Source organism: Streptomyces sp. NPDC026417 (genome assembly GCF_055567695.1).
In genome coordinates this window covers 373,691-430,874 of the sequence record NZ_JBVHPY010000004.1, presented here as the reverse complement: position 1 = coordinate 430,874, position 57,184 = coordinate 373,691, and the positions used below count along the sequence as shown (strand labels likewise).

Annotated in this window: 42 protein-coding genes and 1 pseudogene; 24 read left to right on the top strand and 19 right to left on the bottom strand. The window is 73.2% G+C overall.

Annotated elements, in window-relative coordinates:
• Positions 1 to 604: 604 nt before the first annotated feature.
• Positions 605 to 1,054 carry a PTS glucose transporter subunit IIA gene (locus ACZ4NT_RS09580; protein ID WP_121404513.1) on the top strand — a complete coding sequence of 150 codons (450 nt, stop codon included), beginning with the start codon at positions 605 to 607 and terminating at the stop codon, positions 1,052 to 1,054.
• A 77-nt stretch (positions 1,055 to 1,131) separates the two neighbouring features.
• The gene (ptsP, locus tag ACZ4NT_RS09575; protein WP_121404512.1) at positions 1,132 to 2,802 is read left to right on the top strand and encodes a phosphoenolpyruvate--protein phosphotransferase; all 1,671 of its coding nucleotides are present in this window, start codon (positions 1,132 to 1,134) and stop codon (positions 2,800 to 2,802) included.
• A 65-nt stretch (positions 2,803 to 2,867) separates the two neighbouring features.
• Here the strand turns inward: ptsP and ACZ4NT_RS09570 are convergent, their stop codons facing one another.
• Together ACZ4NT_RS09570 and ACZ4NT_RS09565 are read right to left on the bottom strand one after the other, a co-directional pair.
• Positions 2,868 to 3,761, bottom strand: coding sequence for a hypothetical protein (locus ACZ4NT_RS09570; RefSeq protein ID WP_467724499.1), 894 nt, complete (start codon positions 3,759 to 3,761; stop codon positions 2,868 to 2,870).
• A 22-nt stretch (positions 3,762 to 3,783) separates the two neighbouring features.
• Positions 3,784 to 4,992: an MFS transporter gene (locus ACZ4NT_RS09565; RefSeq protein ID WP_467724497.1), complete on the bottom strand. Its 1,209-nt coding sequence runs from the start codon at positions 4,990 to 4,992 to the stop codon at positions 3,784 to 3,786.
• Between the two features lie 112 nt (positions 4,993 to 5,104).
• On the opposite strand from ACZ4NT_RS09565, the gene ACZ4NT_RS09560 reads away from it, so the two are divergent.
• Positions 5,105 to 6,424: an aminotransferase class I/II-fold pyridoxal phosphate-dependent enzyme gene (locus ACZ4NT_RS09560; RefSeq protein ID WP_467724496.1), complete on the top strand. Its 1,320-nt coding sequence runs from the start codon at positions 5,105 to 5,107 to the stop codon at positions 6,422 to 6,424.
• On the opposite strand, the gene ACZ4NT_RS09555 is transcribed toward ACZ4NT_RS09560, so the two are convergent.
• Positions 6,425 to 8,392 carry an acetoacetate--CoA ligase gene (locus ACZ4NT_RS09555; protein WP_121404508.1) on the bottom strand — a complete coding sequence of 656 codons (1,968 nt, stop codon included), beginning with the start codon at positions 8,390 to 8,392 and terminating at the stop codon, positions 6,425 to 6,427.
• A gap of 213 nt (positions 8,393 to 8,605) precedes the next feature.
• Here ACZ4NT_RS09555 and ACZ4NT_RS09550 point away from each other — a divergent pair, with 213 nt between their 5' ends.
• Entirely contained in the window at positions 8,606 to 10,972 is a 2,367-nt protein-coding gene (locus tag ACZ4NT_RS09550; protein WP_467724493.1) for a glycoside hydrolase family 31 protein, read from the top strand.
• A 235-nt stretch (positions 10,973 to 11,207) separates the two neighbouring features.
• Here the strand turns inward: ACZ4NT_RS09550 and ACZ4NT_RS09545 are convergent, their stop codons facing one another.
• Entirely contained in the window at positions 11,208 to 11,744 is a 537-nt protein-coding gene (locus ACZ4NT_RS09545) for an NUDIX domain-containing protein (RefSeq protein WP_121404506.1), read from the bottom strand.
• Between the two features lie 77 nt (positions 11,745 to 11,821).
• Positions 11,822 to 12,631 (bottom strand): M15 family metallopeptidase, encoded by an 810-nt coding sequence (locus tag ACZ4NT_RS09540; protein WP_121404505.1) that lies wholly within the window; start codon positions 12,629 to 12,631, stop codon positions 11,822 to 11,824.
• A gap of 276 nt (positions 12,632 to 12,907) precedes the next feature.
• On the opposite strand from ACZ4NT_RS09540, the gene ACZ4NT_RS09535 reads away from it, so the two are divergent.
• The 5 genes from ACZ4NT_RS09535 (at position 12,908) to glpK (ending at position 19,343) form a co-directional block, all read left to right on the top strand.
• Positions 12,908 to 13,375, top strand: coding sequence for a Zn-ribbon domain-containing OB-fold protein (locus ACZ4NT_RS09535; protein ID WP_467724518.1), 468 nt, complete (start codon positions 12,908 to 12,910; stop codon positions 13,373 to 13,375).
• Positions 13,372 to 14,562, top strand: coding sequence for a lipid-transfer protein (locus ACZ4NT_RS09530; protein ID WP_121404504.1), 1,191 nt, complete (start codon positions 13,372 to 13,374; stop codon positions 14,560 to 14,562). The genes ACZ4NT_RS09535 and ACZ4NT_RS09530 overlap by 4 nt, the downstream gene beginning before the upstream one ends.
• 131 nt (positions 14,563 to 14,693) lie before the next feature.
• Positions 14,694 to 16,346, top strand: coding sequence for an EAL domain-containing protein (locus ACZ4NT_RS09525; protein ID WP_467724490.1), 1,653 nt, complete (start codon positions 14,694 to 14,696; stop codon positions 16,344 to 16,346).
• A 671-nt stretch (positions 16,347 to 17,017) separates the two neighbouring features.
• Positions 17,018 to 17,803, top strand: a complete 786-nt coding sequence (locus ACZ4NT_RS09520; protein WP_121404502.1) for an MIP/aquaporin family protein — start codon at positions 17,018 to 17,020, stop codon at positions 17,801 to 17,803.
• A 22-nt stretch (positions 17,804 to 17,825) separates the two neighbouring features.
• Positions 17,826 to 19,343, top strand: coding sequence for a glycerol kinase GlpK (gene glpK, locus ACZ4NT_RS09515; protein ID WP_121404501.1), 1,518 nt, complete (start codon positions 17,826 to 17,828; stop codon positions 19,341 to 19,343).
• 217 nt (positions 19,344 to 19,560) lie between these two features.
• Here glpK and ACZ4NT_RS09510 read toward each other — a convergent pair whose 3' ends face one another.
• The 5 genes from ACZ4NT_RS09510 to ACZ4NT_RS09490 are packed head-to-tail and all read right to left on the bottom strand — an operon-like array spanning position 19,561 to position 27,591.
• A complete protein-coding gene (locus ACZ4NT_RS09510) occupies positions 19,561 to 20,166 on the bottom strand; it encodes an ATP/GTP-binding protein (RefSeq protein ID WP_121404500.1) in 606 nt (201 codons plus the stop codon).
• A complete protein-coding gene (locus ACZ4NT_RS09505; protein WP_467724487.1) occupies positions 20,147 to 23,797 on the bottom strand; it encodes a hydantoinase B/oxoprolinase family protein in 3,651 nt (1,216 codons plus the stop codon). Before ACZ4NT_RS09505 ends, ACZ4NT_RS09510 begins: the two co-directional genes overlap by 20 nt.
• A 24-nt stretch (positions 23,798 to 23,821) precedes the next feature.
• Positions 23,822 to 24,217 (bottom strand): DUF742 domain-containing protein, encoded by a 396-nt coding sequence (locus tag ACZ4NT_RS09500; protein WP_121404498.1) that lies wholly within the window; start codon positions 24,215 to 24,217, stop codon positions 23,822 to 23,824.
• Between the two features lie 9 nt (positions 24,218 to 24,226).
• Positions 24,227 to 24,667 (bottom strand): roadblock/LC7 domain-containing protein, encoded by a 441-nt coding sequence (locus ACZ4NT_RS09495; RefSeq protein ID WP_121404497.1) that lies wholly within the window; start codon positions 24,665 to 24,667, stop codon positions 24,227 to 24,229.
• A complete protein-coding gene (locus ACZ4NT_RS09490) occupies positions 24,664 to 27,591 on the bottom strand; it encodes a sensor histidine kinase (RefSeq protein WP_467724485.1) in 2,928 nt (975 codons plus the stop codon). The genes ACZ4NT_RS09495 and ACZ4NT_RS09490 overlap by 4 nt, the downstream gene beginning before the upstream one ends.
• A 798-nt stretch (positions 27,592 to 28,389) precedes the next feature.
• Here ACZ4NT_RS09490 and ACZ4NT_RS09485 point away from each other — a divergent pair.
• From ACZ4NT_RS09485 to ACZ4NT_RS09470, 4 genes and pseudogenes are all read left to right on the top strand, one after another.
• Positions 28,390 to 28,785 (top strand): annotated as a pseudogene (locus ACZ4NT_RS09485) (hypothetical protein); the annotation flags it as partial.
• Between the two features lie 174 nt (positions 28,786 to 28,959).
• Positions 28,960 to 30,114, top strand: coding sequence for an N-methyl-L-tryptophan oxidase (gene solA, locus ACZ4NT_RS09480; RefSeq protein ID WP_467724483.1), 1,155 nt, complete (start codon positions 28,960 to 28,962; stop codon positions 30,112 to 30,114).
• Positions 30,115 to 30,202: 88 nt separating this feature from the next.
• Positions 30,203 to 30,724 (top strand): hypothetical protein, encoded by a 522-nt coding sequence (locus ACZ4NT_RS09475; RefSeq protein WP_467724481.1) that lies wholly within the window; start codon positions 30,203 to 30,205, stop codon positions 30,722 to 30,724.
• Positions 30,725 to 30,785: 61 nt separating this feature from the next.
• Positions 30,786 to 32,342 (top strand): APC family permease, encoded by a 1,557-nt coding sequence (locus tag ACZ4NT_RS09470; RefSeq protein ID WP_467724480.1) that lies wholly within the window; start codon positions 30,786 to 30,788, stop codon positions 32,340 to 32,342.
• A gap of 35 nt (positions 32,343 to 32,377) precedes the next feature.
• Here the strand turns inward: ACZ4NT_RS09470 and ACZ4NT_RS09465 are convergent, their stop codons facing one another.
• The 4 genes from ACZ4NT_RS09465 to ACZ4NT_RS09450 form a co-directional block, all read right to left on the bottom strand.
• Complete coding sequence (locus tag ACZ4NT_RS09465) at positions 32,378 to 37,027, bottom strand: hypothetical protein (RefSeq protein WP_467724478.1); 4,650 nt, start codon at positions 37,025 to 37,027, stop codon at positions 32,378 to 32,380.
• A 39-nt stretch (positions 37,028 to 37,066) separates the two neighbouring features.
• A complete protein-coding gene (locus ACZ4NT_RS09460) occupies positions 37,067 to 37,945 on the bottom strand; it encodes a hypothetical protein (RefSeq protein ID WP_121404491.1) in 879 nt (292 codons plus the stop codon).
• A 203-nt stretch (positions 37,946 to 38,148) separates the two neighbouring features.
• Positions 38,149 to 39,675, bottom strand: coding sequence for a hypothetical protein (locus tag ACZ4NT_RS09455; RefSeq protein ID WP_121404490.1), 1,527 nt, complete (start codon positions 39,673 to 39,675; stop codon positions 38,149 to 38,151).
• A gap of 97 nt (positions 39,676 to 39,772) precedes the next feature.
• Positions 39,773 to 40,477, bottom strand: a complete 705-nt coding sequence (locus ACZ4NT_RS09450; protein ID WP_121404489.1) for a GntR family transcriptional regulator — start codon at positions 40,475 to 40,477, stop codon at positions 39,773 to 39,775.
• 176 nt (positions 40,478 to 40,653) lie between these two features.
• Between ACZ4NT_RS09450 and ACZ4NT_RS09445 the strand changes: the two genes are divergently transcribed.
• The 5 genes from ACZ4NT_RS09445 to ACZ4NT_RS09425 are packed head-to-tail and all read left to right on the top strand — an operon-like array spanning position 40,654 to position 45,054.
• Complete coding sequence (locus ACZ4NT_RS09445; protein WP_121404488.1) at positions 40,654 to 41,973, top strand: MFS transporter; 1,320 nt, start codon at positions 40,654 to 40,656, stop codon at positions 41,971 to 41,973.
• Positions 41,970 to 42,794 carry a putative hydro-lyase gene (locus ACZ4NT_RS09440; RefSeq protein ID WP_467724475.1) on the top strand — a complete coding sequence of 275 codons (825 nt, stop codon included), beginning with the start codon at positions 41,970 to 41,972 and terminating at the stop codon, positions 42,792 to 42,794. The genes ACZ4NT_RS09445 and ACZ4NT_RS09440 overlap by 4 nt, the downstream gene beginning before the upstream one ends.
• An 18-nt stretch (positions 42,795 to 42,812) precedes the next feature.
• Entirely contained in the window at positions 42,813 to 43,571 is a 759-nt protein-coding gene (locus tag ACZ4NT_RS09435) for a LamB/YcsF family protein (RefSeq protein ID WP_467724473.1), read from the top strand.
• The gene (gene pxpB / locus ACZ4NT_RS09430) at positions 43,568 to 44,185 is read left to right on the top strand and encodes a 5-oxoprolinase subunit PxpB (protein ID WP_121404485.1); all 618 of its coding nucleotides are present in this window, start codon (positions 43,568 to 43,570) and stop codon (positions 44,183 to 44,185) included. The genes ACZ4NT_RS09435 and pxpB overlap by 4 nt, the downstream gene beginning before the upstream one ends.
• Positions 44,182 to 45,054, top strand: coding sequence for a 5-oxoprolinase subunit C family protein (locus ACZ4NT_RS09425; RefSeq protein WP_121404484.1), 873 nt, complete (start codon positions 44,182 to 44,184; stop codon positions 45,052 to 45,054). The genes pxpB and ACZ4NT_RS09425 overlap by 4 nt, the downstream gene beginning before the upstream one ends.
• A 73-nt stretch (positions 45,055 to 45,127) precedes the next feature.
• Here ACZ4NT_RS09425 and ACZ4NT_RS09420 read toward each other — a convergent pair whose 3' ends face one another.
• The 4 genes from ACZ4NT_RS09420 to ACZ4NT_RS09405 all read right to left on the bottom strand — a co-directional run bounded on the left by ACZ4NT_RS09420 (position 45,128) and on the right by ACZ4NT_RS09405 (position 49,706).
• Positions 45,128 to 46,333, bottom strand: a complete 1,206-nt coding sequence (locus ACZ4NT_RS09420) for a glycosyltransferase (protein WP_467724471.1) — start codon at positions 46,331 to 46,333, stop codon at positions 45,128 to 45,130.
• Positions 46,330 to 47,454 (bottom strand): glycosyltransferase family 4 protein, encoded by a 1,125-nt coding sequence (locus ACZ4NT_RS09415; protein ID WP_467724469.1) that lies wholly within the window; start codon positions 47,452 to 47,454, stop codon positions 46,330 to 46,332. Before ACZ4NT_RS09415 ends, ACZ4NT_RS09420 begins: the two co-directional genes overlap by 4 nt.
• 138 nt (positions 47,455 to 47,592) lie before the next feature.
• Positions 47,593 to 49,011 carry a HEAT repeat domain-containing protein gene (locus ACZ4NT_RS09410; protein WP_121404481.1) on the bottom strand — a complete coding sequence of 473 codons (1,419 nt, stop codon included), beginning with the start codon at positions 49,009 to 49,011 and terminating at the stop codon, positions 47,593 to 47,595.
• A 302-nt stretch (positions 49,012 to 49,313) separates the two neighbouring features.
• On the bottom strand, positions 49,314 to 49,706 hold the full coding sequence (locus tag ACZ4NT_RS09405) for an ankyrin repeat domain-containing protein (protein ID WP_121404480.1): 393 nt from the start codon (positions 49,704 to 49,706) through the stop codon (positions 49,314 to 49,316).
• A gap of 337 nt (positions 49,707 to 50,043) precedes the next feature.
• Between ACZ4NT_RS09405 and ACZ4NT_RS09400 the strand changes: the two genes are divergently transcribed.
• Together ACZ4NT_RS09400 and ACZ4NT_RS09395 are read left to right on the top strand one after the other, a co-directional pair.
• Positions 50,044 to 50,238, top strand: coding sequence for a hypothetical protein (locus ACZ4NT_RS09400; RefSeq protein WP_121404479.1), 195 nt, complete (start codon positions 50,044 to 50,046; stop codon positions 50,236 to 50,238).
• Between the two features lie 37 nt (positions 50,239 to 50,275).
• A complete protein-coding gene (locus ACZ4NT_RS09395) occupies positions 50,276 to 51,931 on the top strand; it encodes a P-loop NTPase family protein (protein WP_467724466.1) in 1,656 nt (551 codons plus the stop codon).
• Between the two features lie 58 nt (positions 51,932 to 51,989).
• On the opposite strand, the gene ACZ4NT_RS09390 is transcribed toward ACZ4NT_RS09395, so the two are convergent.
• Complete coding sequence (locus tag ACZ4NT_RS09390; protein WP_121404477.1) at positions 51,990 to 53,489, bottom strand: SCO1417 family PLP biosynthesis transcription factor; 1,500 nt, start codon at positions 53,487 to 53,489, stop codon at positions 51,990 to 51,992.
• 99 nt (positions 53,490 to 53,588) lie between these two features.
• Here ACZ4NT_RS09390 and yczE point away from each other — a divergent pair, with 99 nt between their 5' ends.
• The 4 genes from yczE (at position 53,589) to ACZ4NT_RS09370 (ending at position 57,032) form a co-directional block, all read left to right on the top strand.
• Positions 53,589 to 54,251 (top strand): membrane protein YczE, encoded by a 663-nt coding sequence (yczE, locus tag ACZ4NT_RS09385; RefSeq protein ID WP_467724463.1) that lies wholly within the window; start codon positions 53,589 to 53,591, stop codon positions 54,249 to 54,251.
• The gene (locus ACZ4NT_RS09380) at positions 54,248 to 55,015 is read left to right on the top strand and encodes a glycerophosphodiester phosphodiesterase family protein (RefSeq protein WP_121404475.1); all 768 of its coding nucleotides are present in this window, start codon (positions 54,248 to 54,250) and stop codon (positions 55,013 to 55,015) included. The genes yczE and ACZ4NT_RS09380 overlap by 4 nt, the downstream gene beginning before the upstream one ends.
• 40 nt (positions 55,016 to 55,055) lie before the next feature.
• Positions 55,056 to 56,402, top strand: a complete 1,347-nt coding sequence (locus ACZ4NT_RS09375) for an MFS transporter (protein ID WP_121404474.1) — start codon at positions 55,056 to 55,058, stop codon at positions 56,400 to 56,402.
• Between the two features lie 255 nt (positions 56,403 to 56,657).
• Positions 56,658 to 57,032, top strand: coding sequence for an RNA polymerase-binding protein RbpA (locus ACZ4NT_RS09370; RefSeq protein WP_003977404.1), 375 nt, complete (start codon positions 56,658 to 56,660; stop codon positions 57,030 to 57,032).
• The last annotated feature ends 152 nt before the right edge of the window (positions 57,033 to 57,184 follow it).

Here is a 57,184-nt window from a genome sequence, read left to right as displayed (position 1 = left end):
TGTTAAGCACGCCGCCAGCGTTCGTCCTGAGCCAGGATCAAACTCTCCGTGAATGTTTTCCCGTAATCGGGAGAGCATCACGAGAGCGGAACCAGGGGAGGAATAATCCCCCGGTTCACAGCGTCCTCGCTGATGTTTTTTCAAAGGAACCTCGTCCCAGCTGATGCTGGAGACGGGGTATCAACATATCTGGCGTTGATTTTTGGCACGCTGTTGAGTTCTCAAGGAACGGACGCTTCCTTTGTACTCACCCTCTCGGGCTTTCCTCTGGGCGCTTCCCTTCGGTGTTCCAAACTCTATCAGTGATTTTCCGTCTCCCCGACCACCGTCCGGCGGACATGCAGAACGGATCCCGAGATAGGATCTGACAAGTTTGGGTGCTGCCAGGCAAGGGCGCGTGATCGCGTCGCTCGGCCCCAAGCAGGTCTTCGACTCTACACGCGGCCCCCGAGTGGGTGCAAATCCGTTGGAGGGGTGGTCTAGACCTCTACTCGGGAGCTATCGTGCGGAACCGGCAGTTCATCTGACATACGCTGCTCAACAGTGCGCCGTCCGGTACAGGCAGTGACGGCCCATTTGAATCTCCACCCCTGGGAGGCTTCCCATGACCACCGTGACGTCCCCTCTTGCAGGACGGGCCATCGCGCTCGCCGCAGTGCCGGACCCCGTCTTCTCCGGAGCCATGGTCGGCCCCGGTACCGCGATCGATCCCGTGCGCGAGCCCTCGGACGCCGTGGCGCCCGTGGACGGGGTCATCGTCTCGCTTCACCCGCACGCCTTCGTCGTCGTCGACGACGAGGGCCACGGCGTGCTCACCCACCTGGGCATCGACACCGTGCAGCTCAACGGCGAGGGCTTCGAGCTCCTCGTGAACAAGGGCGACTCCGTGACGCGCGGCCAGTCCGTGGTCCGCTGGAACCCGGCCGCCGTCGAGGCCGCCGGCAAGTCCCCCGTGTGCCCGGTCGTGGCGCTCGAGGCCACGGCCGAATCCCTCTCCGACGTCCGCGAGGACGGCGACGTGAAGGCCGGCGACAGCCTCTTCGGCTGGCAGTGACGGCAGTGCCGTCCCCGGACGGCGAACGGACAACCACCGCGGCGGCCGGGCCCGCCGCTCTATCGGAGACGGGTGAGATGGAGACAACGCTGCGAGGCGTCGGCGTGAGCCACGGTGTGGCGATCGGCGAGGTTCGGCACATGGGGACGGCGGTTCTCGAACCGCCGGCCAAGCAGATTCCCGCGGAGGACGCGGAGCGCGAACAGGGGCGCGCCCGTAAGGCCGTGGAAGCTGTGGCGGCCGATCTGATGGCACGCGGCAACCTGGCCGGGGGCGAGGCTCAGGCCGTGCTCGAGGCTCAGGCCATGATGGCCCAGGACCCGGAGCTGATGGCCGACGTGGAACGGCGTATCGCCGTCGGCAGCACGGCGGAGCGCGCGGTCTACGACGCCTTCGCCGCGTACCGGGCGCTGCTGGCGGGTGCCGGCGAGTACCTGGCCGGGCGCGTGGCCGACCTGGACGACGTGCGGAACCGCATCGTGGCCCGGCTGCTCGGGGTGCCCATGCCGGGTGTCCCGGACAGCGACGAGCCGTACGTCCTCATCGCGCGTGACCTCGCTCCGGCCGACACCGCGCTGCTCGACCCGACCCTCGTGCTCGGTTTCGTCACCGAGGAGGGTGGTCCCACCAGTCACAGCGCGATCCTCGCGCGGGCGCTGGGCGTGCCCGCCGTGGTCGCGCTTCCCGGCGCGGGTGAACTCGCCGAAGGCACGGTCGTCGCCGTGGACGGCAGCACCGGTGAGGTCTTCGTGGAGCCGAATGCCGACAAGAAGGCGCAGCTGGAGGCCGCGGCGGCCGAGCGCAGGGCGGCGCTGTCGGCCTCGACCGGTCCCGGCGCCACGTCCGACGGACACAAGGTGCCGCTGCTGGCCAATGTCGGCGGTCCCGCGGACGTACCGGCCGCGGTCGAGGCGGGTGCCGAGGGCGTCGGTCTGTTCCGCACCGAGTTCCTCTTCCTGGACGACAGCAAGAACGCGCCGTCCGAGGAGAAGCAGGTCGAGGCGTACCGCCAGGTGCTCGAGGCGTTTCCCGAGGGCCGGGTGGTCGTGCGGGTGCTCGACGCCGGTGCGGACAAGCCGCTCGACTTCCTGACTCCGGCGGACGAGCCCAACCCCGCCCTGGGGGTGCGCGGGCTGCGCTCGCTGCTGGACCACCCGGACGTGCTGCGTACCCAGCTGACCGCGCTCGCGAAGGCTTCGGAGGGGCTGCCGGTCTACCTCGAGGTCATGGCCCCGATGGTGGCGGACCGCACCGACGCGAGGGCGTTCGCGGACGCCTGCCGGGAGGCGGGGCTGCGGGCCAAGTTCGGTGCGATGGTCGAGATCCCGTCGGCCGCGCTGCGGGCGCGGTCGATCCTCCAGGAGGTCGAGTTCCTTTCGCTGGGGACCAATGACCTCGCGCAGTACACGTTCGCCGCGGACCGGCAGGTGGGTGCGGTCTCCCGGCTGCAGGACCCGTGGCAGCCCGCGCTGCTGGACCTGGTGGCGCTGTCCGCCGAGGCGGCGAAGGCCGAGGGCAAGAGCTGTGGTGTCTGCGGCGAGGCCGCGTCGGACCCGCTGCTCGCCTGTGTGCTGACGGGGCTCGGGGTCACCTCCCTCTCGATGGGTGCGGCGTCGATCCCCTATGTACGGTCGACGCTGGCGAAGTACACGCTGGCGCAGTGCGAGCGTGCCGCGGCCGCCGCACGTGCCGCGGACACCGCCGAGGAGGCGCGGAACGCGGCTCAGGCGGTGCTGTCCGGCGAGTAGGCGGGACGGGCGACCGGCTTGTGGTGAGGGGCGCTCCACCTTCGGGTGGGGCGCCCCTCGCGCGTTCAGTGCGTGTGGCCGCTCCCCTCTTCTCCCGCTTCGCCCAGGTCGGGTGGGGCGCAGTAGTCGACTCCGGACTCCGGCGAGAGGATGTCCCCGTTCTCGATGTCCGTGCAGTAGGCGTCGAAGACCTCGGCCGCGGTCAGCGGTTCCAGGCCCTCGCCGCGCAGGCGCCAGCCGTAGACCCGGTCGGTCCTGCCGGGTGCGGACGTGCGCATGACCAGTCCGCCCGGGGAACCGGTGGCGATTCCGAGGGCGAGGACCGTCGCGAACTCGAGGGCTTCGGTCTCGTCCACGGGTGTCGCGTCCTCGGTGGCGTCCGCGTGCAGCACCGCCGTGAGGGTTTCGGGCTCCGTCGAAACGCTGCACACGAGGTGGCGCTCACCGGTGCCGGCGGTGTCGAGGACGCGGGTCAGCAGGTCGGTGGCCCGCAGGAAGGCGGCGCGTCCGATGTCCTCGCCGCAGGACGCGCAGTCGCCGATGCGGGCCAGGAGGGTGGTCGCGTACTCCCACGTGGCCTGGCGGACGGCTTCGTCCACGAGGTCGGGGACGAGCTCGGTCAGGGGTTGTCCCTCGTAGGGGAGGGTGGGGCCCGTGGCGGCGAGCTCGGCCGTGAAGCGGGTGCGGCTGGACGGGGCGTCGGGGACCAGGCCGCGGTCGGCGCAGAATGCCGCGTACTCCTCGGGGTCGAAGAGGGCGACGGTGGTGTGGCCGCCCTGGGCGGCGAGCGTCCGCAGCAGGGCTTCCACCTGTCGGAGGTAGGTGGGGTGGTCGTCGAAGGTGAAGGTGCGGTAGTGCCGCATCGCCGCGAAGTCCTCTTCGTCGGTGAGCAGGCCGATGGTTCCGGCGATCTCGCGGCGCAGTACGCGTCGCATGGTCCCGTGTGCGGTGTGCTGCATGTTTCCCCCTGTGCACGGTCGATCAATGCTCACTCACAGTAATCGGCGGCACTGACAATGCCTCTCGGCTGAGTCGACCGCGTACGAGGCGGTGCTGGATTCCGCAGGTCAGAGCTATCGTCCCGCCGAATACGGCCCATCCGAGGGGTCCGGTGGCGATGGCGGCGGTGACGGCCAGTGGTCCCAGGCTGCGCTGGACGGACTGGGCGAGTCCGTGGACGCCGAGGTATGCGCCCTGGGCGGTGTCGGGGGCGAGGGCGAGGGAGAGGTCCCAGGAGACGGTGGCGTGGAGCATCTCCGCCACGGTGAAGGCGACGGCCGCGCCGGTGAGGGACAGCGTCGCCGTGAGGGATCCGCCGGTGCTGGAGAGGGCCATCAGTACACCGCCGAGGGCGAAGAAGGCGGAGAGCGGGAGCAGCAGGGCCCGGGCCGCCGCGGTGCGGGCGCCGAACCGGGCCAGGGGGACCTGGAGTGCCACGACCATGACGTTGTTGAGGACCATGAGCAGGGGTGCGAGTCCGTGCGGAGCGCTGCTTCCGTGGGCGATCCACAGGGGCAGTCCGACCTTGAACACCGCGTCGTCGAGGAAGAGGACGGCCTCGGTGGCGACGTAGCCGAGGTAGGTGCGGTCGCGCCAGGGGCCGCCCGCCTTCGGCGCGGGCGCGGGACTCTGCGACGAGGTCACGGTGCGCGAGGGGGACGGCGGTTCGCCGCAGCGGCGGGTGAGGAGTGCGACGGCGGCGAAGGAGAGGCCGTCGCCCACGAGGAGCCACTGGTACGCCGCCGTGGTGCCGACGGCGAGGGCGGCCGCCGCGATGAGGCCGCCCACGGCCCATCCGGCGTTGGCCACGGTCCGGTTGACCGCCTGGTAGCGGACGCGGTCGGGGCCGGATACGCGGGCCGCGTAGAGCTTGGTGAGGACGTTCGCGGCGCGGTCGCCGAGGCTGCCGACGGCGGAGAAGACGAGCAGCAGTGCGTAGGAGTCGGTGGTGAGGAGGGCGAAGGAGGCGAGGGCGCGCAGGAGTTGCAGGGCGATGAGGAGGTGGGTGAGGGGCATGCGATCGGCGATGCGGCCGCCGAGCGGCGCTCCGGCGATGCCGATGGCTCCGGCCACCGCGACGAGGGTGCCGACCTCGGCGACGGAGAGGCCGGTGACGTAGGTGAAGTACAGGACGGAGACGGAGGCCCAGAGGCCGCTGCCGATCCGGTCGACGAGAGCGATCCAGAGCATGCGGCGGCCGTCGGCGCCTCCTGGAATGCGGGTCCACCATGCGGCTGCGCGGCGTATCGGACTCACTGCTCCCCCTTGCTTGCCGAGTATGTATTGATACATACTTGGTAACGTGGCAACACAATATGGGATCAGTGGCACGACGGCCAAGGGGATTGCCTCGTCCGTCGAACGCGGCGTGGCCGAAGGGGTGTTGGGCCCCGGTGTCCCACTGCCGCCGGTACGGCGCCTCGCGGACGACCTCGGGGTGAGCCCGGGGACGGTGGCGACGGCGTACAAGGAGCTGCGGCGGCGCGGGATCGTGGTGACGCGCGGGCGCGGCGGCACCGTCGTCGCCGCGGCCCCCGCGGTCGCGTCCCGGCGTCCGCCGAAGGTGCCGCCCGGCGTGCGCGACCTGGCGGGCGGGCACCCCGATCCGGTGCTCCTCCCGCATCTGGTTCCGCCGTCGCGGCTCTCCCCCGGGGCGCGGTCGCACCGCAGCACACCCCGGCTGGCGCGGCTCGAGGAGGCGGTGCGCGCGTGGCTGGGCCCGGACGGGGTGCCGACGGACGGCGTGACGTTCGCGCACGGGGCCCTGGACCTCATCGGGCGCCTGCTGTCCGTGGAGTTGCGGCCGGGTGACGCCGTCGCCATGGAGGACCCCGGCTATCACCATCTGCTCGATCTGGTGACGGCTCTGGGCCTGCGTACGGTGCCGGTGGCCGTGGACGACGAAGGGATCCGCCCCGAGGCGCTGCGTGCCGCGGTGCGGGCGGGCGTCCGGGCGGTGGTGTGCAGTCCGCGGGCGCAGAACCCGTACGGCGGGTGCTTCTCGGCGGAGCGCCGGGACGCGCTCGTGGAGGTGCTCCGGGAGGCGCCGGAGGTGCTGGTCGTGGAGAACGACCACGCGTCCGCCGTCGCCGGCGCCCCGCTGCGGACGCTGACCTCGGGCGGTCTGACCCGCTGGGTGCACGTCAGGACCGTCAGCAAGTTCCTCGGGACGGACCTGCGGTGGGCCGCGGCGGCCTGCGATCCGGTGACGCTGGCCCGCCACGACGGCCGGCTGCTGCTGACCTCGGGCTGGGTCAGTCATCTGCTCCAGGAGACGGTGCAGGGTCTGCTGGCGGACGAGGGCACGCGCGCGTTGGTGGCCCGCGCCGAGGACATCTACGGGCTGCGGCGCGACGCGCTCGTCGGGGATCTCGCCGGGCGCGGCATCGAGGCGCGCGGGGTGAGCGGGATGAACGTCTGGGTGCCGGTGCGGGACGAGTCCGCCGTGGTGAACGGCCTGCGGTCGTACGGCTGGTGGGTCGCGGCGGGTGCCCGGTTCCGGATCGCGTCCGGCCCGGGGGTACGGATCTCGGTCGCGGATCTCGAACCCGCCGACGCGGGCCGGCTGGCCTCGGACTTCGCCGCCGTACTCGGCGAGTCCGAAGCCACCTACGGGGGTTGATCAGGAGCGCTTGCGGGCCAGGTCCTCGTAGAAGCGGAGGAGTTCGACGTCGTCCACGGAGCCGACGTTGACCGCCTTCTCCAGGGAGGCGCCCTGGAGAAGGCGCTTGACCGGGACCTCGATGCGCTTGCCCGTGAGGGTGTGGGGCACGCCGGGGACCTCGATGACCTCGTCGGGGACGTGGCGCGGCGACAGCTGCTCGCGGATGGTCCGCTTGATGCGGTCCAGCAGGGCGTCGTCGAGTGCGGCGCCGGGTGCGAGGTGGACGAACAGCGGCATCCAGTAGCCGCCGTCGGGCTGTTCGACCCCGATGACGAGCGACTCCTTGATCTCGGGGAGGCGCTCGACGGCTTCGTAGATGTCGGCGGACCCCATGCGCACGCCCTGGCGGTTCAGGGTGGAGTCGGAGCGGCCGTGGATGACGACGGAGCCGCGGGAGGTGACGGTGATCCAGTCGCCGTGCCGCCACACGCCGGGATACGTGTCGAAGTAGCTGCCGTGGTAGCGGCTGCCGTCGGGATCGTTCCAGAAGCGGACCGGCATGGACGGCATCGGGTTGGTGACCACGAGCTCACCGACCTCGTCGATGACGGGTTTCCCGCTCGGGTCCCACGACTGGAGGTCCGTGCCCAGGCCGGGGGCCTGGAGCTCACCGATGTGCACCGGCAGCGTGGGCACGGCTCCGGCGAAGCAGGAGCACACGTCCGTGCCGCCGCTGACCGAGGCGATCCACAGGTCGTCGCGGACCTCGTCGTGCAGCCAGCGGAATCCGTCCGGCGGCAGCGGGGATCCGGTGGTCGCCACGCACTGGACGCGTGAGAGGTCGAAGTCCCGGGAGGGATGGACGCCCGCCTTGCGGCATGCCATCACGTACGCCGCGGAGGTGCCGTAGAGGGTGGCGCCGGTGCGCTCGGCGATGCGCCACTGGGCCGCGGTGTCGGGGTATCCGGGGCTGCCGTCGTACAGCACGATCGTGGTGCCCGTGAGCAGGCCGGAGACGAGGAAGTTCCACATCATCCAGCCGGTGGAGGTGTACCAGAAGAAGCGATCCCCGGGTCCCAGGTCGCAGTGCAGACCGAGCTGCTTGAGATGCTCGACGAGGATGCCGCCCTGGGACTGGACGATCGCCTTCGGCAGGCCGGTCGTGCCTGAGGAGTACAGCACCCACAGGGGGTGGTCGAAGGGCACCGGCTCGAAGACCGGCTCCACGTCCGCCGCCGTCAGCGCGGCCCAGTCCAGGGCGCCCTCGGGGGCTTCGGTGCCGAGCAGCGGGATGTGCACGACGGCGCGCAGGGTGGGCAGTTCGCGGCGCAGCTCGGCGACCGTCTCGCGCCGGTCGTGCTCCTTGCCTCCGTAGCGGTAGCCGTCGACGGTGAAGAGCACGACGGGTTCGACCTGCTGGAAGCGGTCCAGGACGCTGCGGGCTCCGAAGTCGGGTGCGCAGGACGTCCACACTCCGCCCACGGCTGCCGTGGCGAGGAGGGCCACCACGGCCTGCGGGATGTTCGGGAGGTATCCGCTGATCCGGTCCCCGGGCCGCACTCCGAGGGCACGCAGTTCGGCGGTCAGGGAGCCGACCTGGCGGCGCAGCTCGGACCAGCTCACGGGGCTCGGCTCGTGGGTCTCGTCGACGTACAGGAGCGCGGGCTCGTCGGCGCGGGTCGCGGCCGCGCGCAGGGCGTGTTCGGCGTAGTTCAGGGTTGCCCCGGGGAACCATTCGGCGCCGGGCATCGAGCGGTCGCCGAGCACGCGCGCGTACGGGGTCGAGAACCGCACGTCGAACCACTCGGTGACGGCCTTCCAGAACGTGTCCAGCTCGTCGACGGACCAGCGGTGCAGCGCCGGATAGCCCCCCGACGCCGGTGCTCCGTGGTGCTCGGCCGCCCAGGACTGGAACCGGGTGACCTGGGCCCGGTCGATACGTTCCTGGTCGGGCTGCCAGAGCGGCGAGGCGTTCGCAGAGGACATGGGGCGGCTCCCGGACTGTGCGCGTCGTGTGCGTCGGGCGCGCACGGGCAGGGGTGTGCGCGTCACGCGGCTGACACGGACGATGCCATGTGATCGACTTCCGCACCAGGGTGTGCCCCACATAGTCCGTGTCGTGAAGATGTGCCCTCACCACGGGTGAACGGCAGTTGAACGCCCCTCCTCCGAGGCATCGCGAATGGCAGGCTGAACAGCATGGACGGTCGTGACCTGGTGCGTTCGGTGAAGGCGGTCGGTTCGGGGGGTGCCGCTCAAGGGTTGCGCTCGGTGCGAGCCGCGTGGCGCAGGAGGCGCGTGGACGCCACCGGTTTGCCGCAGCGGGGTGCCGAGCGGGCACGGGTCCCCGGGCCGGTGCGGGGTGTGGAACCGGGCCCCGGGGGCGGGGTCGTCAAGTTCACGCGATCGGAGCTGCAGATCAGTGTGGCCGCGAACGGATCGGTGTTCTGGGGGTGGGACGGAGCGGGGCCGGGGCCGTCCCACGCGCTGTCGGGCCGCTTCCCCGAGCCGGATCCGCGGGCGATTCTGGAGCCGGACAAGGACGGCGGCTGGCGGATCGTGGCGGAACGCCTCACGGTCACCGTGTCCCGGCACGGCGCGATCGAGGTGTGTACGCCCGGTGGAGTGACCCTGCGCCGTGATCTGCCGCCCCGCTGGTGGGAGTCGGCGGAGGGTGCCCCGGCCCGCTGGATGCAGCGCTCCGAGGTGGCGGCCGACGCCCGGTTCTTCGGTCTGGGGGGCCGGGCCGCCGGGGCCAGGCTGCGCGACGGCACCTACCGGCTGTGGAACACGGACCCCGGCCGCGCCCTCGTGCCCGAGGACGATCCGCTGCACATCACCATGCCGGTGCAACTGGTGGTGTCCGACGCAGCCACCCATCTGGTGTTCCACGACAGCTCCTGGGACGGCACGGTGACGCTGCGGGAGGGCGAGGAGGGAGCCGGTTCCGGGCACGACCGGGTGGGCACCTGCCAGCTCCGGATGGAGGGCGGGCCGCTGCGCTGCTGGGTGCTGGTGGGTACTCCCGCGCGCGTGCTGCACGCCTGGGCCGCGCTGACCGGGGCGGCCGCGCTCCCGCCGGTGTGGGCGCTCGGGCACCATCACGCCCGGTCGGGCCTCGGCAGCGAGCAGGAGGTGCGGCGGATCGTCGGGGGCTACCAGGAGCGCGACCTGCCGCTGGAGGCGATGCACCTGGACGCCGGCCACCACGAGGCGCAGCGGGCGTTCACGGTGGACCGGGACCGCTTTCCCAGGCTTCCGGTGCTCGCCGACGAGTTGCGACGCGACGGGATCCGGCTGGTCTCGGTGGTGGAACCGGCGGTCGCGGCCGAGGGGGGTGGCGCCGTCCACGACGGCGGGACGGCCGCGGACGTCTTCGTGCGCGACGCCGGCGGGCGCCTCGTCGAGGCGGTGGCCCGGCCCGGGAGGTCGGTCTTCCCGGACTTCACGCACGCGCGTGTGCGTCGCTGGTGGGGCCGGCTCTACGAGGAGCGCCTCGCCCAGGGGTTCGCCGGGTTCTGGCACGACATGAACGAGCCGACGTCGTTCACGGCCTTCGGGGAGAACACCCTGCCGCGTTCGGCGCGCCACGCCCTGGAGGGCACCGGCGGGGACCATCGCGAGGCGCACAACGTCTACGCCCTGTACATGGCCCGGGCCGGGTACGAGGGGTTGCGTGAGCTGAACCCCGAGGAGCGGCCGTTCGTCCTGTCGCGCTCCGGGTGGGCCGGGATGCAGCGCTACGGCGGCGTCTGGCCGGCGGGTGTGGCGACGGGCTGGCCGGGGCTGCGGGCGTCGCTGTCGCTGGTGCTGGGCCTGGGGCTGAGCGGGGTGCCGTACTCGGGAACGGACGTGGGCGGTTCGGACGGACGTCCCTCGCCGGAGCTGTATCTGCGGTGGCTGCAGCTCGGCGCCTACCTCCCGCTGTTCCGTACGCACGCCGGCCGGCGGGCGGGGTGCCGGGAACCGTGGGAGTTCGGCGACGACGTGCTGGCACACGCGCGCGTGGCCCTCGTCGGGCGGCGCCGCCTGCTGCCGTACTTCACCACCCTGGCGCATCTCGCCCGGCGTACCGGAGCACCCTATGTGCGTCCTCTGTGGTGGGGCGCCACCGAGGACCGGTCGCTGCGTGACTGCGAGGACGCCTTCCTGCTCGGGGACAGTCTGCTCGTGGCGCCGGTCCTGGATCCGGGGGCCGACCGGCGCGCCGTGCAGCTGCCTCGCGGGCGCTGGTACGACACCGCGACCGAGAAGGCGTACGAGGGGCCGGCCCAGGTGCTGATCGACGCCCCCTTGTCGCGTATCCCGGTCCTCGCGCGCGCGGGAGCCGTGGTGCCCGTCCGCGGTGACGGCGGCGGCCTGGAGCTGGAGGCCTGGGCACCGGCGCGCGGCCGTACCGGGGGCGGACTGGTGGTGCCGGATCCGGGTGACGGGTGGAGCGAGCCGGAGATCGAGCGCTATGTGACGCGTTGGGAGGGAGCACGTCCGGTCGTGGTGCGGGACGGCGGGGACGGCCCGGTCGAGCCGCCCCACCCCGTGCGGCTGCGCGGGCTGGGCACGCCCTGAGCGCCTGCCGGACACGGCGCGGGGGACCTCGGACGGAGGGGGCGCTCGTCCCGCGGGCGTACGTCGGGTGCTCAGGCCGGGGCGGCGCACCGGCGGGGCGCCCCTCGGCCGATCCCGCTCGCGCGGCCGGGCTCGTCATACGGGCCGGTGCGGTCGGCGTACGTCGGGTGCTCAGGCCGGGCGGCGCACTCCTCGGTCCAGCCCGCTCCCGGGCGGGTGCGCGGCCGGGCCGTGCTCAGATGTAGCGCCCTTCGAACCATGCGCGAACGGCCGACGTGTGCAGCGGGAACGCGAGTTCCGTCGGCCGGCGCAGCAGGTGCCAGCCCTCCGTCTCGTCCGTGGCGGCGGACTCCGGGAGGTCGGTGGCGGAACGCTCGGGGAGCAGTCCGAAAAGCAGCAGGTGCCCGTCGGGGGAGCTCATCGCGTCGGCCAGCCGTACCTCGCGCGCCGCCGCCTCGATGCCGGTCTCCTCGTGGAGTTCGCGCACCACCGCGTGCCGCCAGTCCTCCCGGTGGTCGATGAAACCGCCGGGCAGAGCGATGCCCCCGCGCGCGGGGGCGATCGTCCGGGTGATGACGACCAGGGCCGCGCCCTGGGTGTCGTACACGGGCTGCAGGGCCACCGCGACCGGCAGGGGGTTGCGGTAGGCGACCGTGCCGCAGGCGGCACAGGTGCGGGGCCAGCCGGAGATGCCCTCTCCGTAGGGCGCCCCGCAGCCGGAACAGTGCGAGTCCGGCGCGGAGTTGGCGGGCGGGTGGTGGGTTACGGACACGCGGCGGACTGTATCCGATCATCCCGCCGGGCGTCTTCGGCGGGCTGGGCGGGGACGGGGCCGCCGCGTGCGACGGCTCAGTGGGACGGCGTCAGCGACTTCCTGGACACCGGGAAGTCGAAGTAGGTGTCCGGGTACGGCTCCGGCTTGTACGTGTAGTGCCACCACTCCTCGGCGAGGTTGACGAATCCGAGGCCTTCCAGAGTCCCCTTGAGCAGCAGCCGGTTGGCCCGCTGTGCGCCCTGGATGCGCGGGTCGAGGGTGTGCGCGAGGGTGTCGAAGCAGTCGAAGCCCGTGCCCATGTCCACGGAGTTGTCGGGGAACCGCCGGTCCTGGGGGGCGTAGCAGGGCACGAGAGGCTCCCCGGGGCGGTACGGCCGCGTCGGCCGGGCCGGCAACTCGACGATCGTGAGGTCCAGGGTGGAACCGCGGCTGTGTCCGGACTTCTCCGCGATGTAACCGTCCTCGAACAGGCGGGTCTTGTCGACCTGCGGGTAGAACTCCGGTTTCATCCGCTGGTCGTCGAGGTCCTCGGCCCAGCGCACGAAGTGGTCCACCGCACGCTGCGGCCGGTAGCAGTCGTACACCTTGAGGCTGTAGCCCCTGCGCAGCAATTTCACCTGTGCCCGGTGCAGGGCCCGCGCCGCGGGTCGCGTCAGGATGCAGACGGGCTGCCGGTAGCCGTCGATGCGCTCGCCCACGAAGTTGTGCGGGGTGAAATAGCGCATCTCCTGGACGATCGTGCGATCGACGGAGCTCAGGGCCACGAAGTTGTCGGGTGCCTTCGGCTCGGGGGCGGCCTGGGCGGTGGCGGAGACGACGGTCACGGACAGCAGGGCGGCGAGCGTGGTCGCCAGGCCCCGGACGGCAGTGGAGAGTCGTGTCATGCCCTGCGTCTATCAGGCCGGGGTTCCTTCTGGGAAGGGAGCGCATGCGAACCCTGCGGAAGGGAGCCCGCTCGGGCCCTGGGCAAGGGAGCGCTTCCGGAGGAGGGACGGCCGGGACCACCCCCGTGGGTCCCGGCCGCCCCACCGATACTCCGACGCACCTGGAGCCCGTCCGGTTCTCGGCACACACTGCCCATTTCCCGGTGCCCGTGCCACACTCCTGACGTTCCGTCAGATTCAGGATCGGGAGGGTCCATGTCGCGTGCGCGCACTCCGGTGGTGGCCGGCTGGTTCACCGGGGACGGAGACGACTTCCACCTCCTCGGCACCCGCTGCTCGGCGTGCGCCTCGGCCTTCTTCCCCCGCGAGGACTCCTGGTGCCGCAACCCCGGCTGCCCCGGGGGCGCCTTGACGGAGGTACCCCTGTCCCGGCGCGGTCGCGTCTGGTCGTACACGGACAGCCGGTACCGGCCGCCGTCACCCTACGTGTCCGATCCGGAACTCCCCTGGCAGCCGTACGCGTTGATCGCTGTGGAGCTGGCGGCCGAGCGCATCGTCGTACTCGGGCAGACGGTTCCCGGAGTGACCGTTGCAGACCTGGCGGTGGGCATGGAGGTGGAACTCGTCCCCGGCGTGCTGAACGAGGACGCGGAGACGACCTGGACCACCTGGCACTGGCGGCCGGCGGAGCCGGGCGGAGGCGGTGCGGCGAACGGTGTCCGACGACGGGGGGTGACGGGATGACGGGTGACGTGGCGGTACTCGGCGCGGGCATGCATCCCTGGGGCAAGTGGGGCCGCAGCTTCGTCGAGTACGGGACGGCGGCGGCGCGGGCCGCGCTGGCGGACGCGCGGGTCGACTGGCGCGACGTCGGCTCGATCGTGGGTGCGGACACCGTGCGCGGCGGATACCCGGGGTATGTGGCGGGCGCGACGTTCGCGCGGGCGCTGGGCTGGCAGGGCGCGCGGGTGGCGAGCGTCTACGCGGCCTGCGCCTCCGGGGCCCAGGCGGTCGACGCGGCACGGGCGCAGATCCTCTCCGGGCTCGCGGACGTGGTGCTCGTGGTCGGCGCGGACGCGGCACCCAAGGGATTCTTCCGTCCGGCGGGAGGGGACCGCCCGGACGACCCGGACTGGCTGCGCTTCCGCGTGCTCGGGGCGACGAACCCGACGTACTTCGGGCTGTACGCGCGGCGGCGGATGGCCGTCCACGGGGACACCCCCGAGGACTTCGCCCGGGTCAAGGTGAAGAACGCCGCCGCGGGAGCGCTCAACCCGAACGCGCGCTACCGCAGGCCGGTCACCGCCGAGGAGGTGGCCGCGTCGGCGGTCGTCGCGGATCCGCTGCGGCTGCTCGACATCTGCGCGACCTCCGACGGCGGCGCGGCGCTCGTGCTGTCCAGCATGGAGTTCGCCCGGCGGCACGGCGCGGCCGGCGCCGTACGCATCCGCGCGGTGTCCACGGTGACGCCTCGCTATCCCCGCACCGTGCCGGATCTGCCGGACATCGCGACCGATTCGGCAGTGGCGGTGGCCGCGCCCGCCGAGACGTTCCGCGCGTCGATCGGCCGTGCCGCGTACGAGGAGGCGGGCGTCGGGCCGGAGGACCTCTCGCTCGCCGAGGTGTACGACCTGTCCACGGCGCTGGAGTTGCAGTGGTACGAGGATCTGGGGCTGTGCGGTGAGGGAGAGGGGGCCAAGCTGCTCCGGGAAGGCGCGACGGCGCTCGGTGGACGCATACCCGTGAACGCCAGTGGTGGGCTGGCCTCCTTCGGGGAAGCCGTTCCGGCGCAGGCCATCGCCCAGGTGTGCGAGCTGACATGGCAGTTGCGGGGCACCGCGGGCGACCGGCAGGTCGAGGGGGCCCGAGTGGGTGTCACCGCCAACCAGGGTCTGTTCGGGCACGGTTCGTCGGTGATCGCCGTGCGGTGACGTCCGGACGGACGTGCGCCGGGCGGTGCCGCCCGGACGGGTGTGCGCACGCGGTGTGACCGGCCGGGAAGCCTGCGTGAACAGCGCGTGAACCGTGCCCGGGCGCGCGCGGCCGGCGCCATCATGCTTCCGTGCACTCCTGGACGGATACTCTCCGCTTCGCCTTCCAGCCGGTGGTCAACCTGACGACCGGAACAGTCGCGGCACTGGAGATACTCGCGCGCCCGGAGGCCGGCGACATCCTGGCGCAGGCCCGCCGTGACCCCGAACTCGACGGCCTGGTCGCCGCGTTGGCGATCCGCGCCGCCGCCCGCAAGGAGACACTGCTGCCACTGCACGTCAACGTGTTCGCCGGAACGCCGGCCGACCTCGGGGGCCTGGCCGCGCTCCGCGACGCCGTCCGTGACGTCGGGCGCATGACGTGGGAGGTGACCGTCGACATCTGCCCGCCGTACACGCACGTGCCCCGCGGGGCGCTCCTGGACGCCGTGGCCGGGTTGCGGGCTGACGGCTTCCGGATCTGCGCGGACGGCGTCGGGGACGGCGACGTACCGCTGCGGCTGCTCACCGACCTGGCTCCCGAGCTGATCAAACTCGACGCATCGCTGCTGGACCGTCCGGCGGCGGTGCGGGCGATGCGGACACTGTGCGAGCAGTCGGGCGCACTGCTGTCCGTGGAGGGCGTGGAGACAGAGACGCAGTGCGCGGCCGCGGTGGCCGCGGGTGCCCAATGGGCGCAGGGGGAGCTGTTCGCCCCGCCGGCGCGGCTGCCCGCCGCCGACGTGTACGTGCCGGCCGTCTCCCCCGCGGTGGCGGGCACGCCGCGCTCGGGCCCCTCGGTACGGCAGTTCGTACGGCCCGCGGCCCTGCTGCCCGTGACGGCGTCCGCGGGTCACGTGCGGGCGCTGCTCACCGGGTCGCCGGACGTCTCCGGGGTGCTGCTCGTGGACGCCTCCGGGGTGCCGGTGCGCTCAGTGCACCGATCCCGTTTCCTGCTGTCCATGTCGGGACGGTACGGCCACGCCCTGTACGCCGACCGGCCGGCCGCCAAGCTCGGTGATCCGCCGCGCACCGTGGGCGTCGACGCGACGGCCTGGGAGGTGCTCGACGTGGTCGCGGGCGGCGACCGGGACCGTACGTCGGACGATGTCGCCGTCGTCGACCGGTACGGGCGGTGCGTGGGGGTGGTGCGCCTCGCCGACCTCGTACGGGCGCTGGCCGAGAGCCGGGTCGAGGAGGCGGCGGGCCTCAACCCGCTGACCCGGCTGCCCGGTTCGGACGCGATCACCGAGGAGGTGGACCGGCGCATCGCGGCGGGCCGGATGTTCGCGCTGAGCTGGCTGGACGTCGACCACTTCAAACAGGTGAACGACGGGGCGGGGTTCGCGGCGGGCGACGAGCTGATCCGGGCGGTCGGGCGGGCGTTGCAGCTCGCCGCGTCCGACGCCACGCGTGTGGGGCACATCGGCGGCGACGACTTCCTGGTCCTGGCGGACCCCGACGGCCTGGATCGGGTGGCCGCCTCGCTGCTCGACACGCCCTGGTCGGCGGGCGGGCTGGCCGTGACGCTCTCCCTCGCCACGGTGTTGTGCCCACCCGGCAGCGTCTCCGACCACCGGCAGGCGGCCGCCTGCCTCGCTCCGCTGAAGAAGGCGGCGAAGGCCCTGCCGGGCGCGAGCTGGATCCAGGGCCGGGCGGGAACGCCGGGCCACGAGGTCCGCCGCGGCACGGCGGCCACCACGGCCCAGACGGGGTGCGGGGTGGGCGTGCCGGGGGTCGGTTGACGGGGTCGGGCGCTCCTGGCCGCGGTGGCGCCGGAGGCACCTCGGGCCGGCCCGAGACCCGTCCCGCCGCCCCCGTGCGCGTGTCCCGGTGGATCACGCGGCAGCGGCGGGGCGTGGGCCGCGGTCGGGCGTCGGCCTCAGTCGGGCGCGAGCGGGGCGCGGGCGGGGCGCGGGCGGGCGCGGGCCTCAGTCGGGCGTCGGGCGCGAGCGGGGCGCGGTCGGGCGTGGGTCGCGGTCGGGGGCCGTCGGGGCCGTCTTCGGTCAACCTCCCGCCCCGGCAAGGGTGTTGGAAAGGGACGGGCGGTCGGTGTGGCGGGCCCGGGAGGGACGAGGTCCGCCCGGCGGTCGCGGCCGGGCGTCCCACGGCGGTCCCCGCCCCGCGGTCCCCAACGGTTCCGGTCGGCGACCTTGACGCCCCCTGAGTGCCGGTGAACACTTCCCGGTGTCAGTCGGCATCGCCGCATTCGGGCGTCTTCAGGCGCTGTACTGCTCGGGTTCCCGCCTGCACGAAGGGCCATCCCCCACGGGCGATTCCGCTGCTACGGCACGCTCGTCACGGACGCCGGGCGGGGCGCGGGATCTCCCTGCCTTCGGCGGAAGTAGCCATGGGAAAACGCACCCTGCACGGTGGACCGGGGCGGACCGCCCCGGGCGAGAGCCTAGGAGCCGCCATGAGCAACGGAGACATATTCGTCGGTGAGGTCATCGGTACCGCGATCCTCATCCTCTTCGGCGCCGGAGTGTGCGCCGCGGTCACACTGAGATTCTCGAAAGCACGAGCCTCGGGCTGGATCGTCATCGCGTTCGGCTGGGGCTTCGCCGTACTCGCCGGTGCCTACACCGCCGCACCGCTGTCCGGCGGCCACCTCAACCCGGCCGTCACCATCGGCGTCGCCGTCGACACCGGGGTGTGGGACAAGGTCTGGGTCTACGTGCTCGGCCAGATGGTGGGCGCCATGCTCGGCGCCGTGCTCGCCTACCTGGTCTACCTCGCCCAGTTCCAGGCCAACGTGAACAAGACGGGCACCACGGAGGGAACGGCCGACGAGCCGACACCGACCCTCGGCATCTTCTCCACCATCCCCGAGATCCGGAATCCGGTCGCGAACCTGATCACCGAGGTCATCGCGACCATCGGCCTGGTGCTGCCGATCCTCGCCTTCGGCAAGAACATCGGCATCGGCATCGGTCCCGTCCCCGGCGAACAGGCGGGCATCTACGGCTCCGGCATCTCGATCCTGCTGGTGTCCCTGCTGGTCGTCGGCATCGGTCTGTCCCTGGGCGGGCCCACGGGCTACGCCATCAACCCGGCGCGCGACCTGGGCCCGCGCATCGTGCACACGTTCCTGCCCATTCCGAACAAAGGCACCTCCGACTGGGGCTACTCCTGGGTCCCGGTCGTCGGCCCGCTGATCGGAGGGGCGCTCGCGGGCCTCATCTACAACGCAGCCTTCTGACCCGAGCGACCAAGGGGTATCCATGCCGGACAACGCCGAGAAGTACGTCGCCGCAATCGACCAGGGCACCACCTCCAGCCGCTGCATCATCTTCGACCGGGCCGGCGCGATCGTCGCCGTCGACCAGCGCGAACACCGACAGATCTTTCCCAAGCCCGGCTGGGTGGAGCACGACGCCACCGAGATCTGGTCCAAGGTGCAGGCGGTGGTCGCCGGGGCGATCGCCAAGGCCGGGCTGCGCGCCGACCAGCTCAGCGCGCTGGGCATCACCAACCAGCGCGAGACGACGGTCCTGTGGGACCGCGCCACGGGCAAGCCCGTGCACAACGCCATCGTCTGGCAGGACACCCGGACCTCCGCGCTCTGCACCGAACTGGGCGGCACGGACGGCCAGGACCGCTTCCGCGAGCAGACCGGACTGCCGCTCGCCAGCTACTTCTCCGGGCCCAAGGCGGCCTGGCTGCTGGACAACGTGCCGGGGCTGCGCACACGCGCCGAACGGGGCGAGATCGCCTTCGGCACCATCGACTCCTGGCTGATCTGGAACCTCACCGGAGGCACGGACGGCGGGCGGCACGTCACCGACGTGACGAACGCCGGGCGCACCATGCTGATGAACCTGGAGACGCTGCAGTGGGACCCGTCCATCCTCTCGGCGATGAACGTTCCCGAGGCGATGCTGCCCGAGATCAGGTCGTCCGCCGAGGTGTACGGCACGGCCGTGGGCCAGCTCGGCGGCGTCCCGGTGGCGTCCGCGCTCGGTGACCAGCAGGCGGCCGTGTTCGGCCAGGCCTGCTACGACGTGGGCACGGCCAAGAACACGTACGGCACGGGCAGTTTCCTGCTGCTCAACACCGGCAACCGGCCCGTTCCCTCGAAGAACGGTCTGCTGACGACCATGGGGTACAAGATCGGCGACGAGGCGGCGGTCTACTGCCTCGAAGGATCGATCGCGATCACCGGCGCCCTGGTCCAGTGGTTCCGCGACCAGCTCGGGATCATCCGCACCGCCGACGAGATCGAGACGCTGGCGGCGAGCGTGGAGGACAACGGCGGGGCGTACATCGTGCCGGCCTTCTCGGGCCTGTACGCGCCCTACTGGCGCTCGGACGCCCGCGGGGTCGTCACCGGCCTCACCCGATACGTGACGAAGGGCCACCTGGCTCGCGCGGTCCTGGAGGCCACCAGCTGGCAGACCCGCGAGGTCGTGGACGCCATGTACCAGGACTCCGGGGTGCAGATCACCACGCTGAAGGTCGACGGCGGCATGACCAAGAACAATCTCCTGATGCAGCATCAGGCGGACGTCCTCGGGGTGCCCGTCATCCGTCCGAAGGTCTCGGAGACGACCTGCCTGGGCGCCGCGTACGCGGCCGGACTGGCGACGGGCGTCTGGAGCGATCTCGACGAGCTCAAGACGCACTGGCAGAAGGACGTCGAGTGGACACCCGCCATGGAGGCGGCCGAACGCGACCGGGAGTACCACAACTGGCACAAGGCGGTGGAGAAGAGCTTCGGCTGGCACGAGGAGGGCGTGTGAGCTGACAGAGGTCCACGCGCGCGTGGGCTCCGCACGGTCCACACGCGGGTGGGCACCTCCTCGAGAGCACCGCGCGCGGGCGGGCCTCCGGTGGCACACACGCGCGTGTGCTGGAGTGCGGCCCGTACCCCGGTCGGCGGGGGTGCGGGCCGTACGCGCGGCGGGGGGCGGCACGCCGGTGCCCGGCAGCAGGGGCCGGGCGGGACGGCGGCGCCCGTCAGGTCGGGACGGCCTCGCGGCGGCCTGCCGCCTGTGCCATCGCGTGCTGGACGACCCGGATGAGGACCTCCTTGGCCGATTCGCGGTCCCGGGCGTCGCAGAGGACCACGGGGACGTCCTCGTCCAGATCGAGCGCCCGCCGGACGTCCTCGGCCGGGTAACGGGCCTCCCCCTCGAAGCAGTTGACGCCCATCACGAAGGGTATGGAGCGCCGTTCGAAGTAGTCGACGGCGGCGAAGCAGTCCTCCAGGCGGCGGGTGTCTGCGAGGACGATCGCGCCCAGAGCCCCGGTGGCGAGTTCGTCCCAGAGAAACCAGAAGCGATCCTGTCCGGGCGTGCCGAAGAGGTACAGGACCAGGTCCTCGCGGAGGGTGATGCGGCCGAAGTCCATCGCGACGGTCGTGGTCTTCTTGCCCTCCACGCCGCTGATGTCGTCCACCGGGCGCCCGGCCTCGGTGAGCATCTCCTCCGTCCGCAGCGGCCGGATCTCGCTGACCGCGCCGACGAGGGTCGTCTTCCCCACGCCGAATCCGCCGGCCACCAGGATCTTGAGCGTGACGGGCTCGACCGGAGGCTTGCCGCGCTCAGTACGCCCGAAGATCATCGGTCTCTTCTCCCGCTTCAGTGGTGTCGGACGGGGGCGGGCCGTAGCCGCCTCCGCCGGGGGTTTCGATGACGAGCACGTCTCCGGGGGCGACGTCCGCGGTGTCGCTGCCGCCCAGGTGTGTGACGGTCCCGTCGGCGTGCTCGATGCGATGGGCGCCGAGTGCTCCGGGCGCACCACCCGCCATGCCGTAGGGCGGGACCCGGCGGTGCTGCGAGAGCGTGGAGACGCTCATGGGCTCGCAGAAGCGGATCCGGCGTACGACACCGTCGCCGCCGCGTCGGCGTCCCGCGCCCCCGCTGCCGCGCCGGACCGCGAACGCGTCGAGCAGGACCGGCAGCCGCCACTCCAGGACCTCGGGGTCGGTGAGGCGCGAGTTGGTCATGTGGGTCTGCACCGCGGACGCGCCCGGGAAGTCGGCGCCCGCCCCGGATCCCGAGGCCACCGTCTCGTAGTACTGGTGGCGCTCGTTGCCGAAGGTGACGTTGTTCATGGTGCCTGAGCCCTCCGCCTGCACGCCGAGGGCTCCGTAGAGGGCCCCGGTGATCGCCTGCGAGGTCTCGACGTTGCCGGCCACGACCGCGGCGGGCGGTTCGGGGGCGAGCATCGAACCCGGGGGCACCACGATGTCGAGGGGGCGCAGACAACCGTCGTTGAGCGGGATGTCGTCGTCGACCAGGGTGCGGAAGACGTACAGGACCGCGGCGTTGACCACCGCGAACGGGGCGTTGAAGTTGGTGGCGAGCTGCGCCGACGTGCCGGTGAAGTCGACGGTGGCACAGCGGTTCGCGCGGTCCACGGAGACGCGGACCCGGATCACCGCGCCCGAGTCGGTCTCGTAGGCGAACTCGCCGTCCTGCAGGGTGTCGATGACGCGCCGGACGGCTTCCTCGGCGTTGTCCTGGACGTGCCTCATGTACGCCTGGACGACGTCGAGTCCGAAGTCCCCGATCATGCGGGCGACCTCGTCGACGCCCTTCCGGTTGGCGGCGATCTGGGCGCGGAAGTCGGCGAGGTTGGTCTTCGGGTTCCGCGAGGGGTGGGGCGCCTCGGTCAGCAGGGCGAGGGTCTCGGCCTCACGGAAGCGGCCGTTCTCGGCGAGGAGCCAGTTGTCGAAGAGGATGCCCTCCTCGTCGATGGTCCGGCTGTGGGCCGGCATGGAGCCGGGGGCGATGCCGCCGATCTCGGCATGGTGGCCGCGCGAGGCGACGTAGAACAGGATCCGCTCACCCTCCGTGTCGAACACCGGGGTGATGACGGTGACGTCGGGGAGATGCGTGCCGCCGTGGTACGGGTCGTTCACCGCGTAGGTGTCCCCGGGGCGCATGCTGTCGCCGCGGCGGCGGACGACCTCCTTGACGCTCGTCCCCATCGAGCCCAGGTGGACGGGGATGTGCGGGGCGTTGGCGACCAGGTTCCCGTCCGGGTCGAAGAGCGCGCAGGAGAAGTCCAGGCGTTCCTTGATGTTGACCGACTGGGCGGTGGACTCCAGCCGCGCGCCCATCTGCTCGGCGATCGACATGAAGAGGTTGTTGAAGACCTCGAGGAGAACGGGATCCGCTTCCGTGCCCAGTTCGGAACTCTGCGTAACCGCCGCGCGTTCCATGACCAGATGCCCGTCGTCGGTCGTCGCGGCCCGCCAGCCGTCGTCGACGACGGTCGTCGAGCCGGCCTCGGTGATGACCGCGGGTCCGGTGACGGTCTCGCCGGGCGGCAGTTCCTCGCGTCGGTGCAGGGGCACGTCGCGCCAGGCGCCGCCCGTGTGGAGGCTGACCGTCCCCGGGGTCGCCGAGCGGCTCCGGAAGGGGGAGAGCGCGGAGAGATCGGGGGGTGCGGTGAGGCCGGTGGCTTCCACGGAGAGGGCTTCGACGACGACCGGGCGGTCGAGGGTGAAGGAATAGGTGGCGCGATGTCGTGCTTCGAAGTCCCGCGTCATGGTGTCGGGTTCGGTGAGCTCGACGGTGAGCGCGGTGTCCGTGCCGTCGTAGCGCAGCTGAGCCCGGCGGGTGACCCGGATGCGGTCCCGGGGCACGTCCTCGGCGAGGAGTTCGCCGCGGGCCGCGCTCTCCAGGTCGTCGGCGGTCTTCAGGATCCGGGGCAGGGAGGAGCCGTCCAAGGGGGCTTCGACGGACTGTTCGCGCATGGCCGTGGTGTCGGCGAGTCCGATGCCGAGAGCGGACAGGACGCCCGCCATGGGCGGCACGAGGACGGTGCGGATACCGAGCGAGTCGGCGACCATGCACGCGTGCTGCCCGCCGGCGCCGCCGAAGGTGGTGAGCGCGTAGCGGGTGACGTCGTGGCCCTTCTGGACCGAGATCCGCTTGACGGCGTTGGCGATGTTGGCCACGGCGATCTGCAGGTAGCCCTCCGCGACCTGCTCCGGGGTGCGGTCGTCGCCGGTGCTCTCGCGGATGTCGCGGGCGAGGCGTGCGAAGCGGTCGCGTACCAGGGCGTCGTCGAGGGGCTGGTCGCCGTCCGGCCCGAACACCCGGGGAAAGTGGGCCGGCTGGATGCGCCCGAGGGCGACGTTGGCGTCGGTGACCGTGAGCGGGCCGCCGCCCCGGTAGCAGGCGGGCCCGGGCTCGGCACCGGCGGAGTCGGGGCCCACGCGGTAGCGGGAGCCGTCGAAGTGGAGCACCGATCCGCCGCCCGCGGCGACGGTGTGGATGTCCAGCATGGGGGCGCGCAGCCGGACCCCGGCGATCCGGGTGGTGAAGACCCGCTCGTACTCCCCAGCGAAGTGGGAGACGTCGGTGGACGTGCCGCCCATGTCGAAGCCGATGACCCGGTCGAAGCCGGCGAGCTGCGACATCCGGGCCATGCCGACGATGCCGCCCGCGGGCCCCGACAGGACGGCGTCCTTGCCGCGGAACTGTCCGGCCTCGGCCAGCCCGCCGTTGGACTGCATGAACATCAGCCGTACACCCTGGAGTTCCCCGGCGACCTGCTGGACGTAGCGGCGCAGGACGGGCGACAGATAGGCGTCGACGACGGCCGTGTCCCCGCGCGGGACGAGCCTCATCAGGGGGCTGACCTCGCTGGAGAGCGAGATCTGCGGGAAACCCGTGCGGGCGGCCAGCTCGCCGACCGCCTGCTCGTGGGCGGGGTGCAGATGGCTGTGCATGCAGACGACGGCCACGGCCCGGATCCCCGCGTCGTAGGCGTCTTGGAGCGGTCCCGCGAGGGCGTCCAGGTCGGGGGCGCGCAGCACCGTGCCGTCGGCGGTGATCCGCTCGTCGACCTCGACGACCCGCTCGTACAGCATCTCGGGCAGGTCGATCCGCCGGGCGAAGATGTGCGGCCGGTTCTGGTAGGCGATGCGCAGGGCGTCGCGGAATCCCCGCGTGACGACGAGGAGGGTGCGCTCACCTCTGCGTTCCAGGAGGGCGTTGGTGGCGACGGTGGTGCCCATCCGGACGGCGTCGATGCGGTCCGCCACGGATGCGCGGCCGTCGGCCGCGTCGCCCCCGTCGGCGGCGAGGAGTTCACGCACGCCCGCGACGGCGGCGTCGGCGTACCTCGCCGGGTTGTCGGACAGCAGCTTGTGTGTGAGCAGGCTGCCGTCCGGGCGGCGCGCCACGATGTCGGTGAAGGTGCCGCCCCGGTCGATCCAGAATTGCCAGCCTGTCACGTCTGCACCCTGCTTCCGCGCTGCTCAGAGGGCCCGGAGGCCGCTGATCACGTCGCGCAGAATACTCTCGTCCGGCAGTTCCGCGGGCGGTACGGGACGTGTCACGTGGACCAGTTCGTCGTCCACCAGATCGCCGATGAGGACCCGGACCACCCCGATGGGCAGATCGAGTTCCGCGGCTAGTTCGGCGACCGACTGCGGGGTGTCGCGGCAGAGCTCGACGATGTCCACGTGCTCCGGCGACAGCGTCTGGTCCGCTTCCGGATCGTCCGCGTGGGTCTCGGTGACGACCACCGCGATCAGGTCGAGCCGGTGCTGGGCCGGGCTGGTGGTCCGGCCCCGCGTCATGGCGTACGGGCGGACCACCGGTCCGGCGTCGTCGTCGAACCAGTGGCGTTTTCCCTGACCGTCTCCGCTCATGCCATCCCACTACCCGCCGGCGGGCAGATCGGTGCGCGGAGCGGCGGCCAGATGTACGCCGACCCGCTTGACCAGGAGCGTCATCTCGTAGGCGACCTGCCCGATGTCCGACTCGGCCTCGGAGAGGACGGCGAGGCAGCTGCCGTCGCCGGCGGCCGTGACGAACAGGAAGGCGTCGTCCAGTTCCACGATCGTCTGCCGGACGCTGCCGGCCTCGAAATGCCGGCCGACGCCCTTGGCGAGGCTGTGGAAGCCGGAGGCGACGGCGGCCAGGTGCTCGCTGTCCTCCCGGGTCAGATCCTTGGAGACACCGGTGGGCAGTCCGTCGCCGGAGAGCACGATCGCCTTGCGGATGCTGGCGACGCGGTCGACCAGATCGTCGAGGAGCCAGTTGAGCTCCCCCGACGTCGCACTGCTCACGGGGTGCCCTGCGGCCTTCGGTGCGGTCATCGACCGTCTCCCTCTGTCGTTCCTTGTGCTGGGGCGCCGTGGGCGTCGTCGCCCCCGGCGTTCTCCTCGCGGCCGCGCTGCCAGCCCCGCTGGAGCGAGGCCATCCGGCTGCGTACGTCGTCGGCGTCGCGCTCGGCCGGTTCCGCCGCGCCGTCGCCGGTCCCGGCGCGCTCGGTGCGCCGGTCGGGCCCTTCCTTCAGCTGCGGGGCGAGGCTGGCCTGCCGCACCCGGCGGGGCAGCGGGTTCGTGTCCGAGGTCTCCGCCCCGGTCCCGGACTCGGCCGTCCCCCGGATGCCCTCCGGCCGGACGATGCGGCGGCGGCGGGCGGGAAGAGCGGGGGCGCCGGAAGCCTCGGGAGGCTCACCGTGAAGGCGGCCGGGGGCGTCGGGCCGTCCCACAGCCGGCTCGTCGTGGTTGCCGTCGGAGCGGCCGAGTGCCGCGTCGCGCCCCGCGCCGAAGCGACGGGAGGTTCCGGCGCGCTCGGCGCCGGTGCGGGCCGGGGCCTCGGGGCGCGCGCCGCGGCGAACCGACGGGTGGGCGCTTTCGAGCTCGGCGGGGCCGGATGTCATCGGGTCCGTGCTCCGCGCGGACGGTTCGTCGCCGGACTCGCCGCGCCGGGAACCGGCGTCCGCCACCGGGCGTCCGTGGGAGCTGACCAGCTTGGGGGCCCTGCGGCGCTGCGGCAGCGGGACGGGTCCGTCGGGGCGGACGGGGTCGGCGGGGCGCGCGGTCTCGTCCGTGGCGTCCCGCGCCTGCTGGTGCTGTTCGCCCAGGACGCCGGTGAGGGAGCGGCGCGGCCGGAAGAGACCGCCCCGTTCGCTGTCGTCCTCGCCGAGGTCCCCCGGGAGGTCGCCCAGGCCGTCGAGACCGACCGGCGCCTCCAGTTCGACCGGGCCGTCCAGGATCGAGGCGGGCAGGCCGGGCAGCCGGACCGGGACCTGGGACAGGGCCGCCGCGCGGTCCTGCTCGGTCTCGGCCTCCTTCGTGGGCACCGCCCGGTCGAGCCGGAAACCGATGCCGTTCGTGTCGGGGACGTCGTCGGTGAGCAGGGCGTCGGGGATGAAGACGACCGCCGTGGTGCCCCCGTACGGGGACGGTTGCAGGGAGACCCGGACGTTCTGCCGCTGTGCGAGCCGGCTGACCACGAAGAGGCCGAGCCGGTCGGTGTCGGACAGTTCGAATTCGGGGGTCTCGGCGAGGCGGAGGTTGGCGTCGAGGAGCGCCTCGGCCGCCATGCCGAGGCCGCGGTCGTGGATCTCCAGCGTGAAGCCGTTGGCGACGCGCTCGCCGAGGACCTGTACGGCGGTGTGCGGGGGCGAGAACACCGTGGCGTTCTCCAGGAGTTCGGCCACGAGATGAGTGAGGTCGGCGACCGCGGGACCGGTGACGGCCACCCGCGGAAGGCGGCGTACCTCGATGCGCTCGTAGTCCTCCACCTCGGCGACGGCGGCACGGACGATGTCCATGAGCTGGATGGGCTTGCGCCACTGCCGGGAGGGGGCGGCGCCGGAGAGGATGACAAGGCCCTCCGCGTGGCGGCGCATGCGGGTGGTGAGGTGGTCCAGGCGGAACAGGTCGGCGAGTTCGTCGGTGTCCTCGGTCCTGCGCTCCATCGTGTCGAGCAGGGTGAGCTGCTTGTGCAGCAGGACCTGGCTGCGGCGGGCGAGGTTCACGAAGACCTCCGAGACGCCCTCCCGCAGCTCCGACTGCTTGACCGCGGCCTCGACGGCGGCCCGCTGCAGGGTGTTGAGGGCCTGGCCGACCTCGCCGATCTCGTTCTTGTCGTACTCCAGGCGGGGCACTTCGGTCTCGACGTCCACCTGTTCGCCCGCGGAGAGGCGGCGCATGACGCTGGGCAGCCGCACGCCGGACGCCTCGTGGGCCTCCAGGCGCAGCCTGCGCAGGTCCCGGATCAGGCTCCGGCCGATGCGCACGGACATGAAGAGCGACACCAGCAGGGCCGCCAGTCCCAGGACGCCGGCGATGGCCGCCTTGACGATGACGTTGACCGCGAGGGGGTGGACACGGTCCCGGTAGCGGTCCCCGGCCTCGTCGTCGAGCCGGTCCAGTTCGGCGAGCGTCTCTCCGGCCGTCTCGTCCCAGCTCTTGGCGGTCACCCCACGGGGCGCACCGGGGGTGGAGCCGATGACGGTCTGCTCGGCGTTGCGGAGCGGAGCGGTGCCGGCGCTCTTCCAGTAGCGCTCGAAGCGGGCGCGCTCGGCGGCGGGAAGCAGCGGCAGGCTGGTGTCGTACAGCAGGCCGCGCTGGGCAACGAGGTCGGAGACGTCGCGGATCTCGTCACCGGTGATCCGGTCGGCGACGAGGGCGGACCCGAGGAGCGCGTCCTCGCGGGAGAGCAGTTCGCGCGCCCGGACGACGTTGGCGAGCGCGCGGCCCTGCTTGTCCATCTCGACGTCGTCGAGCACGTGGAGGTTGGCCAACAGGGCGTAGCAGGGGTCGACGAGCCTGTTGTAGAGGCCGAGGGCCTGGTCGCGGTCGAGGGTGCCTTCGTCGACGCCGCGGCGCAGCGAGTGGAGTTCGTCGAGGGCGTCCAGGATCGCGGTGACGCGCTCGGCGGTGCCCTCGCTCATCTCCGCCCGAACGTCGTGGTCCCCGGCGTTCCGGCGGACCTTCGCGACGACCTTGTCGGTGGCCCGCCGGCTGCGCTGCAGCGCCGCCTGCGCGTCCGAGGCGCGCGGGTCGGCGAGGTGGACGAGGCTCTGGCGGCGCTCCTGCTGGAGGACGCCGACGGTGTCCTCGGTGGCGAAGCCGACCTTCTCCACCACGTCGGACACGTCGAACAGGTGCATCGCCTCGCGTCCGGTGAGCACCGTGGCGAAGCCCCAGATCGCGGTCAGGGAAACGAGCGGCACGAGCAGCAGCGCCACGATCTTCCGGCGGATGGACTTCCCGCGAAAGCGCATGGCCTCCCCCAGCTCGACCCCCGCTGGCCCGGGGGCACACATGTGCGTCAACAAACGGCGTGAGCCTACTACCGACACAGGGGTATCTCGAAGGGCTGTCCGAACGTACATCGTCCGTGAACTGAACGGGACATCAGTAGTTGTCCGTTCATTGCGGGAGATTGCCTCCCCGGATCCGGCACTTGTCCCCGTGTCACAACCAGTGGGCGCCCGACGCGGGTTGGCCGGAATGCTTCGGTCGCCGGGAATCTTTGCAGGAGGTCGTTCGTCTTTCTGTACGGGAACGAGGGGCGGAACCGGCCACAAGGCGCCGCATGCCGCGTCCAGGTCGCGTAAAACAGCGCAAGCCGGGCAGCCACTGGGAAGCGGGAGTCTTGAGGCACCAGGGCAAGCGGTCTGCTGGGGATGGGGAGTGACGAGTTGATGGGCACGGTGGAGCGCGAGGCGCTCAGGAGCGGCGTTGCGGCGCCAGTGGCGGCACGGCGGGGCCCGCGGGACCCCGATCCCGCCGACGCGAGTGCGCGCGGGACGGCGGCCGCCGCGCGGCCGACTCCCCGCGGCGCGGGTGACTTCACGGACTCGCCCGGGACGGTCCCGCGAGCGGAGGCACCGGCCGCACACCGGCCCGCGGAGTCGGGCGGGCCGACGGCACACCCGTCGGCTCCGAGCGCCGGCGAGCCGACCGCACAGCGAGTCGCCGCCGAGGGGGGAGCGGCGAACTCCCGGTACAGCGCGGGCTCTTCTCGATACGGCGCGGACTCCGCGTACAACGCGAGGGCCCGGAAGCGTGAAGAGGAGCCGTACTACCGGCCGTTGTGGGTCGAGGAGCCCGCACGCAAGCGGCGGCTGCCCGACCCGGTGCGCACGGCGGCCGTGCGCGCGGTGCTCATCATCGCGGTGACGCTCATGCAGGGCGTGGTGGCCTTCCTGTGCACCCTGGCCGGTTCCTGGCTGGCCTTCCCGATGGTGCTCAGCAGCGTCGCCAGCACGGTGGTGGCCACCTGGGCGGCCCTCGACGTCTGGGTCACCCGCCAGGTGTGGAACCAGCGCCACGGCGTGGTCTCCGTGCCGAGCAGCACGGCCCGCGCCCTCCGGCGTGAGCGCCGCGTCGCCCGGCGGCACGCCCGCGCGACGGAGCGGTCCCAGGCACGGATACGCCGCCGCGGTGGCGCCGGCCGGCTGTCGCACTCGTAGGCGCGCGGAAGGGCACACCCGGGCGGCGCAGGCCGGGCGACGGGTGTTGCGGGCGAGGCCGGCAAGGACAGACCGGGGCGGCCGCTGCCGACCGGTCTGCCAGTCGGGCAGTCGGGCAATTCACGGCGCATACCCCGCACGGGGTGCACCTGCCCAGTGTTCAGGAGGCTTCGCGTGTCCCCCACGTACGACGTCGTCGTGATCGGCCTCGGCGGCATGGGCAGCGCCGCCGCACACCACCTCTCCGCGCGCGGCGTCCGTGTGCTCGGCCTGGAGAAGTTCGGGCCGGTCCACCGGCGAGGCTCCAGTCACGGCGGTTCGCGCATCACCCGCCAGTCCTACTTCGAGGACCCGGCGTACGTACCGCTGCTGCTGCGCTCCTACGAGTTGTACGAGGAGCTGGAGCGGGCGACGGGACGTGAACTCGCCATCCTGTGCGGTGGCGTGATGGTCGGACACCCGGACTCCAGGACCGTCGCCGGTTCGCTGCTCTCGGCCCGCCGATGGGACCTGCCCCACGAGCTGCTGGACGCCCGGGAGATCCGCCGCCGCTTTCCCACCCTGGCCCCGGACGACGACGAGGTGGCGCTCTACGAGCAGAAGGCCGGCCTGGTCCGACCGGAGCACATGGTCGCCGCACACCTCCAGCTGGCCGGACGGCAGGGCGCCGAGCTGCACTTCGACGAGCCGATGACGCGCTGGGAGCCGTACCGGGACGGTGTCCGCGTCCACACGGCCGAGAACACCTACACCGCGGGCCAGTTGGTGATCTGCCCCGGGGCGTGGGCGCCGCAGCTCCTGTCGGACCTCGCGGTGCCGTTCACGATCGAGCGGCAGGTCATGTACTGGTTCCAGCCCAGGGGTGGGGTGGCGCCCTTCCTGCCGTCCGCCCACCCCGTCTACATCTGGGAGGACGCGACGGGTACGCAGGTCTACGGATTCCCGGCGATCGACGGACCGGACCGCGGCGCCAAGGTCGCCTTCTTCCGCAAGGGCGTCGTGTGCACCCCGGAGACCATCGACCGCACGGTCCACCACGACGAGGTCCGGGACATGGCCGACCACCTGGTCCGCCGCATCCCGGACCTGCCCGGCGCCTTCCTCAGGGCCGCGACCTGCATGTACTCCACCACCCCGGACGAACACTTCGTGATCGCCCGCCATCCGGCCCACCCCGAGTCCGTGACGGTGGCCTGCGGATTCTCCGGGCACGGCTTCAAGTTCGTCCCGGTGGTCGGCGAGATCCTCGCCGACCTCGCCACGACCGGCGGCACCGCGCATCCGATCGGCCTGTTCGACCCCCGGCGCCTGACTCCCGCGTCCGCCTGAGGTATACGCGGGCCCACTCGGCGACGCGGCGGCGATCGAGCACCGGGCCGCGGCGAACCTCACCCCCGCCAACCGCATCTCCCAGGACGTGAGGGCGAACCGGAAGCACGGGGAGAGCGACGCGTACACCGTCGTCGGCGACGCGGGCCGCGGGCGCCTGCCGGACGCAGCGGACGACCAGGACATCCCGCTCCCTGCGATCACGGTGAATCCGTCGGTCCTCCTCGTCGCGGCCCCCGGCCGTGTCATCCTGCACCGCATGCTGCCGCTCGCCCACGACACCGTGCTCGGACTCGCGGGCGCGGCGCGGACCCGCGTCGCGGGCCGTCGCCGACGCGGGCGACCGGCGCCGGGCCCCTGCCACCTCATGGTCCGCCCGCGGCCCCGCACGGTGCGGAGCGACGACCCTCACCCCCGCGTACCGCGGAACGAGGGGGCGGCTCGGAACGGGGCGGCGCCGGACGGGGCGGTCCGGTCGGCGCCGGACGCGGCCGCTCGGAACGGGGCGGCGCCGGAAGCGAGTTGGCGCCGACCGGCCCGGCGCCCGGTACCACGCGACCACACCCCCGGACCGGACACCGGCCCGACCCCTCGGGGCCGGTTCGTGTGATCCCGCACTGTCACCCCACCCGCACGAGCCGCGCCCCGCTGCCCGATCCAGGAGGCCGCCCATGACCGCCCGTCCGCCCATCGCCGAGAAGAACGACGACTCCGAACTCGCCGAGTTCGGCTACCGGCCCGAACTCAAGCGCACCCTGGGCAACTTCCACACCTTCGCCGCCGGCATCAGCTACATCTCGATCCTCACCGGCACTTTCCAGCTCTTCTACTTCGGCTACGGCAGCGGCGGTCCCGCCTACTGGTGGTCCTGGCCGATGGTCTTCGTCGGGCAGTTCGCGGTCGCCCTCTGCTTCGCCGAGCTGGCCGCCCGCTATCCCGTGGCCGGCTCCGTCTACAACTGGTCGAAGAAGATAGGCAATCCGCATCTCGGCTGGCTCGCCGGCTGGATGATGCTGATCGCCTCCATCGTCTCGATCGCGGCCGTGGCGCTGGCCTACCAGCTGACGCTGCCGCAGATCTCGTCCGTGTTCCAGTTCGTCGGGGACGGCACCGGGACGTACGACGTCGCGACGAACGCGGTCGTCCTGGCCACGGTGCTCATCCTCTTCACGACCCTGGTGAACGCCTTCGGCGTGAAGCTCATGGCCACCATCAACAGCGCGGGTGTCCTGATCGAACTGGTCGCCACGGTCGTCCTCATCGTGCTGTTCGCCGTCCACATCACGCGAGGACCGCAGGTCGTCATGGAGACGCAGGGGCACGGGGCGGGCCAGTCGCTCGGCTACCTCGGCCCGTTCCTCGTCGCCTCGCTGGCCTCCGCGTACGTCATGTACGGCTTCGACACGGCCGCCTCGCTCGGCGAGGAGTCCCTGGACCCCTCGCGCAACGCTCCGCGCGCCATCATCCGGGCGATCGTCGCGTCGTTCGTCCTCGGCGGCCTGGTCCTGCTGCTCGCGCTGATGAGCGTCTCCAGTCTCAAGGGCGAGAGGCTGTCGACCGACGGACTGCAGTACATCGTCCTCGACGTGCTCGGACCGACGGCCGGCAAGGCGATGCTGTGGTGCGTGCTGATCGCGGTCACGGTCTGCGCGCTCGCCGTGCACACGGCGGCGATCCGGCTGGCCTTCGCGATGGTCCGGGACAACAATCTGCCCGCCTCGGCCCTGATGGCCCGGGTGAGCCCCCGCTTCCAGACCCCGGTGCTCCCCGCGGTGATCATCGGGGTGCTCGCCGTGGCGATCCTCGTCGTCAACATCCGCCAGCCGCAGATCTTCACGGTCGTCACCAGCATCGGCATCATCATGATCTACCTCGCCTACCTGGGCGTGACGGCTCCGATGCTGGTGGCCCGGCTGCGCGGCAGGTGGCAGCCCGCCGGCGACGGAAGGTTCTCCCTGGGCCGCTGGGGCCTCGCGGTCAACCTCCTCGCCGTGGTCTGGGGCGCGGCCATGACCCTCAACCTGATCTGGCCGCGGGCCGAGGTCTACAACGCCGCCGCCCCCTACCACTGGTACCTGCGATGGGGCGCCGTGCTCTTCGTCGCGGTCATCGCCGGGGGCGGCTTCGCCTACTACTGGTTCGTGCAGCGGCACCGCACCGGCGTCCTCGCCGAGCACCGGCTGCCGTCCGAGGCCGCCGCGCCGACCGCCGCCCCGGCGGCCGACTGAGGGGAGCGACTCCGCACGGAACGGGCCTCGTTCGACTACGACGCGCTCGGCGCCGGCCGCTTGTACATCCGCGTCGCGGTGATCTCGCTGTGCCCGGACTCCCCCGCGGAGGCCTCCCGCGGCAGACCCGGCCGCAGGTGCTCCTCCACGCTGATGTACTTCAGCCCGGCGCGCAGGTCGGCGTCGTTGCGCAGCCGGATGACGAGCGGGAACTCGGCGAGCGCGGTCGTGTCGAACAGGCCTGTCGTGTAGAGGAGTTGGACGCCCAGCGCGTCGGACACGGCACGCTGGAGCTCCAGCAGGTACGTCGCGTTGGCACGGCCGATCGGGTTGTCGAGGAACAGCGTGCCCGCGTGCCGGTGCTTGTCGCGGCCCCGGTCGTTGCTGCGCAGCGCCGCCATCGTGCAGTACAGGGCGATGGCGGCGGTGAGCAGCTGGCCGCCGGAGAAGACGTCGCCCATCTGTCCGACGGGGACGCGCTCGGCGCGCAGCACGGCGTCCGGCTTGAGGATCTCGACGGCGACGCCCTTCGGCTGGAGCGCGGCGCTGACGCCGCGCAGCAGCAGAGACATACCGTCGCGCCGCATGTCCGAGTTCTTCTTGACGGCGGCACGGGTGGCCTCGTCGACGACCTCGCCGAGCCGCTCGGTGAGGGTGGTCTGGTCCGGCTCCTCGAAGCGGATGCGCAGGAACTCCTGCCCGGACCACTCGCCGAGCCCCTCCGGCAGGCGGGAGAGCCGCTGCGCGGACCGCAGGGTGGCGAGCGACGACTCCACGAGCCCGCGCAGCCGGTCGACGATCGAGTCCCTGTTGCGCTCCAGCTGCGCCAACTCGTCGGTGAGCACCCTCAGTCGGGGCGCGAACGCGTCCGCCCACTTCTGCGCGTGCTCGGGCAGCGCGGCGGCCGGCAGCTCGCGGATCTGCTGCCGGGCCGGGGTGCGCACCTGCTCGTAGCGCGTGGAGTTGGCATGCCGGACGAGGATGTCGCTCGCCTCGCGCACGGCGGCCTCGGCGGCGGACAGGTCGGCGGCGCAACCGCGCAGCGAGCGGCGGGTCTCGGCGGCGGCGTGCCGTGCCTCCTCCAGCGTGCCCGGATAGGGCTCGGTCTCCTCCTGCTCCTCCTCGGAGTGCTCGCGCAGCAGGTCCCGGAGCAGAGCGGCCGTCTCCTCGAAGCCGCCGGCCGCGTCCTCCGCGGCGCGGTGCGCGTCGAGCAGCTCGGCGTGCGCCTCGCGCGCCTGGCGCAACGCCTCGGTGCGGGCGGCGAGTTCGGCGGTCGCGGTGCGCAGCAGCGCCTGGGCGTGCTCGGCGTCCCGGGGGGTGAGCTCCTCGGGAAGTTCGGTGTGGGTCTCGCCGTCCTCGGGGGCGTGCCGCTCCGCCTCACCGCGCAGCCGCCCGAGCTGCTCGCTCGCGGTCGACATCCGGGTCTCCAGGAGCTGCACGAGTTCCTCGGCGCGGGCGGCCGCGGCCTGCCGGGACGGACCGTCGGAGCCGTCCGGAGACTCCAGGAGCTGCCCGGCGCGGGTGCGCACCTTGTTGCTGAGCCGCTCGAACTCGGCGATCGCCGCGCTCTCGTCGCTCTCCGCCCGCGCCTGCTCGGCCCGCAGGTCGGCGCCGACGCCGACCTTCTCGTACAGCTGGGAGGCGGCGCGGTAGGCCTCGCGGAGGGCGGGCAGCGAGGTCTTGGTGCCGTCGGCGGCTCCAGGCGTGCCGCCGTCCTCCTCCTGCATGTCGTCGGGCACGCCCGCGATCTCGGCCCGTTCGGCGCGCAGGGCGCGGGCCGTGCGGCGGGCGTCGTCGGCGGCGCGCTGAGCGGCGCGGCGGTCCTCGTCGGCGGCGCGGGCGCGCTCCAGGCAGACCTGGGCTCGGGTCTCCGACTCCGCCGCCTCGTCCGCCAGTTCCCGCAGTTTGACCTGCCAGCCGGCGCGCTCGCGGAGCCGGAACGCGAGTCCGGCCAGGGCGTCGGCCGCCCGCCGGGCCCGCTGGGCGGCGTCCTGCCGCTCGTCCCGCACCAGGGCGGCCTCGGCCGCCTCCTCGTCGGCCTCGGCGCGGACGGCCCGGGCCTCGGCGAGTTCGGCCTCCGCCTCCTCGGCAAAGGCGCGGGCGTCGCGGGCGGCGGTGGCGAGCTCGACGAGCCGCCCCGCCGGGCACCCGGCCCGCCACGAGGCCAGCCGGGCGGCCAGTTCGCGGTCCTTGCCGAGGCGGGCCGCGAGCGTGCGGATCTCCTCGTCCCGGCGGGCGGCGCGGCCGCGCAGTGCCTGGCGCTCCTCGTCCGCGGCGTGCTCGTCGTGCATGGCCGGGTTCGGCGGTACGAGGAACACGTCGGTGCTGCCCTCGCCCGGAGCCGGGGTGGGGGCGAGCAGCGCAGCGGCGGTGCCCACGGCCACGGCGGAGCGCGGCAGCAGGGCGGCCTCGCCGAGCGCCTGCCGGGCCCGGGCGTGGGTGTCCGGGTCGGTGATGATCACGCCGTCGACCAGCTCCGGGCGGGCGGTCAGCACGCGCGAGTGGTCGGCGGGGTCGACGGCCTGCGCGAGGTAGCGCCAGCCGGGCAGCGCCGGGATGCCGTGCTCGCCGAGGAATTCGACGGTGGCCAGGACGTCGGGGCCGGGCGGCAGCAGTCCGCCGTCGCCGAGGGCGCCGAGGATCCGCGCGTCGTCGGCCGCGGCCGTCCTCAGTTCGAAGAGGTGACGCTCGGCGGAGGCGACGCCCTGGTCGAGCAGCTCACGCAACTCGTCGGCGTACCGGTCCAGTTCCTCCGGAGTGAGCGGGGCGCCCCCGGGAGGGCCCGCCTCCCCGGCGCTCTCGTCCCGCCGGGGCTGCGGGACGCCGGTCCGGGCCGGGGCGCCGGGCAGGCCGAGCAGTTCGGTGAGCCGTTCCTCGCCGGCCAGGGACAGCGCGGTGCGCTGCTCGGCGTCGTAGGCACGTTCCGCCGCCGTGGCCGCGTCCGCCGCGCGGGCCGCCGTGAGCTCGGCCCGGGACGCGGCGGAGGCCGCCTCCCTCGCGTGCTCCGAGGCGCGCCGGGAGGCGTCGCGGGCGGCGTCCCACGCTGCCACGGCCGACTTCTCCGCGTCGCTGGCGGCCAGCGCGGCCCGCGCCGGGTCGGCGTCCGGGGCGCTGTCGTCCAGCCAGCCGGCGCGCACCGCCTCGGCGGTCTCCTGCTCGACCTCGGCCAGTCGCTGGCGCAGGTGTCCGACCTCGCTGCGGGCGCGCTGCGCCTCGGTGGCGGCGGCCGTCGCGTCGCGGTGCGCGGCCTCGCCGATCTCCTGCAGTCCGGCGGAGCGCTCCTCCTCCTCGTTGGCGAGCGCCTCGGCCCCTTCCGCGGCACCGTGCAGGGCGCGGACGAGGTCGACGGCGGCCTTGGCGCGGGCGGCGAGCGCGGGGGCCGCGTCCCGCTCGGCCTCCCGGATCGCGGCGGCGACCCGAGCGGAGCGGTCGGCGGCGGCGCGGTGCCGCAGGACGAGCTCGGCGGCCTGCCAGGCGGCGTGCAATGTCCGCGCGTCGGCCAGTTCCCGCTTCTGGGCGGCCGCCGAGCGCTCGGCCCCGGCCAGGGCCAGGGAGGCGTGGCGGTAGGCCAGTTCGGCCGCGATCAGCGCGCTCCTGGAGCGGGCGCCCTCGGCCTCGGTGACGGTGTGCGCGGCGGCCGTGACCTGTCCGGCGAGGTCGCCCACGCGGTGCCGTTCCTGCACCGAGCGTGCGGACAGGCGCCGGGCCAGGGTGCGGGTGCGCCGCTCGGCGCCGGTGTGGACGTCCCGGGCGCGGCCGCGGGCCTCGGCCGCGTCGACGATCCGCCCGAGCAGGTCCACGGACCCGGCCGTGAAGTCCCGCTCGGCGATGAGTTCGGCGCGGCGGCCCAGCTTGTTGCCGAAGCCGCCGACGAGGTCGGCGAGCCCGTCCGTGTCCCGGGTGTCGGTGACCGCGCGGAGCAGCAGATCGGTGAAGTCGGAGTCCTTCTTGACCGCGAAGAGGCCGGCCGCCTCGCCCTCGTCCGCGTTCATCTCGCGCTGGTAGCGGAAGAGTTCGGGGTCCAGGCCGAGGTCGCCGAGGTGCTCGTTCCAGCGGTCGTGGATGTCCTCCCAGTGGACCTCCAGGTGCGGGTACGCCTTGCCGGCCTCGGTGATCGCGTCCCGGAAGCCCTTCATGGTGCGGCGGCGCCCCTGCGCCCCGGAGACACCCTCGACGGACGGCCGTACGGCGGTGGCCTCGGCGACGGGCAGATTGTCGAGGCTCAGTCCGGGGCCGGGCCGGAAGGAGTACCAGGCCTCGGCGAACTTGCGCGGGTCGTTGGAGACCTGGCGCCCGCGCCATTCGCTCACCTTGCCGACGACGACGCACTCCCCGGTCAGCGTGTGCTGCCATTCGAGTGCCACGTGCCCGCAGTCGTCCGCGAGGAGGAACTTGCGCAGGACGCCGGAGCTGGCGCCGCCGAGCGTGTTCCGGTGGCCCGGCAGCATCACCGAGAAGATCAGCTTGAGCAGGACCGACTTGCCGCCGCCGTTCTCCAGGAAGAGCACGCCCGCGGGTGCGGGGCGGCGCGGCGGCCCGATGGGCTCCTCCTCGAAGAACTCCGCCTGGGTGGGCGCGGGGTCGGGCACGGGCTCGCCCACGCCCCTCAGGTCCAGGACGGTGTCGGCATAGCGCGCACCGGCGGGCCCGATGGAGTAGAGGCGTACCCGGGACAGCTCGTACATGGCGGCGGACTCTCGTGATCGTGTGGGGAGGCGGTGCGGTCAGGAATGGAACGGCAGCCCGGCGTCGGCGACCAGCTCCAGGTCGTCGGTGTCCTCGGCGGGCAGCAGGCTGGCGGTGCCGTCGGTGACCGGGACGACGCCCAGCTCCAGCAGTTCGGCCAGGGCGGCGCTGCCCGCCATGTCGCGGACCTGGAGCTGGTAGCGGGCGGTCGTCCGGTACGTCCCTCCTGAGTCGTCCCCGGTGCGCTGCAGGAAGCCGGAGTCGGTGAGGAACGCGACGGCCTTGCCGACGATGCCGGTCGTCGAACCGGCCAGTCTGCGGGCGTCCTTGGTGGCGCCGGTGGAGCTGCGCCGCGCCCAGATCCGCCAGGCGGCCTCCAGTCCCGGGGCGTCCGTCGCCGGGTCGGTGTTCTCCCCCTGCTCGTCGGCCCGCTCCTCCAGCCGGCGGCAGGCCTGCCGGACGAAGGCGTCGACGCCGTTGACCGTGACCCGCCCGATGTAGCCGTCGTCGGCGAGGTCCTCCGGTCGCGGGAACGCCATGGCCGCGACGGCGAGGTGCGCGAGGCCGTGCAGGAACCGGTCGCCGGAGTCGGCGGACGTCCGGCGGGCGTAGTCGCCCATGCGGACGGCGAACACGGAGTCCTCGGCCGCGGTCACGGCCATCCCCGCGCGCGGGGACACCTCAAGGACGACCAGGCCGAGCCCGGCCGCCACGGCGTCGGCGAGCCGGGCGAACGGCGGGTCCTCGCGGTAGCGGCGCAGCAGCTCCGTGTACTCCTGGTCGCGGGCGGGCTGCAGCTTGGGCTGCAGCCCGAAGGCGACGAGCCGCGCCGCGTCGGCGGCGTCGGCGGGGGTGACGGCGGCGCTCGCCGGCACGGCGGCGGCCTCCGGTTCACTCCACTCGACGTGCTCGGTCACGGCTCAGGCTCCTCGGTTCGGCGGTACAGGGGTGACGACGCCCGGACGGGCGGGCGGTACGGCAGCGGGCGGATTCCCCGCGCGGCTTCGGGCACCGCGGCGGGGGCTCCCCGGGCCGTCGGTGGGCGCCGCGGGCGCCCGGGTCCGCCCGCGTCCGCCCGGGGACCGGGAGCCGGGCCCGGACGGCGGCCCGGACACGGCGTTCACGCCGCCTCCGTCCGGCCGGCGGCCATCCCGGCCGCGTCCAGCAGGGCCGTGCCGACGATGAGATCGGCGCCGCCGAACTCGGGGTCGTCCAGTTCGGTCCCGTCGTCCACGGCGAACAGGAGCTTCTCCTCGCCCTGCCGGTAGGCGGTCCCGACCGGCGGGCTGGCCGCGTGGACGGCCAACAGGGCGACGAGATAGGGCAGTTCGGGGTCCTTGCGACGGGCCTCGGCGAGCAGTCCGGAGAGCCGCCGGGGCGCGTCGGCGGGGAGTTCGAGCAGCTCCATGGCGGCCGCCAGCTGCTCCTCGCTGAAGCGACTGTCGTCCGGCGTGGCGATCAGATCGGGTTCCGGCATCTCGGCGCCGAGGTGCTCACGCTCCACAGGAGGCGTGAGCAGTATGTCCACCAGGTCCGCGACGCGCACCGAGATGGGCGTGCGCAGTCCCGTCCCGCGTGCGAAGAAGGCGTCCGTGACGCGCGTCGCCTGCTCGACCGGGAGGGGCAGGACGGGGGCGACGAGATGACCGTAGAGATCGATCCCCGAGGTGGTCATGGGGGTGGCGAAGGCCTGCCGGTCCTGCTCGGCACGGAAGAGCGGTCCCGCCTCCAGCAGCCGGGACTGCAGCTGCGTGTGCCGACGGATGCAGTCCTTGACGATGTCGACGAGCTCGGCGGCGCGCCGCTTCTGCTCGGAGTCCTCGGACTCGTCCCGGGCCTTGCGGATGTTGGTCAGGATCGCGTTCTCGTGGCGGTAGCGGTCGGCGACGTGGTCGAGGGCCTCCGCGATCATGTCGGGGACGGCCTGCAGCCAGTCCACCGCCCGCACGTTGCGCCGGGTCGCGTCCAGGGCTCTGCGCAGGGTCTCCGAGTACTGCACGGTGCGGTACCTGGCCTGCTCGGCGGCGAGCTGCGCGTCGGCGAGGCGGCCGCGGCTGATCAGCACCTCCAGCTTGACCTCGGCGGCGATCTGCGCGCTGGTGACGTCCGTGTCGAGGGCACCCACGAGGACGTTCACCGCCTCGTCCGTCGTCCGGAGGTAGACGCTCCCGCCGTAGCCGGGCACCTCCTCGATCAGCTTGAAGTCGTAGTCGCGGCGGACGTAGGAACCGTCGGAGGCGAACGTCCCGTAGACCGCCCGGAAGCCGCGGTCGACGCTGCCGACGTTGATCAGGTTCTCCAGGACCCAGCGGGCCACGCGCTCGTGCTCGGCGACGGGCCGCCGGGGAGCCTGGGCCGCGATGCGGGGGATGAGGCGGGCGACTATCTGGTCGTGGTCGGCGCCCGTGTCGAAGTCCATGTTCAGCGTGACGAGGTCGATGGCGGCGAGGGCCACCTCCGCCATCCCGTACACCGAGTACTCGCCCGCGAGGTTGGCCTTGCGCGCGTCGAGGTCGTGCAGCGGCGCGGTGCAGGCGAGCGCGCGCAGCCGCCGCGCCAGTCCCTCGTCGGCGGCCGGACCCGGGGCGGGGCGCGGCGCCGCGCTGAGCTGGGGCGGAACACGGTCCGTCGATGCAGGCGAAGTCACGGTGCACAGACTAGGTCCTCGGTCCGACAACGGTCGAAACGACGCAGAAGCGCCCAGGCGCCCGGGGCCCGCGCGCCCGCCGCGAGGTCCGCCGGCCTCAGCCGGGGCCCTTCCCGCCGTCCGACACCCGGCGCGCGTACACCTCCACCAGCCCCGCGAGGGAGTCGTCGAGGTACCGCGCGAGGAGCGTCTCCGCCTCGTCCCGCCGGCCCGCCTGGAGGGTCTGCAGGATCTGCCGGTTGCGTGCCAGGTAGGGCTCGTGCAGGCGCCGTGGGTCGTCCACGACGTGGAAGGCGAGGCGCAGTTCGGCGAAGACGCTGCGCATGACCTCGTCGGTGCGGGCGCTCCCGGCGAGCGCCACGAGCTCCCGGTGGAAGTGGATGTTGGCGGTGGAGACGCCTTTCCAGTCACGTTCCTGCGCCGCGCGCTGTCCTTCCGCGACGGCCGCGGCGAGCCCCTCCACCGCGTAGGGCGGCTCGCCCAGGCCCCGGACCACGGCGCACTCGACGAGGCCGCGGGTGCGGTAGATGTCCGTCACGTCCTCGACGGTGAGTACCCGCACGAAGACCCCGCGGTTGAGTTCGTGCACGAGCAGCCGCTCGTGGGTGAGCAGCCGGAACGCCTCGCGCAGCGTGTTGCGGGAGACTCCGAGCGCGCCGCCGATGCTGTCCTCGGACAGCCGCGTACCGGGCGGGAAGAACCCCTCGGCGATCCGGCTCCTGAGGATGTCCGACACCCGCTCGGCGGTGCTGGTGCGGCCCAGCAGGGCGCGGTCGTCGGCCAGTCCCGTCAGCTCTGCCATGCCCGGAATTCAACCGCAGACACGAGAACGAGACAACACGGGTATTGAAGGATCGTTCAACGATCCCCTACCTTGACGGTCAGGCGCCGGCCGCATCCGTCCGGCGCCACCGCTTCCGCACGGCACGGCACGGCTCAGCCCCTCACGCACCCTTCGTCCCTCACTGCGAGGTGCCCATGAGCACGACCCCTCCCCCTCAGGCCCTGAAGACCGGCCCTGGGCCCGGAACCGGCGAAACCCCCTCCGACGACGGCCCGTTGGGCTGGCTGCACGCACTCGGTCCGCAGGGCCGCCGCGCCTTCGGCGGCGCGTTCGGCGGCTATGCCCTGGACTCCTACGACTACTTCACGCTGCCGCTGAGCATGGTCGCGCTCGCGGCCTACTTCGGGCTCGACAGCGGCCAGACCGGTCTCTTCACCACCGTCACGCTGGTCGTCTCGGCGATCGGCGGTGCCGTCGCCGGCGTGGTCGCCGACCGGATCGGACGCGTCAAGGCCCTGATGATCACGGTGATCACGTACGCGGTCTTCACGGTGGCCTGCGGCTTCGCCCCCAACTACGAGACGCTGCTGGTGTTCCGGGCACTGCAGGGACTCGGCTTCGGCGGGGAGTGGGCGGTCGGCGCGATCCTCGTCGCCGAGTACGCGAGCCCCAGGCACCGCGGACGGACTCTCGGCGCGGTCCAGAGTTCGTGGGCCGTGGGCTGGGGACTGGCCGTCGTCGTCTACACGCTGGTGTTCCAGTTCCTCGGCGACGACCTCGCGTGGCGGGTGATGTTCTGGACGGGTGCGCTGCCCGCGCTGCTCGTCGTCTGGGTGCGCCGCCGGGTGCACGACGCGCCGGAGGCGGAGGCCGAGCGGAAGAGGAACCCCCGGAAGGGCTCCTTCACGGCCATCTTCAGTCCCGGCACCGCCGACGCCCCCGGTCTGCTCCGCACCACCGTCTTCGCGGTGCTGCTCTCCACCGGTGTGCAGGGCGGCTACTACACGTTGGCCACCTGGGTGCCGACCTACCTGAAGACCGAGCGCGGCCTGTCGGTCGTCGGCACGGGCGGCTATCTGGCGTTCCTGATCTCCGGTGCCTTCATCGGCTATCTCACCGGCGGCCATCTGACCGACAGGCTGGGCCGCAAGCGCAACATCCTGCTCTTCGCGGTCCTGTCCGCCCTCGGGATCCTGACCTACGCCAACATCCCGAGCGGCGCCGACACCCTCCTGCTGGTGCTCGGCTTCCCGCTCGGCTTCTGCATGTCGGCGATCTTCAGCGGCTTCGGGTCGTTCCTCAGCGAGCTGTACCCGACGGCGGTCCGGGGCACGGGACAGGGCTTCACGTACAACACGGGCCGCGCGGTGGGCGCCGTCTTCCCCACCCTGGTCGGCTTCCTGGCCGACAGCTGGGGCGTCGGCGGGGCCCTGGTGTTCGGCGCGATCGGCTACGGCCTGGCGGCGCTGGCGCTGCTCGGGCTTCCCGAGACCCGGGGGAGGGAGCTCCGGTGACCCGCACCGCTCATGACCGTGCCGTGACCCTGCTGGACGGACACGCGCACGCGTGGACCCCCGGCACGGCCCGGGAACGCTTCCGGGCGGGCCTGTCGGGACCCACCGCGGGCGTCGCCGCGGGGCACACCCAGGCGAACCTGATCTCGGTCCCCGCCGACTGGGCGTACGACATGCTGCTGTTCTGCCAGCGCAATCCGAAGCCGTGCCCGGTCCTCGACGTCACCGACGCCGGGTCCTGGACCACACCGCTCGCGCCGGGCGCGGACCTGCGCACGGACCTGCCCCGCTACCGCGTCTGGGAGCACGGCGAACTGGTGGCCGAACCGACGGACGCCGTCGGCCACTGGCGCGACGACCTGGTCTCCTTCCTCATCGGGTGCAGCTTCACCTTCGAGTGGGCGCTGACCGAGGCGGGCGTGCCGATGCGCCACATCGACCAGGGCCGCAACGTCCCGATGTACGTGACCGGCCGTCAGTGCCGCCCGGCGGGACGGCTGCACGGGCCCGTGGTGGTGTCGATGCGTCCGGTGCCGCCGCAGCACCTGGCCGCCGCGATCAGGGAGACGAGCCTGCTGCCGGCGGTGCACGGCAGCCCCGTGTACTGCGGGGATCCGGCCGCCCTCGGCATCGGAGACCTGTCCGCCCCGGACTTCGGCGATCCGGTGGACACCGAACCCGACGACATCCCGGTGTTCTGGGCGTGCGGGGTGACGCCCCAGGCCGCGGTCATGGCGTCGCGCCCGCCCTTCGCGCTGACCCACGCGCCGGGGCAGATGTTCATCACGGACGCCCGCGACGAGCAGTACCGCGTGGCCTGAGCGAGGGAACGGGATCCGATGACCCCGATCGACCTGAACGCCGACCTCGGCGAGGGATTCGGCCGCTGGCGGCTGACGGAGGACGAACAGCTGCTGTCCGTCGTCACCAGCGCCAACGTGGCCTGCGGCTTCCACGCCGGGGACGCGATCACCATGCGGCGGGTGTGCGAACTGGCGGCCGACCGCGGGGTACGGATCGGCGCTCAGGTCTCCTACCGCGACCTGGCGGGGTTCGGGCGGCGCGCGATGGACGTGCCGCCCGACGAGCTGGCCGCCGAAGTCGCCTACCAGATAGGCGCTCTGGAGGTCTTCGCCCGGGCGGCCGGCACGCGGGTGTCGTACGTGAAGCCGCACGGCGCGCTCTACAACCGGGTGGTGCACGACGAGGAGCAGGCGCAAGCGGTCGTCGACGGAGTCGTGCTCGCGGGACCCGGCCTCCCCGTGCTTGGCCTGCCGTCCTCCCGCCTGCTGGAGCTGGCCGGCAGGGCCGGACTGCCGGTCGTCACCGAGGCGTTCGCGGACCGCGCCTACACACCGCAGGGCACGCTGGTCCCCCGCTCCCGGGACGGTGCGGTGATCACGGACGGGGACGGGGTCGTCGCACGCTCCCTGGACCTGGCCCGCTCCGGGGTCGTCGCGGCCCTCTCGGGGGAACGGATCACGGTCCGGGCCCGCTCCCTGTGCCTGCACGGGGACACACCGGGCGCGGTGGACCTCGCCCGCCGGGTCCGGGCCCGCCTGGAGTCCTCGGGCGTCCGCGTGGAGGCGTTCGCGTGAGGACGCTGCCGGTCGGCGAGCACGCCCTGCTGGTCGAGGTCTCCTCGGGCGAGGAGGCCCAGGCGCTGCACGCGGAGCTGCTGCGGCGCCGCGCGGACGGCGCCCTGAGCGTCGGGGAGATCGTGCCCGCGGCCCGCACGGTCCTCCTGGACGGCGTGCCGGACCCCGCCCGCCTCGCGGAGCGGCTCACCGGCTGGGAGATCCCACGGCTGCCGGCGCGCGCCGACGGGATCGTGGAGATCCCCGTACGCTACGACGGCCCCGACCTGGCCGAGGTCGCGGCGCTGTGGCGGGTCGCCCCCGAGGAGGTGGCCGGCCTTCACAGTGCGACCGAGTTCCGTGTCGCCTTCTGCGGGTTCGCGCCCGGCTTCGGCTACCTCACGGGGCTCCCCGCCCGGTACGACGTCCCCCGGCGCGCGACCCCTCGGACGGCCGTCCCCGCGGGTTCCGTGGGTCTCGCGGGCCGGTACACCGGCGTCTACCCCCGCTCCTCGCCCGGGGGCTGGCAGCTGATCGGCACGACGGACGCGGTCCTGTTCGACCACCACCGGGTGCCGGCCGCGCTGCTGGCGCCGGGCACCCGGGTCCGCTTCGTACCGGCGGGCGGCTCATGACGGACCACGCACTCGCCGTCGTCCGCGCCGGCGCCCTGACCACGGTGCAGGACCGGGGGCGCCCCGGTCACGCCCATGTCGGGGTACCGCGCTCCGGGGCGCTCGACGCGCCGTCGGCAGCGCTGGTGAACCGGCTCGTCGGGAACCCGCCCGACGCCGCAGTCCTGGAGACCACGCTCAACGGCTGTGCCGTGCGGCCGCGTTGTGCCGTCACCGTGGCGGTCGGCGGCGCGCCCTGCCCGGTCACGGTGGACGGACGGCCGGTGCCCTGGGGCGCTCCGGTCAGGGTCCCCGCAGGAGCCCTCCTGGACGTCGGTCCCGCGTCCGCGGGTGTACGCAGCTATGTGGCCGTCGGGGGCGGCGTGCGGGTGGAACCGGTGCTCGGCAGCCGCTCCACCGACCTCCTCTCCGGCCTCGGTCCCCCTCCGCTCACGGACGGCACGGTGCTTCCGCTCGGCCCACCCGGCGGCACCCACGCGCGCGTGGACGTCGCTCCGCACCCCGCGCCGCCCTCCGCCCTGGTCCTGCGCGTGACGCTCGGGCCGCGTGACGACTGGTTCACGGCCGCGGCGCTGCGTACGCTCACCGGCCGCACCTACCGGGTGTCGTCCGCGAGCAACCGCATCGGCCTGCGCACGGAGGGGCCGGCCCTGGAGCGTGCCGTCCCCGGGGAGTTGCCCAGCGAGGGCCTCGTCCTCGGCGCGGTCCAAGTACCCCCGGACGGCAGGCCGGTGGTCTTCCTCGCGGACCATCCGACGACCGGCGGCTATCCGGTCGTCGCCGTGGTCCGTCCGGCCGACCTGCCCGCGACCGCACAGGCCGTCCCGGGTACACCGGTCCGTTTCGTGGCGGTGCGCCGCCGCCCCTGACCTCCGCGGCCGGCTCCCGGCAACCAGGCCTGCGCACACCGCACTCGAGGGTCCGGCGGAGTCCCGCTCCCGGTCACCGCGTGAGCCGGACGCGCGAGCCCTTCGGCGGGCCGGCCGCCCGGGGTGCCGCGTCGTGCGCGGCGAGGAAGGCCGCGACGGCCGCGCCCCAGCCGAAGCACTCGGCACGCGCGCGTGCCGCCTTCCTCCGCTCACCCTCCGGCCGCGCCAGCAGCGACAGCACCGCGTCCGCGAAGGACCCGCCGTCGCCCGCGGCGCAGGCACCGGCGGCCCCGATCACCTCGGGGAGCGCGGACGAGGCGCCGGCGACCACCGGTGTACCGCAGGCCATCGCCTCCAGGGCGGCGAGCCCGAAGGTCTCGGCGGGCCCCGGCGCCAGGCACAGGTCCGCGGAGGCCTGGAGCGCTCCGAGCGCCGCCCGGTCGGCCACGTGCCCGAGGAAGGTCACGGGCAGGCCCCGGTCCCGGGCGCGCAGTTCGAGCCGGGAGCGCAGCGGCCCGTCGCCGGCCACGACGAGCGCCGCGCGGCGTCCCCGCCGCAGCAGCGCCTCCAGGGCGTCGAGGGCCGTGCCGGGCCGCTTCTCGACCGACAGCCGGGAGCACATCAGGAGCAGGGTCTCCCCCACGCGCGCGTGCCGGGCCCGCACCGCGGGATCCCGCAGCGCGGGGTGCCACCCCGCCAGGTCGACGCCCAGCGGAGCCCTTACGACGTTGCGGGCGCCGATCCGCACGAACTCGCGCTCGGCGAACTCCGTGGTGCACACCACCCGGGCATAGGTGTGCGCCGTACGGGTGTTGAGGGCGTCCGCGGCCCGCCGGGCCACCGCCCCGGGGAGTCCCCAGGCCCTCAGGACGCCGTCGGCGCTCTCGTGGGAGACCATCACGGCCGGCACCCGGGCCCGCCGCGCCCACGCCCCGGTCCAGCGCAGCGTGGTCCGGTCGGAGACCTCCAGCCGGTCGGGCGCGAGCGACTCCAGCAGGGCCGCCACCCGCCGCCGGTCCGTGAGGACCCGGTAGCCACCGGTGCCGGGCAACGGCGGCCCGGGCAGCGTGATCACCCGCCCCTGGGCGGTCTCCCGGTCGGTGGCACGGTCCCCGGGGACGATCAGCACGGCCTCGTGCCCGGCCGCACGGTACCCGGCGCCCAGTTCGCGCAGCGCGGTCCGCAGGCCCCCCGAGGCGGGTGCGACGAAGTTGGCGACCCGCACGATCCGCAGGCCGGCCGCGCCCTCCGTACGGGCGGTGTCCGCGGGCGGGGTCATGCGGCCACCGCCGTCCGTGTGGCGAGCACGTCCTCGTAGTGCCCGACGAGCAGGTCGCCGACGGCCGCCCAGCTGCGCCCCTCCACGGCGGCCCGTCCCGCGGCCCCGTAGGCGGCGCGCAGCGCGGGGTCGGCGGCGAGCGACCACACCGCGTCCCGCACCGCGTCCGGGTCACCCGGGGGGACGAGGAGCCCCGTGCGTCCGGGGGCGACCAGGTCCAGCGGCCCGCCCGCGGCGGGCGCGACGACCGGTACTCCGCAGGCCATGGACTCCTGCACGGTCTGGCAGAAGGTCTCGAAGGGCCCGGTGTGCACGAAGACGTCCAGCGAGGCGACGATCCTCGCGAGGTCGTCGCCGGTACGCCGGCCGAGGAAGACGGCACCGGGGAGCGCCGCGTCGAGCGCCGGCCTGCTCGGCCCGTCCCCCACGACGACGACCCGCACGCCCGCCAGGCCGCAGACCCCGGCGAGCAGCTCGACCTGCTTCTCCGGGGCGAGCCGGCCGACGTATCCGACGATCAGCTCGCCGCCGGGCGCCAGCTCACGCCGGAGCGCCTCGTCCCGCCGGGCGGGGTGGAAGCGGACGGCGTCGACCCCGCGCGGCCACAGCCTCAACCGGGGCACACCGTGCGCCTCCAGATCCCGCAGCGCGGCGCTGGACGGGGCCAGGGTGCGGTCGGCGGCGGCGTGGACGGAGCGGATCCGCCGCCAGGCCGCGGCCTCCCCCGCCCCCATGTACGTCCGGGCGTACCCGGCGAGATCGGTCTGGTAGACGGCGACGGCGGGGATGCCGAGCCGGGTGGCGGCGGCCATGCCGCGGACGCCCAGCACGAAGGGGCCCGCCAGGTGGACGAGGTCGGCGCGGTGCTCGGCGATCGCCGCGGCGACACGGCGGCTGGGGAGGGCGACCCGGACCTGGGGATAGCCGGGGAGCGGCAGGGAGGGGACCCGGACGACGGGGCAGGGCGCCAGGGCGTCGGGGCCGTGCCCGGCCGCGGTGGCCGGGGCGACGACGAGGGGGGCATGGCCGCGGTCGGCGAGATGCCGGGCGGTCTGCAGGGCGCAGTGGGCCACGCCGTTCACATCGGGGGGAAAGGACTCGGTGACGATGACGACACGCATACCCGTGTTGTCGTCGCGCCGGACGTGGCCGCGTCGACGTGGATCTGTCCGGGCGAGGAACGTCCCGTGAGCGTTGCGCTGCGCACCCGCGCAGGTCGGCCCGCGGCCACGACCGCCCGCCCGCGGGTCATCCGGTGTTCACACGGCGGGCATGTCGGGTCCGATCCGGCTGCGTACCGCCGTCTGCACCTCGGCCTCCTCGGCCGGGTCCGCGGCGAGCCGGCGCAGTTGGTCGACGACGCGGGCGTCGCCGGTCTCCGCGTGCCGCGCGGCGACCTCGCGGGTGGACTCCTCGCAGTCCCACAGGCACTCGACGGCGAAGCCGGCGGGGAAGGAGGGGTCGGTGGCGGCCAGGGCGCGTGCGGCCCGGCCGCGCAGATGGGACGAGGCGGTCTCGCGGTAGACGTGGCGCAGGACGGGTCCCGCGGAGGTGATGCCGAGGCGTCCGGCACCGTCGACGAGCGTCCACAGGGTCGGCGCGTCGGGCCCTTCGCCGCGGACCGCTTCCCGCAGGGCGCCCAGGACCAGTTCGCTGTCCTGTGCGCCGCCCCGGCAGGCGAGCATCCGGCCGGCGGCGGCGCCCAGGGCGTCGGGACGGTGGGCCCAGTTGCGGGCCCGGTCGACGGCGGCCACGCTGCGCATGCGCTCGAAGGCGTCCACGGCGGCCTCCACCACCAGGGCCGTGCCCTCGGCCGCGGCGCCCTCGACGAGATCGAGGGCGGCGGGATCGTTGCTGTCGGCGAGGTAGCGCAGGGCGGTGCAGCGGGCTCCGTCGCCGCCGCTGCGAGCGGCCTCGACGATCTCCGGACGGTCCTCGGGCCCCGCGACGGCGGACAGGCAGCGGGCGGCCGGCACATGGAGCGCGGCGCCGCGGTCGAGCCCCTCCTGGGCCCAGTCGAAGACGGCCCGCACGCTCCAGCCGGGTCGCGGCCCGGCCGGACGCATCTGGCGTTGCCAGCGGTCGAAGGACCCCTGTTCCTGGGCGGCCCGCACCCGGGCACCGACCGAGGCGCGCGGATCCTCGGCCCACAGCCGCCAGGGCCGGGGCTCGAAGGCGTCGCGCACCTGGGCGGCGAGCTCGGCCTCCCCGGCCGCGTCGGCGGGGAAGCGGGCCAGTACGGGGGCGGCCAGGCTGCGCAGGCCCGCGTCGTCGTCGCGCAGGGCCAGCTCGTCCAGGGCCCAGGCCCAGTTGGTGCCGGAGGCGGCGTACCTGCGCAGCAGCTCCAGCGCGTCGCGCCTGCCGTACGAGGCGAGGTGGCCGAGGACGGCGAGGGCGAGCCCGGTGCGGGACTCGCAGGTGTCGAGGACGTCCTCGGTGTCGAAGAGGTGCCGCTCGATCGCGTCGAGCTCACCGTTCAGGTCGAGGTAGAGACGGGCGTAGTAGAGGGAGCGGTTCTCCACCTGCCAGTCGTGGCGGGGGTCGCGCAGCACACAGTGGTCGAGTGCCGCGAGCGCTTCGGCGCGCGGAGCGGTGAGCGCGTGCAGCGTGCCGTCACCGCGGCCCCTCTGGAGCAGGCCGAGCAGCGTACCGCTGGGCGCTATGACCGGATCGAACATGGGAAACAGCCTCACATCAAGCGTCGACGCAACCGGGGATCGTGCTTTACCTGGCCGCGTGACAACACGTCGGGGCGCCCGCCGTTTCCTGCTTGCTGTAGACCATCTTCCTCTGCCTCTCGTCGGTGGCCCGTGCGGGCCGCGTCACGGGCCCGCGCGGTGCGGCAACACCTGCCCAGCCATCGCGTCCGTGAATCACGACGTCATGATGACCCAGCGGTTCTTCCTGCCGCGACCGCATTTCCGGCGGCCCCGTACCGCCTCCCCCGTTTCTTGCGTTCTGCCTGGTCAGGGCAGTGAGATCAGTGTGCGCCGAACAGTTCGAGCAGTTCCGTCCGGCCGAACATCCGGGCCGTCTCGACCGCCGACGGCGTGCCCGCGGCCGGATCGGCGCCGCCGTCCAGGAGCACCCGGATCACGGCTTCCTCCCCCTTGAAGACGGCTCCGGCGAGGGGGGTCTGGCCCCGGTCGTTGATCCGGTTCGCCTCCGCACCGCGCTCCAGCAGGGCGCGCACCGCGTCGGCGTGGCCGTGGTAGGCGGCGAGCATCACGAGGGTGTCGCCCCGGTCGTTGGTGAGGTCGGCGGGGACGCCCGCGTCGACGTACTCCACGAGCGTTCCGGTCTCGCCGCGGCGCGCCAGATCGAAGATCTTGGTCGCCAGCTCCACGACCTCGGGGTCGGGGGCTTCACTCATCGGCCGGACCGCCTCTCACTACGACTACTTCGGGGACTGCGGGAGCTTACGACAGCGAGCGGTGCCGTCGCGCCCGGGAGGGTACGGCGGCGAGCGGCGCGGCCGTACGGGTGAATCGCCAGCGTACTGGCTCCGGGAGCACATGAGCGGCGCCGACCGAGGCAAAGATCAGCACGGACACCGCCGGACACGTCGGGCACGGCTCGGGTGGCTCCGACGGCTCCGCCGTTCGGGGGAAATCTGGGGAATTTCACTCAGTTGCACCTTTTATCGTATGGATACATCCTGTGAGCCTGGAAGAACTCATGGTGACTGTCCCCACAACCAGGAGCCAAAAATGATCCTGTCCATCTCCGGCGTCGTTCTGCTCGGCATCATCGTCTTCCTCTTCTTCCGCAAGGACGGACTCAAGGCGTCGCACGCCATGGTCTCCGCCCTCTTCGGCTTCTACCTCGCCAGCACGGCCATCGCGCCGAGCATCAAGGCGGGCGGCGAGAGCCTCGCGGGCCTCCTCGGCGGAATCAAGTTCTGACGCCCCTCCCCTACGCACGCACGATCAGGAGACAGCTGTGGCGCGGCGCCCTCTTCCCCGCATTCTGAGCAACGGCAGCGCACAGATCGCCCGGAGCCGGGAGCTGGCCCGGACGGCGGCCGACAGCGCCACCGATGTCCTCCACCCACTGATCACGATCACTCGTGGACTGCGCCGGCTGGCTGCCGCCGGGCGGCGCAGGTGGGCCGACACACCGAAGGACCGGCGCGGGCCGCTCCTGTTCCTGGTCGCTTCGGTGGTCCTGGTCGTGGCCCTGGTGCCGTACGGGCCGCTGCTGGCCGTCATCACGGTGATGGCGGCGGCGGCCTGGAAGGGCCGCGACCAGCGGCCGGCGGAGCCCACGGGCCCCGACGAGCCGCAGACCAAGCGCCTGCAGTCGCTGTACGAGGCGCTCGTCCCGTACTTCTCGGCCGCGGAGGACCCCGCTCCCCTCTACGCCCACGGCGGCGAGTGGGAGAAGGCCTTCCCGTCGTACGAGTTCGACGAATCCGGCCGGGTGTCACGGCTACTCGTCCGCTATCCGGCGTACTTCACGGACGGCGAGGCGGAGTCCCGCGCCCGGATCGAGCAGCTGCTGCACGCGAAGTCGGGGCGCGGCCGCGAGTACCACTTCGTCTGGGACGAGGAGGGCAACGAACTGTCGGTCTCGGTGCTGTCCCCGCTCCCCACCGACATCGCCGCCCAGCGCTTCGTGACCGCGCCCGGCGAGACGGTCCTCGGCTTCACCGACCCGAGCGACGTCCAGCGCACGCTCCCCCTCACCCACGGCGAGGAGCAGCGCGACGTTCCCCCCGTCGTCTGGCGCACGGGCGTCCGCTCGACGGAGCCGCATCTCCTGGTCGCGGGCGAGCCGGGCAGCGGCACGACCACGCTGCTCCGCTCGATCGCCCTCCAGGCGCTCCAGCACGGCGACGTCCTGATCGTCGAGGGCGGCGGGACCGGCGAGTTCGCCTGTCTGACCGGCCGCGACGGCGTGCTGGCCGTCGAGTGCAGCCTGACCGGCGCGTTCACCAGTCTGGAGTGGGCCGCGCACGAGACGGAGCGCCGGCTGGTGGCGGCCAACAGCGCCCGGCAGGCCGGCCGGCCCGCACCGGACGACATCAGGCGCCCGCTGTGGATCATCCTGGACCGCCCCGGCACACTCGGCCTGATGGCCGCGGCGGACGGCCGCAAGGACCCCCAGTCCCTGCTCCAGGTCCCGCTTCGGCACGGTCGCGCGGCCAATGTCACGGTCGTGGTGGCCGACCAGTTCGACAGCCTCGACGCCCTCTCCGACGCCGTACGGCAGCACACCCGCGCGCGTGTGGTGCTCGGACCGGCGACCGCGTCCCAGCTCCAGGCGGTGCTGGGCGTGCCCCCGCACACCACACCGACCCCGGACACCCCGGCCGGGCGGGGCTACGCCCGGCTCGGCTCGGGCCCGGTGCACCGTCTGCAGGTGCCGGCCACCCCGGACCCGTACGACGACGCGACGAGCGAGGCCCACCGCCGGGCGGTGCTCGACCTGCTGCCGGAGCGCACGACTCCGGTGGGGCCCGAGCAGCTGCCTCCGGTGGAGGCCGAGGCGGAACGGGCGGTGGAGATGGAGAAGAAGCCGGCCGCGGAGCCGGAGAAGCGTTCCGTTCCGGTGCTGGAGCCGCTCTCCACCGAGGTCGCGGTGGCCGAGAGCTGAGACCGTCGGCCGGGCCCGGCCCCCACCCGGGCCCGGCCCGCTCGTCCTGCGCGGGCGCTCAGGCCACGAACGTGCGCGGCGCGTCGGACCCGCCGCTCGCGCCGGTCTCCACCAGCCGGGCCGCCGCGGCCAGCCGGACCGCCGCCTCCTCGGCCACCGCGCCCGCCACTGTGAACGGCAGCCGCACATAGCCCTCGAAAGCGCCGTCCACCCCGAAACGCGGCCCCGAGGGCACCCGCACGCCGACCCGCTCCCCCACCTCGGCGATGCGCGAACCCGACAGCCCCCCGGTGCGCACCCACAGCGTGAGTCCCCCGCGCGGCACCGCGAACTCCCAGTCGGGCAGTTCCCGCCGGACGGCCGCGACCAGCGCGTCGCGGTTCTCCCTGGCCTGTCCCCGCCGCACCTCCACGGCCTGCTCCCACCCGCCGGTGCTCAGCAGCCAGTTCACCGCCAGCTGCTCCACCACGGGCGTCCCCAGGTCGGCGTAGGCGCGGGCGGAGACCAGACTGCGGATGACGTCGGGGGCCGCGCGCACCCAGCCGATGCGCATCCCGGCCCAGAACGCCTTGCTGGCCGACCCGACGGTGATCACCGTCGAGCCGGCGGGGTCGAACCCGCAGACCGGGCGCGGCATCTCGACGTCCTCGTCCAGGTGCAGTTCGTTCATGGTCTCGTCGACGACCAGCACGGTCCCCGCGGAGCGGGCCGCGTCGACCAGCCGGCGCCGCTGGTCCTCGTCCGCGAGGGCGCCGGTCGGATTGTGGAAGTCGGCGACCACGTAGGCGAGCCGGGGTGCGGCCTCGCGCAGCACCTGCCGCCAGCGGTCCAGATCCCAGCCCGCCAGCCCCTCGGCCATGGCGACCGGCACCAGCCGGGCCCCGGCCTCGCGCATGAGCTGGAGGATGTTGGCGTACGAGGGCGACTCCACGGCGATCCGTTCGCCGCGCCCGGCGAACAGATGGCAGATCGCGTCGATCGCGCCCATCGCACCGGTGGTGACCATGATCTGCTCGGGCATGGTCGGGATGCCGCGCGCGGTGTACCGCTCGGCGAGCATCGCGCGCAGCGCGGGCAGCCCCGCCGGATAGTCGCCGTGGGTGTGCGCGTACGGGGGCAGCTCCTCCAGGGCGCCCTGCACCGCACGCGTGAGCCACGGCTCGGGGGCGGGCAGTGCGGCGGTGCCGAGGTCGATCATGGAGCCGAGCGCCTCCGGGGGCAGCGGTTCCAGACCTCGCGCGGGCAGCGGGTTCCCGGCCGGTACCGAGGTCCAGCTGCCCGCCCCCCGCCGGGACTCCAGGAACCCCTCGCTGCGCAGCGCCTCGTAGGCCGCGGCGACCGTGGTGCGGCTGACGGACAGCGCCAGTGCCAGCTCGCGTTCGGCGGGCAGCCGCGCGGCGACGGGCACCCTGCCCTCGAGCACGAGCAGCCGGATGCCGTCGGCGAGCGCGCGATAGGCCGGCGGGCGGCGGGTGCCGGGGCCGGCGGGGCGCTCCTGCTGGGAGGTGAGCAGCCGGGCGAGCTGCGCCGCCCCCACCGCCGAAGTCCACTGCGCCATGACGACCAGTCCACCTTCCCCGAATTGGCCATGGATGAGGTCCGTTTCCTCACCACAGAGTGTCACGCGTCAGTCCACTTCGACCACTGGGGGCCTCCGTTGTCCGTCCACTCCGTTCCTCGGCGGCTGCTCGGCCGCCTCGTCCGGCTGTACGCCGGGCTGGCCCTGTACGGCGCCAGTTCCGCGCTGCTGGTGGAGTCGGGGCTCGGCCTCGAACCCTGGAACGTGCTGCATCAGGGCCTGGCCGAGCTGACCGGCCTGACCATCGGAGTGGTGTCGATCGCGGTCGGCGCGCTGGTCCTGCTCCTGTGGATCCCGCTGCGCCAGCGGCCGGGGCTCGGCACGGTCTCGAACGTCTTCGTGGTGGGCCTGGCCATGGACGGCACCCTGGCCCTGGTGCCCGGCGCCCACACCCTGGCCGTGCGGGTCCCGCTCCTCGTGGCGGGCATCGTGCTCAACGGAGTGGCGACCGGGCTGTACATCACGGCGGGCTTCGGGCCGGGCCCGCGCGACGGCCTGATGACGGGCCTCCACCGGCGCACCGGCCGCTCGATCCGCCTGATGCGCACCGGCGTCGAGGTCGCCGTGGTCGCCACGGGCTTCGCCCTGGGCGGCACCGTCGGGGCCGGCACCCTGCTGTACGCGCTGGCCATCGGCCCGCTGGCACAGCTCTTCCTGCGCGTCTTCGCCATCGCTCCGACGCCGGGCGGCGGCACGGTGGTTGCCGCCGGCTCACCGGAGCGCGCGATACTGCCCCGGTGAGCACGCACATACGTCACCCGTACCTCGACCATCCGGGCCCGATCGCCTTCGCGCACCGGGGCGGAGCGGCGGACGGACTGGAGAACACCCTGGTCCAGTTCCACCGCGCGGTCGAGGCGGGCTACCGCTACATCGAGACGGACGTGCACGTGACGGCCGACGGCCGGCTCGTCGCCTTCCACGACTCCACCCTCGACCGCCTGACGGACGGTGCGGGCCGGATCGCGGACCTCCCCTGGGACGCCGTGCGGCAGGCGCGCGTGGCCGGCCGGGAGCCGGTCCCCCTCTTCGAGGACCTCCTCGCCGCCTTCCCCGAGGTCCGCTGGAACATCGACGTCAAGGCCGAGGGGGCACTGCGCCCCCTGCTCGCGCTCGTCGACCGCACCGGCGCCTGGGACCGCGTCTGCGTCGGCTCGTTCTCGGAGGCGCGGGTCGCCCGCGCCGAGCGCCTGGCCGGCCCCCGCCTCGCCACCTCGTACGGCACCCGGGGCATCCTGGGCCTGCGGCTTCGCTCCTACGGCATCCCGGCCGCCCTGCGCGGTTCGGCGGTCGCGGCCCAGGTGCCCGAGACCCAGTCGGGCATCCCGGTCGTGGACCGCCGCTTCGTGCGCACCGCCCACGCGCTCGGCCTGCAGGTGCACGTGTGGACCGTGAACGAACCCGCTCGGATGCACCGGCTCCTGGACCTGGGAGTCGATGGCATCATGACCGATCACATCGACACGCTGCGCAAGGTCCTGGAGGACCGGGGCACCTGGGTCTGAGCCCCCGCGCGCTGTCCTTCAGGGGAGAGCGAGGGCACGGGTGGGCACCGACACCGTGCGGGCACCGGAGACCGCCGCGGTCGCCGAGCGGCGACGCGAACAACGCGGCTGGTACGTCTACGACTGGGCGTGCTCCGTCTACTCGACGAGCGTGCTGACCGTCTTCCTCGGCCCCTATCTGACCGCGGTCGCCAAGTCGGCGGCGGACGCGGACGGCTTCGTGCACCCCCTGGGGATCCCGGTCCGGGCCGGTTCCTTCTTCGCCTACGCCGTGTCGGCCTCCGTGGTCCTGGCGATCCTCGTGATGCCCCTGGCCGGCGCCGCCGGCGACCGCACGGGCCGCAAGAAGCCGCTGCTCGCCGTCTCCGCCTATCTGGGGGCCGCGGCCACCGCGGGCATGTTCTTCCTGGACGGTGACCGCTATCTGCTGGGCGGACTGCTGCTGATCGTCGCCAACGCCTCGCTGGCCGTCTCGATGGTCCTCTACAACTCCTATCTGCCGCAGATCGCCCCGCCCGAGGAGCGCGACGCGGTCTCGTCCCGCGGCTGGGCCTTCGGCTATGCGGCAGGTGCGCTGGTCCTGGTCGCGAACCTCGTCCTGTTCACCGCTCACGACAGCTTCGGCCTGTCCGAGTCGGCGGCCGTCCGCATCTGCCTGGCCTCGGCGGGCATCTGGTGGGGCGCCTTCACCCTCGTACCGCTCAGGGCCCTGCGCGACCGCCGGACGGCCGCGGCCGGAGCGCCGGTGCACGGCTGGCGGCAACTGGCGGCGACGGTCCGGGACATGCGCCGGCAGCCGCTCACCCTCGCCTTCCTGCTCGCCTACCTCGTCTACAACGACGGCATCCAGACCGTGATCTCGCAGGCCTCGGTGTACGGGTCGGAGGAACTGGGGCTGAGCCAGTCCACCCTGATCGTGGCCGTCCTGCTGGTCCAGGTGCTCGCCGTCGCGGGCGCGCTGGGCATGGGCAGGCTGGCCCGCGCCTACGGTGCCAAACGCACGATCCTCGGCTCGCTCGTCGCCTGGACCGTGACGCTCGGCGCCGGGTACTTCCTGCCCGCGGGCGCGCCCGTCTGGTTCTTCGTCCTCGCCGCCGGCATCGGCCTGGTCCTCGGCGGCAGCCAGGCCCTGTCCCGCTCGCTGTTCTCGCATCTGGTGCCGAGCGGGAAGGAGGCCGAGTACTTCTCCGCGTACGAGATGAGCGACCGCGGCATGAGCTGGCTGGGCCCACTGCTCTTCGGGCTCACCTACCAGCTGACCGGAAGTTATCGGGACGCGATCGTCTCGCTCGTGGCCTTCTTCGTCCTCGGTTTCGTGCTGCTCGCACGGGTCCCGGTGAGGCAGGCCGTGCGCGACGCGGGCAATCCCGTACCGGCCAGGATTTAGCATGCGACGCCAAAGGCCGGTAGTGTACGCGTTTGGCCTGCCTGGCGTACCGTTACTGCGCGTCAAAGAACACGAAACGCCGGGTGACATCTGCTCATAGATGTGACAAACCGGGCGCTGGTGGGTACAACAAGGGGCGGCTACGACGGCGACGCATGACCCACAACGGGAATCTTTACCGCCGACCGGACGTTGACCGGATGACGACGACAGCGACACCTGTCCTGTGGGCGACAAGCCCGGGAGGCACGATTCATGAGTGAGCGAGCTCTTCGCGGCACGCGCCTCGTGGTGACCAGCTACGAGACGGACCGCGGCATCGACCTGGCCCCGCGCCAGGCCGTGGAGTACGCATGCGAGAAGGGGCACCGGTTTGAGATGCCCTTCTCGGTCGAGGCGGAGATCCCGCCGGAGTGGGAGTGCAAGGTCTGCGGGGCCCAGGCACTCCTGGTGGACGGCGACGGCCCTGAGGAAAAGAAGGCCAAGCCCGCGCGTACGCACTGGGACATGCTGATGGAGCGGCGTACCCGAGAGGAACTCGAAGAGGTCCTCGAGGAGCGCCTGGCCGTTCTGCGCTCAGGCGCGATGAACATCGCGGTACATCCGCGGGACAGCCGCAAGTCCGCGTAACCCCTTCCCTGGGGTTGGGTGGCATACCAACACACGCACGACGACCGCGGGGAGCGGCCCGTCCCGTCCGGTTCTCGGGGTCGGCGTGGGTTGGGCCGAGGGGGGTGACGTCCCCCGGCCACACATTTGGAAAGGGATGGAGGGCCGGGGTA

What these genes read in the sequence shown, in the direction of transcription:
- ACZ4NT_RS09400 (WP_121404479.1), top strand. Translation starts at nt 50,044, where the DNA reads ATGATCCTGTCCATCTCCGGCGTCGTTCTGCTCGGCATCATCGTCTTC.
- ACZ4NT_RS09450 (WP_121404489.1), bottom strand. Translation starts at nt 40,477, where the DNA reads ATGGCAGAGCTGACGGGACTGGCCGACGACCGCGCCCTGCTGGGCCGC.
- ACZ4NT_RS09530 (WP_121404504.1), top strand. Translation starts at nt 13,372, where the DNA reads ATGACGGGTGACGTGGCGGTACTCGGCGCGGGCATGCATCCCTGGGGC.
- ACZ4NT_RS09435 (WP_467724473.1), top strand. Translation starts at nt 42,813, where the DNA reads ATGACCCCGATCGACCTGAACGCCGACCTCGGCGAGGGATTCGGCCGC.
- ACZ4NT_RS09570 (WP_467724499.1), bottom strand. Translation starts at nt 3,761, where the DNA reads ATGCAGCACACCGCACACGGGACCATGCGACGCGTACTGCGCCGCGAG.
- ACZ4NT_RS09510 (WP_121404500.1), bottom strand. Translation starts at nt 20,166, where the DNA reads ATGATCTTCGGGCGTACTGAGCGCGGCAAGCCTCCGGTCGAGCCCGTC.
- ACZ4NT_RS09465 (WP_467724478.1), bottom strand. Translation starts at nt 37,027, where the DNA reads ATGTACGAGCTGTCCCGGGTACGCCTCTACTCCATCGGGCCCGCCGGT.
- glpK (WP_121404501.1), top strand. Translation starts at nt 17,826, where the DNA reads ATGCCGGACAACGCCGAGAAGTACGTCGCCGCAATCGACCAGGGCACC.
- ACZ4NT_RS09405 (WP_121404480.1), bottom strand. Translation starts at nt 49,706, where the DNA reads ATGAGTGAAGCCCCCGACCCCGAGGTCGTGGAGCTGGCGACCAAGATC.
- ACZ4NT_RS09410 (WP_121404481.1), bottom strand. Translation starts at nt 49,011, where the DNA reads ATGTTCGATCCGGTCATAGCGCCCAGCGGTACGCTGCTCGGCCTGCTC.
- ACZ4NT_RS09415 (WP_467724469.1), bottom strand. Translation starts at nt 47,454, where the DNA reads ATGCGTGTCGTCATCGTCACCGAGTCCTTTCCCCCCGATGTGAACGGC.
- ACZ4NT_RS09580 (WP_121404513.1), top strand. Translation starts at nt 605, where the DNA reads ATGACCACCGTGACGTCCCCTCTTGCAGGACGGGCCATCGCGCTCGCC.
- ACZ4NT_RS09470 (WP_467724480.1), top strand. Translation starts at nt 30,786, where the DNA reads ATGACCGCCCGTCCGCCCATCGCCGAGAAGAACGACGACTCCGAACTC.
- ACZ4NT_RS09445 (WP_121404488.1), top strand. Translation starts at nt 40,654, where the DNA reads ATGAGCACGACCCCTCCCCCTCAGGCCCTGAAGACCGGCCCTGGGCCC.
- ACZ4NT_RS09370 (WP_003977404.1), top strand. Translation starts at nt 56,658, where the DNA reads ATGAGTGAGCGAGCTCTTCGCGGCACGCGCCTCGTGGTGACCAGCTAC.
- ACZ4NT_RS09565 (WP_467724497.1), bottom strand. Translation starts at nt 4,992, where the DNA reads ATGCTCTGGATCGCTCTCGTCGACCGGATCGGCAGCGGCCTCTGGGCC.
- ptsP (WP_121404512.1), top strand. Translation starts at nt 1,132, where the DNA reads ATGGAGACAACGCTGCGAGGCGTCGGCGTGAGCCACGGTGTGGCGATC.
- ACZ4NT_RS09425 (WP_121404484.1), top strand. Translation starts at nt 44,182, where the DNA reads ATGACGGACCACGCACTCGCCGTCGTCCGCGCCGGCGCCCTGACCACG.
- ACZ4NT_RS09555 (WP_121404508.1), bottom strand. Translation starts at nt 8,392, where the DNA reads ATGTCCTCTGCGAACGCCTCGCCGCTCTGGCAGCCCGACCAGGAACGT.
- ACZ4NT_RS09420 (WP_467724471.1), bottom strand. Translation starts at nt 46,333, where the DNA reads ATGACCCCGCCCGCGGACACCGCCCGTACGGAGGGCGCGGCCGGCCTG.
- ACZ4NT_RS09550 (WP_467724493.1), top strand. Translation starts at nt 8,606, where the DNA reads ATGGACGGTCGTGACCTGGTGCGTTCGGTGAAGGCGGTCGGTTCGGGG.
- ACZ4NT_RS09500 (WP_121404498.1), bottom strand. Translation starts at nt 24,217, where the DNA reads ATGAGCGGAGACGGTCAGGGAAAACGCCACTGGTTCGACGACGACGCC.
- ACZ4NT_RS09490 (WP_467724485.1), bottom strand. Translation starts at nt 27,591, where the DNA reads ATGCGCTTTCGCGGGAAGTCCATCCGCCGGAAGATCGTGGCGCTGCTG.
- ACZ4NT_RS09390 (WP_121404477.1), bottom strand. Translation starts at nt 53,489, where the DNA reads ATGGCGCAGTGGACTTCGGCGGTGGGGGCGGCGCAGCTCGCCCGGCTG.
- ACZ4NT_RS09495 (WP_121404497.1), bottom strand. Translation starts at nt 24,667, where the DNA reads ATGACCGCACCGAAGGCCGCAGGGCACCCCGTGAGCAGTGCGACGTCG.
- ACZ4NT_RS09520 (WP_121404502.1), top strand. Translation starts at nt 17,018, where the DNA reads ATGAGCAACGGAGACATATTCGTCGGTGAGGTCATCGGTACCGCGATC.
- ACZ4NT_RS09540 (WP_121404505.1), bottom strand. Translation starts at nt 12,631, where the DNA reads ATGACACGACTCTCCACTGCCGTCCGGGGCCTGGCGACCACGCTCGCC.